Genomic DNA, 57,671 nt, shown 5'->3' with positions numbered 1-57,671 from the left:
TCAGGCGCGAAGTTGGAGCGCTCGATGGCGTACTTGACGTCCTTGGACGTCACCGGGGTGCCGTCCTGGAACTTCACACCCGCACGCAGCTTGTACGTCCAGGTCTTGGCGTCCGGGCTGGACTTGCCGAGCCCCTCGGCGAGGTCCGGCACGACCTCGAGGCCCGCCTTTCCCGCCGCCGGCTTGAACGTGGTGAGCGTCCGGCCGTAGAGGCGGGAGAAGTTCTGGACCCAGCCGTAGTACGTGTTGCCCGGGTCGAGGGAGTCCGGCACGTCCGAGTGCTCGTACGTGACCGTGCCTCCCTTCTTGTCCGACGCGTTGACGATCGAGTTCAGCGCGGCGTCCTTCTTGCCGCTGCCTCCCCCGTCGTTGTCGTCGCCTCCGCCGCACGCGGCAGCGCCCAGCGACAGTGCCAGGACCGACGCAACGCCGGCGGTCACCCTTCTCGTCTTCACCTGAGGAAGCCCCCTCATTCGATGGATCACTTGCTGCGAGGGTCGAGGGCGTCACGCAGCCCGTCACCCAGCAGGTTGAAGGCCAGGACGGTGATGAAGATCGCCAGTCCGGGCACGAACATGTACTGCGGATCAGCCGTGTAGAGATCCACAGCGTTGCTGAGCATGCCGCCCCAGGAAGCCTGCGGCGGCGCGATACCGACGCCGAGGAAGCTCAGCGCGGCCTCGAAAAGGATGTTCGTCGGGATGATCAGCGTCGCGTAGACGAGGATCGGTGCGACGAGGTTCGGGAGGAGCTCCCGGAACAGGATGTACGGACCGCGTGCCCCGAGGCTCGTGGAGGCCTCGATGAACTCCCGCTTGCGCAGGGTCATCGTCTGGGCGCGCACGATGCGGCCGATGTACGGCCAGCTGAAGAAGCCGATCACGAAGATCAGCACGCAGATGCGCAGCGGCAGGCCTTCGAGGCCGAAGAACCCGTCCTGCACGGAGGCGGAGATCGAGATGGCGAACAGCAGCAGGGGGAAGGCCAGGAACGTGTCCATGAGCCTGCTGATCACGCTGTCGATCCAGCCGCCGTAGTACCCGGCGACGACACCGAGCACGGTGCCGATGCACACGGACAGCAGCGTGGCGCCGCCCGCGACCAGGAGGGAGACCCAGGAGCCGTCGATGATGCGGGCGAGCATGTCCCGGCCGTACTGGGGGTCCACGCCGAGCGGATGGTCCCAGCTCATCCCGCCCCAGCCGCCCTTGGGAGCGAGCAGCGCGGGGTCGATGAGGTCCTGGTTGAACTGGTTGGGATCGAGGTTGAAGATCCACAGGATCGGCTTGGAGAACACCGCCAACAGCGTGAGCAGGATGACGACGACGCCTCCCGCCATCGCCACCTTGTCCCGCTTGAAGCGCATCCAGGCGATCTGGGTGAGCGAGCGCCCTTCGATCTGGCTCTTCTTGACCCCGGAGAGCACGGCCTCGGGCTGTGCTCCGGCTTCCGCCCCGGTGGTCTCGATCGGTGCGGTCACGGTGCGATTGACCCCTCTCGGGCCGGCGGTCGCCGAGCCCCTGGTGCCGCTGTAGCGGTTTTGTTTGTCTCGTACACAAGACCGACCCGGCCCGTGTCTTGCGGGGAGTCTTCAACGCTTTGGCGATCTGTTGCCAGACTTGGCGGTGAAAGGATGCGTAAACGTGATGCTGTCTGCAGGGTTCCGTTATCCGGACACGGGGTAACAGGGGCCGGACACCTCAGAACAGGTGCATTTTAGGACACCAACGGACGTTCTGCCCCTATCTACGCGCGCAGAGCTGAACGGTTGTCGCGTTCGAGGAGAGGTGGGGAAGGAGCTCCGGGGGGCTGCTCCCGGCCGCTCAGTACCTGCCCTGGGCCGGAGGGTAGCCGTAGCCGGAGGCCGGGGCCTGGACGGGGGCGGTGGCGTGGGCCTCACGGTCGTAGAACGGCCGGGCCTTCGCGCGCAGCCACATCGCGACCGGGTCGTGCTCGTCGGACATGGCGACGGTCGACACGGGCAGCCCGTCCGGTACGGCGCCGAGGGACTGCTGCATCATCGCGCGCACCGAGTCCACGGCCGGCGGCGAGGTGTCGTACACATCCAGTCCGATGGCGAGGTACGGCGCCCCGAGGGCGGGCTGCACCCAGGCGCGGCGCAGCGAGCGGACGGCCGGGGTGCGGTGGGCGTTCTGCGCGAGCAGCGCGTAGAACTGCGGGATCTCGATGGCGGGTTCGGACATGCGCAGGGGTCCGGCGGGCTGGCGGTCCAGGCCCGTGGCGATCCGGCGCAGATCGAGCCACGGGATGCCGACGCCGCCGCCGGGGGCGTGCGGGTTGAGCCAGAGGCCGTAGTGGTCGGGGTAGAGGGCGCGGGCGACGTCGAGTCCGTCGACCACCTCGTACGAGCGGTTCCAGCCGCTGGCGGAGAGCTCCTGGGCGGAGGTCACGCAGGGGGCGTAACCGTGGCCGTCGACGTCCATGTTGCCGTACTGGGCGTCCGGGGAACCGGCCTGGCCGTGCCACAGGAGCATCCAGATCTGGCCGGTGTGCGGGGTCGCGAGTGCGCGCAGGAGTGCCTCGTAGGCGTCGTAACGCCCGGGCGTGACCTGGCGCAGCATGTGCTCGACCTGTCCGGCCGCGGCCGTGCCGCTCGCGCTCACCTTTACCGCCCCTTCGTACAACGCCTCGACGGTGCCCTAGCTTAAGCCCGCAGCGGGGGGCCGGATCGGTGCCGTAGGGCGGGTGCGGGTCGTGCGGGGTTGATCGCGCAGTTCCCCGCGCCCCCGGGTCGGCCGTTCTACCGCTGGTAGAACGGCCGGACTCGTTCCCTCATCCAGTTCCCCACCGGGTCCTCCGTCACGTCCAGGAGGACCAGGTTGACCGGCCAGGGGGCAGGGGCGGCGGTGACGGCGCGGGTGAGGGCGTCCAGGGGGAGGACGCGCAGGTCGCCTTCCCACTGGGAGAGTTCGACGCCGACGAACATCACGGGGTCGGCGGTCTCGATCGCGGCGAGGCAGCGGCGGGCGGTGACGACGACGCCGGTCGCCTCGAACTCCGCGGAGGCGGCGGCGAGGAAGTCCACCGGGTCGTCCTGCCAGTCGGGCTCGAAGAGGCGGACCCGGCCGCCGCTCGCGGGGCCGTCCAGCGGGGTCCGGCCGGCCCGGCACAGCTCGGCCACGGCGGGCGGCGGCAGCGGGATGCCCACCACCCCGCCCGGGTTGACGGCTATCCCCGCGTGCGGGGGCAGGCCGCGGGCGAACTCCACGGCGGGCGCGATGGTGTACGACATGTGGGAGCCGGCGACCTGGCGGAACTGCTCCTCGGAGCTGAACACCGGCACGAACGCCTGGCCGTCGATCTCGATGCCGGGCAGGTCGAGGGGGCCGCTGTGCGGGCCGCCGCCGTTGGGCAGCGGGACCCACACGAAGCTCCGGCCGAGCACCTCGACGATCCGCCCGCCGGCCGCCGGTCCGGCGCCGAGGGAGGCCGAGAGCACCTCCTCCAGCTCGTTGCCGGGCCAACCACCGTGCGGGTGAGTCTGCGTCTGCGCCGGGAAGTCCGCGGAGAAGTCCGCCGGGATGTCCATCTGCCTACCGCCTGCCTGGAACCACTGCTGTGGGTCAAAAGGCTAACGGCTGAGGGACACCGGCAGGCAGGAGGAAGGCCGACTCGTGGAGCACCGAACAGGCGAACGGCTGTCGCACACCCGAGCGGCATGAAGACCGCCCCGCGGGCCCACGGCCGACGTACACCCGGGCGCCATGAAGAAGGCCGGCTCGTGGACGGACGCCGGGGTCAGCCCGTGAAGTCGATTCTGCGGAGGTTGTCGGCCGCGTCCCGGTCGGCCAGGACGGCCGAGGCGCAGCCGGCGGGGAGTTCGCCGCGCTCCACCGCGCGCAGGAGGCGGGTGCTCGCCCCCCGGTGGCGCAGGAACGCGTAGCGCGAGACGCCGCGGCCGCGGTCGCGCTGGCCGGCCAGGGCCTGTTCGGGACTGACGTCGAGCAGGAGGAGGTGCAGGGCGGCACCGCGGCGGCCGGCCTCGCGGGCGAGCCAGCGGCGGACCCAGGCCTGCGTGCCGCAGTCGTGCACGACGACGCCCTCGCCCGTGCGCAGGGCGCGCCGCAGCCCGGCGTAGTGGGAGAGGCGGACGAGCGGGCGGTAGAGCGCGTACGGCAGGATGCGCGGCATGCGGCGGGCCCAGCGGTCGCGGGTGTCCTGGGAGTCGATGCGCCGGCCCGGCACGGTGCGCCGCATCAGCGTGGACTTGCCGCTGCCCGGCAGGCCGGTGACCACGACGAGGTCGCGTGGGCCGAACAGCAGCGCGTGCGGGCTCCGGCCGGCACGGTCGCGCAGATCGCGGACGACCGGCGCCGGTGCCGCAGCGCGGACCGCCCGGGCCGGTGCGGCCGGCTGCTCGGGCAGCGCGATGCCCGTCGTCGCGTACGCGGTGGTCCTGTTCACCGTGATCGTCCTCCCCTGGGGCCAGGTACGGAGTCCCATCCCCGCCGAGTGTAAAGAGAAGGTAATGCGGCAGGCCTCTCATTTACGTTCTCGTCCTGCAACAGGGCTGCTACAGGTCGCTGTGCCCGGCACGCGGGACTCGTGCACTCCCTGTGAAAGGTCCCCCTGCCGCGCCGGAAGGATGCGTGCAATGATGTGCGCGCCAACTGCATACCGGCCGTTTGAATCCGCGCGGGAGAGTCCCCAGCACCGCAGGAGCTGGGGCGCCGAAGGAGCAAGTCCCTCCCTTGAATCTCTCAGGCCCCGTTACCGCGCGGGCGAGGCACATCTGAAAAGCGGGCCGCCCCTGTCCTGGACGGGGACGCGGCTCCACCCAAGGTGCAAGCCAGTGACCCGTGTGGTCATGGCGAACCTCTCAGGTTCCGATGACAGATGGGGAGGAACGACCTCGCCCGTCATTGCCTTGGGAGACGACCGACCGTGAGCAGTACAGGAGAACTCCGCCACACCGCGCTCGATGCCCTGCATCGTGTCCTCGGTGCGACGATGACCGACTTCGCCGGCTGGGACATGCCCCTGCGCTACGGCTCCGAGCGCGACGAGCACATCGCCGTGCGCACGAAGGCCGGCCTCTTCGACCTCTCCCACATGGGCGAGATCACCGTCACCGGGCCGCAGGCCGCCGCCCTGCTGGACTTCGCCCTGGTGGGCAACATCGGCGGGGTGAAGCCGGGCCGGGCCCGCTACACCATGATCTGCCGGGCCGACGGCGGCATCCTGGACGACCTGATCGTCTACCGGCTGGGCGAGACCGAGTACATGGTCGTCGCCAACGCCTCCAACGCCCAGGTGGTGCTGGACGCGCTGACCGAGCGCGCCGCCGGCTTCGACGCCGAGGTGCGCGACGACCGGGACGCCTACGCGCTGATCGCCGTGCAGGGCCCGGAGTCCCCCGGCATCCTCAAGTCCCTCACGGACGCCGACCTCGACGGCCTGAAGTACTACGCCGGGCTGCCCGGCACGGTCGCGGGTGTCCCGGCCCTGATCGCCCGGACCGGCTACACCGGCGAGGACGGCTTCGAGCTCTTCGTGAAGCCCGAGCACGCCGTCGAGCTGTGGCAGGCGCTGACCAAGGCCGGCGAGGGCGTCGGCCTGGTCCCGTGCGGGCTGTCCTGCCGCGACACGTTGCGCCTGGAAGCGGGCATGCCGCTGTACGGGCACGAGCTGACGACCTCCCTCACCCCCTTCGACGCCGGGCTCGGCCGGGTGGTGAAGTTCGAGAAGGAGGGCGACTTCGTGGGGCGCGAGGCCCTGCGCGAGGCCGCCGCCCGCGCCGAGCAGAACCCGCCGCGCGTCCTGGTCGGCCTGGTCGCCGAGGGCCGCCGGGTCCCGCGCGCCGGGTACGCGGTCGTCGCCGGCGGCGAGGTGATCGGCGAGGTCACCTCCGGCGCCCCCTCCCCCACCCTCGGCAAGCCGATCGCGATGGCGTACGTCGACGCCGTGCACGCCGCACCCGGCACGAGTGGCGTGGGCGTGGACATCCGGGGCAGTCACGAGCCGTACGAGGTCGTGGCGCTGCCGTTCTACAAGCGCCAGAAGTAGACACTGGCCGAAGGGCCGCGGCAGCGACCCCCGTGCCCGTCGTCCCAGCTCACCAGCAGTCCCCCCTTCCACAGCACTCCCGCGCGTACAGGAGAATCCAGGCCATGAGCAACCCCAACGAGCTGCGCTACAGCAAGGAGCACGAGTGGCTGTCGGCCGCCGAGGACGGCGTGTCGACGGTCGGCATCACGGAGCACGCGGCCAACGCGCTCGGCGATGTCGTGTTCGTCCAGCTGCCCGAGGTCGGTGACTCCGTGTCCGCCGGCGAGACCTGCGGCGAGCTGGAGTCGACCAAGTCGGTGTCCGACCTGTACTCCCCCGTCTCCGGTGAGGTCACCGAGGTCAACGAGGACGTCGTGAACGACCCGTCGCTGGTGAACTCGGCCCCCTTCGAGGGCGGCTGGCTGTTCAAGGTGCGGGTCACGGACGAGCCGGGCGACCTGCTCTCCGCCGACGAGTACACCGCGTTCTCCGCGGGCTGAGGGAGTCGTATGTCCGTCCTGAACACACCCCTGCACGAGCTCGACCCGGCCGTCGCCGCGGCGGTCGACGCCGAGCTGCACCGCCAGCAGTCCACGCTCGAGATGATCGCCTCGGAGAACTTCGCTCCGCTCGCGGTCATGGAGGCGCAGGGCTCGGTCCTCACCAACAAGTACGCCGAGGGCTACCCGGGTCGCCGCTACTACGGCGGCTGCGAGCACGTCGACGTGGTCGAGCAGATCGCGATCGACCGCATCAAGGAGCTGTTCGGCGCCGAGCACGCGAACGTCCAGCCGCACTCCGGTGCCCAGGCCAACGCCGCCGCGATGTTCGCGCTGCTCAAGCCGGGCGACACCATCATGGGTCTGAACCTCGCGCACGGCGGGCACCTGACCCACGGCATGAAGATCAACTTCTCCGGCAAGCTCTACGACGTCGTCGCCTACCACGTGGGCGAGGACGGCCGGGTCGACATGACCGAGGTGGAGCGGCTGGCCAGGGAGTCCCGGCCGAAGCTGATCGTCGCCGGCTGGTCGGCGTACCCGCGGCAGCTGGACTTCGCGGAGTTCCGCCGGATCGCGGACGAGGTCGGCGCGTACCTGATGGTCGACATGGCCCACTTCGCCGGGCTGGTCGCGGCCGGGCTGCACCCGAACCCGGTGCCGCACGCGCACGTGGTCACCACCACGACCCACAAGACCCTCGGCGGCCCGCGCGGCGGTGTGATCCTGTCCACGGCCGAACTGGCCAAGAAGATCAACTCGGCTGTCTTCCCCGGTCAGCAGGGCGGCCCGCTGGAGCATGTGATCGCCGCCAAGGCGGTCTCCTTCAAGGTCGCCGCCTCGGAGGACTTCAAGGAGCGCCAGCGCCGTACGCTGGAGGGTGCCCGCATCCTGGCCGAGCGTCTGGTGAAGGACGACGTCCGGGCCGTGGGCGTGGACGTGCTGTCCGGCGGCACGGACGTGCACCTCGTCCTGGTCGACCTGCGCCATTCGGAGCTGGACGGACAGCAGGCCGAGGACCGGCTCCACGAGGTGGGCATCACCGTCAACCGGAACGCCATCCCGAACGACCCGCGTCCGCCGATGGTGACGTCCGGTCTGCGGATCGGCACACCGGCCCTGGCCACCCGTGGGTTCGGGGCCGAGGACTTCGCTGAGGTCGCCGACGTCATCGCCGAGGCGCTCAAGCCGTCGTACGACGCGCAGGCCCTCAAGGCCCGGGTGAAGGCCCTGGCCGACAAGCACCCGCTGTACCCGGGTCTGAACAAGTAAAGAAGAAACCTTTCGGGTGCCGCCGCCCGTCACGAGCGGGCGCGGCACCCACCCCCTTGGCACCACCCCCGTAGTCAGGAGTTCCCCCGTGGCCATCTCGGTCTTCGACCTGTTCTCGATCGGCATCGGCCCGTCCAGCTCCCACACCGTCGGCCCGATGCGGGCGGCCCGGATGTTCGCCCGGCGGCTGCGCAACGAGGAGCTGCTGGCCCCGACCGCGAAGGTCCACGCGGAGCTGTACGGCTCGCTCGGCGCGACCGGGCACGGCCACGGCACTCCCAAGGCGGTGCTGCTCGGCCTGGAGGGCGACTCGCCGCGCACGGTCGACGTGGGCAGCGCCGACGAGCGGGTGGAGGCGATCAAGGCCGGCGGCCGGCTCAACCTGCTCGGTGAGCACGAGATCGCGTTCTCCTACGACGACGACATGGTGCTGCACCGCCGCAAGACGCTGCCCTACCACGCGAACGGCATGACCCTGTGGGCGTACGACGCCTCGGGCACGGAGCTGCTGACGAAGACGTACTACTCGGTCGGCGGCGGCTTCGTCGTCGACGAGGACGCGGTCGGCGCCGACCGCATCAAACTCGACGACACCGTGCTGAAGTACCCCTTCCGCACGGGTGACGAGCTGCTGCGCCTGACCGAGGAGACGGGCCTGTCCATCTCCGCGCTGATGCTGGAGAACGAGCGGGCCTGGCGCTCCGAGGAGGAGATCCGCGCGGGCCTGCTGGAGATCTGGCAGGTGATGCGGGACTGTGTGGCGCGCGGACTGTCCCAGGAGGGCATCCTGCCGGGCGGCCTCAAGGTGCGCCGGCGGGCCGCGAACACCGCGCGCAAGCTGCGCTCCGAGGGCGAGCCGCTGGCCCTGGCCATGGAGTGGATCACCCTCTACGCCATGGCCGTCAACGAGGAGAACGCCGCCGGCGGCCGGGTCGTCACCGCGCCCACCAACGGCGCCGCCGGCATCATCCCGGCGGTCCTGCACTACTACGTCAACTTCGTGCCCGGCGCCGACGAGGAGGGCGTGGTCCGCTTCCTGCTCGCCGCGGGCGCGATCGGCATGCTCTTCAAGGAGAACGCCTCGATCTCCGGCGCCGAGGTCGGCTGCCAGGGCGAGGTCGGCTCCGCCTGCTCGATGGCCGCGGGCGCCCTGGCCGAGGTCCTCGGCGGCTCGCCCGAGCAGGTCGAGAACGCCGCCGAGATCGGCATGGAACACAACCTCGGCCTCACCTGCGATCCCGTAGGCGGCCTGGTCCAGATTCCCTGCATCGAACGCAATGGCATGGCCGCGGTCAAGGCCGTCACCGCCGCCCGCATGGCCATGCGCGGCGACGGCTCCCACAAGGTGTCCCTGGACAAGGTCATCAAGACGATGAAGGACACCGGCGCCGACATGTCGGTCAAGTACAAGGAGACGGCCCGGGGTGGGCTGGCCGTGAACATCATCGAGTGCTGAGGCTCTCTGACGGTGACCACGGGCGTCTGGTGGGCGTCCGGTGTGACCTCGAAGGTGAGAAGCACCCCGTCACCTCCGTCCGCTGGGTGAGCGACACCCCCGGGCCGATGCCCCGCAGTTCTGCGGTCACCGTGACATCCGGGCCCTGCCGCTCGATGCCGACCAGGTTTTGCGCGGGCCGAGCACGACGGGGCGTAGACAGGTCAAAGGGTCACGATCCCAAGCACGCGTTGCTCACCGGCTTCTACTGTCTCAGGTTTTGAGATGGCGGTACCGGAAATCAAGATGACTGACATCGTTGCATTACCCATGTTTCAAACGTGAAAGACCAGCGATGCCCGCACCAGCCACCGGCTCAGCCCCCACGCCCGTCAACCCGCGGTCCCGCGTGCTCGTCGCCAGCCTCATGGGCACGACGATCGAGTTCTACGACTTCTACATCTACGCGACCGCCGCGGTGCTCGTCTTCCCTCAGCTCTTCTTCCCGAGCAGCGATCCGACCACCGCGCTGCTGTCGTCCTTCGCGGTCTTCGGCGCCGCGATGGTGGCCCGGCCGGTCGGTGCCGTCGTCTTCGGGCACCTCGGTGACCGGCTCGGCCGCAAGAAGACACTCGTCGTGTCGCTGCTGACCATGGGCATCGCCACGTTCCTCATCGGGGTGCTGCCCACCTACGCACAGGTCGGCTGGCCGGCCACCGCGCTGCTCGTGGTGATGCGGCTCGCGCAGGGCTTCGCGCTCGGCGGTGAGTGGAGCGGCGCCGCCCTCGTCGCGACCGAGAACGCCCCCAGCGGCAAGCGCGCCCTGTACGGCACCTTCCCCCAACTGGGCGCCCCGCTCGGCTTCATCATCGGCAACGGCCTGTTCCTGGTCATGGGCGCGCTGCTGCCGTCCACCGCCGGCGCCGACCCCTCGCAGCCCTCGGACGCCTTCGTCAGCTGGGGCTGGCGCGTGCCGTTCCTGTTCTCCGCGGTGATGGTCGCGATCGGCCTGTGGGTGCGCTCCCGGCTCGTCGAGTCGGCGGTCTTCGCCAGGACCCGCGAGTCCGGCGGGGTGCAGCGGCTGCCGCTCGTGACCGTGGTGCGCGGCCACGGGAGGCAGTTGGTCCTGGGCACCTTCATCATGCTGGCGACCTACGTGCTCTTCTACCTGATGACCACGTTCTCGCTGAGCTACGGACGCGCCGCCAAGGACGCCGCCGTGCCCGGACTCGGTTACGACTACACCACGTTCGTCCTCATGATGATCTTCGGTGTGCTGTTCTTCGCCGCGTTCACCCTGGCCTCGGGTCCACTCGCGGACCGGTACGGGCGGCGCACCGTCCTGATCTGGATCACCGCCGCGATCATGGTCTTCGGACTGGTCTGGGTGCCGCTGATCGATCTCGGCACCCTCGGCGTGGTGCTGTGGCTCGTCCTCGGCTTCACGCTGATGGGCATGACGTTCGGACCGATGGGCGCGCTCCTGCCCGAGCTGTTCCCCACGAGCGTCCGCTACACCGGCTCCGGCATCTCGTACAACGTCAGCTCGATCCTCGGGGCGGCGGTCGCCCCCTTCATCGCCGTGGCGCTGTGGGAGGCGGGTGACGGCTCGCCGTGGCTGGTCGGCGTCTACCTCTCGGCGATGGCGGTGCTGACGCTGATCGCGCTCCTGCTCGGCAAGGAGACCAAGCACGCCTCCCTGGACGATCGCGAGGCCGCCTCCGGCGACGACGCGATCCGGACCCGGGCGGGCTCCCCCGCCTCCTGAAGCCGGCCTTCGAACCGACCCTCAAACCGACCGGCGCTCACCACCGCCGGGTCGCGAACCTCCTCGCGCCCGGCGTACGGCCACCGTCGCGGGGCATAACAACAGCCCCACGACTCAAGGGGACTTCACCCCACCCGCACCAAGGGAGCCCCCATGCTGCGCGGCATCGACGTGAGCGCCTACCAGTCCTCCTCCTACAGCACCGACGGCCTCTCCTTCGTCTTCGTCAAGGCGACGGAGGGGCGGTCCTACGTCAACCCCAAACTGGCCGCCCAGACCAAGCGCGCACGGGACGCCGGGCTGGTCGTCGGCTTCTATCACTTCCTGTGGCCCGGCAACCTCGCCGCCCAGGCCGAGTACTTCGTCGGCAAGGCCCCGGACCGGGCGGGTGACATCCTCGCCGTCGACTGGGAGACGACCGGTGAGGGGACGCACGCGAGCAACGCCGAGAAGGACCGGTTCCTGCGGAAGCTGAAGGAACTGCGGCCGCACAACCGGGTCATCCTGTATGCCAACCGCGACTTCTGGCTGAACGTCGACACGACGTCCTACGCGGGCGACGGCCTGTGGATCGCCGATTACGTCTCGGCGGGCAAGCCGCGCATCAAGGCCACGTGGCGCTTCCACCAGTACACCGACGACCCGCTGGACAAGAACGTGGCCCGCTTCGCCAGCAGAGCGGCGCTGCGGGAGTGGGCCGAGGACGCCTGACCCGTGCCGCGGCGGGCGACGTCCGCGCGACGGGGCGAACGCGGCTCGGCACGGCATCAGGGCCGGTCGCGAAAGCGGGCCTCGGGCCTCGCACGGCAGGCGCCGATCGGATCCCTCAGCCGCTGAACTCCGGCGTGCGCTTCGGGGACGCCTCCGCCAGGGCCTTCGTGACCGCCTCCACGCCGTCGCGCAGGCCGTAGACCGGGGTGCCGGGCTGCTGGCGCCAGGAGTCGTCGATGCCGCCCGCGTCGACGGTGTCGAAGCCGAGCGCGTCGATCAGCTCCCGTACCTTGCGCTTGGCCGCCTCGTCGTCTCCCGCCACCGGCAGGGCCATGCGGCCGGGGTCGCCGGCGGGGAGCGGGCGGTCCAGGATGTCCTGGGCGAAGGTGCCGTTGAAGGCCTTGACCACCGGGTGTCCGATGTGGCGTTCCGTCCAGCGGCTCTCGGTGAGGCCGTCGTCCTCGATCGCCGCGATCCTGCCGTCGCGCTGCCGGGGGTAGTAGTTGCCGGTGTCGATGACCGCGACGCCGTCCGCCGCGCCGTCGAACAGCCCGGAGGGAAGGTCCGGGACGGCCTTCAGCGGAACGGTGACGACGACGATCTCGGCGCCCCGGGCCGCCTCCACGACCGTCACGGGCGTCGCGCCGGTCTCCTCCGCCAGGGCCGTGAGCGTCTGGGGGCCGCGGGAGTTGGCGACGGACACCTCGTGCCCGAGGGCGGTGAGCCGCCGGGTCAGGTTGCCGCCGATGTTGCCCGCTCCGATGATGCCGATCTTCATGTCGTCGCCTCGCCCTTCCGCGGATGAACAGCGCCTCGTGGAGTCTCAAGACCGGTCAACCTCCCGGGCGGGTCGGCTATTCCGGGCCGGATATGCCGAGGGGCCCGGTCCGTGATCGTGGACCGGGCCCCTTCGCTCGCGGCCGGCGAGCGGTGTGCCTACTTGTTCAGGTAGGCCCAGAACTCGTCGAAGCTCAGCCGCTTGTCGCCGTCGAGGTCGCGGGTCTTGATGACGACCTCGGCGACCGACTCGGTGACGTTCCAGTCACCCGACTGGGCCAGGGCGGTCTTGAACTCGGCAGCGGTGATGAACCCGTCACCGTCCGTATCGATCCGCTCGAACTGCTTGCGTGCTTCCTCGATGTCCGCCACCGATCCGCCCCTCATCTCGTGCTGTGCGTCCTAGTGACGCAGGTCTGACGGAGGTCAGGTTAACCGGCCGTGCCCGCCCCCGGCGCGGCGGCACCGGGCGCCCCGGTGGTGTCAGGCGGCCTGCCCGGGGTGCGGCAGCCGGGACGGGGTGTCGCCCGTCGGCCATGTGCTGTCCTTGTTCTCGCCGAGCCGCTGCGGGCACACCAGGACCCCGGGCGAGCCGGTCCTGTCGTGCAGGTCGCCCAGCCGGTCGAGCAATTGGGCACGGACCCGGGTGAGGTCGTCGATACGCTGCTGGATCACCGCGAGCCGCTGCTCGAACACGGCGATCTTGGCACCGGGGTCCGCACAGCTGTGGTCGCTCAGCAGCTCGTCGCGCAGGCAGCCGTCGATGAGCAGCAGATCGTCCGTGGTGAGCCCGGCGGCCAGAAGCAGCCGGATGTTCTCCACGACCTGCACCGCGTCCGTCCCGTAGGTGCGGTACCCGTTGGAGGAGCGCTCGGGGTGCAGCAGTCCGTGCTCCTCGTAGTACCGCAGTGCCCGGGTGGTGGTGCCGGTTGCGTGCGCGAGTTCCCCGATGCGCATGGTGCTCCTTTCGGTTGCCGGTCAGACGGTGCTCTCGGCCGCTCGGTTGCCGGTCAGACGGTGCTCTCGGCCGCCTTCGGCGTCTCCGCCGCGGGGCCTGCCGGTTCCTGGTCGGCCGGTTCCTGGTCGGCCGGTCCCTGGTCGGCCACGGGGGTGCGGCGCCGCTCCCCGGCCGCCTCGACGAGCGCGAACACCAGGGCGAGCACGGCGACCACGCCGCCGACCGCGGGCAGCCAGCCCAGCGGGGCCCCCGCTGCGATGACCCGGCCACCGAGCCAGCCGCCCAGCGCCGTACCGAGGTTGAACGCCGAGCTCTGCACGGTCAGGGCCAGCGTCCGGGCCTGCTGCGAGGCGACGTTGAGCAGGCGCGTGTTCACCGCCGGCATGACCGCGTAGTAGGCGGCGCCGAAGAGGAAGAGGAAACCGACCGCCGGCGTCTTGAACGACGTGGTCGCGCCCAGGAGGAGCAGGGAGCCGGCCAGCGTGGCCACGCAGACGGACACGGCCCCGAGCACCGAACGGTCGGTCAGCCGGCCGCCGATGAGGTTGCCGACCGTGCCGCCGATGCCGAACAGCAGCAGCAGCGGGGTGACCGCCGACTCGCTGAACCCGACGGCGTCGGTGAGCAGGGGCGTGACGTAGGTGTACGCCGTGAAGGAGGCGGCGGCGCACAGCGCGGTGATGCCGGTGACGATCTGCACCCGGCGGTCGCCGAGGACCCGCAGCTCCGCCAGCCGCCCCCGGTCCTCGTCCGCGGAGATGCCGGGGGTGTTGGGTGCGAGCGCCGCGACGGGCACGGTGACCGCGAGGGTGAGCGCGGCGACCGCCCAGAAGGTGGCGCGCCAGCTCAGCCACTGCCCGAGGGCGGTGCCGATGGGCAGTCCCGCGATCATCGCCAGGCTGAAGCCCAGCGAGACCCGGGCCACCGCCATGCCCCGCTTGTGCGGCGGCACGACGTCGGCAGCGATACCGAAGAACAGTGGCATCAGGGCGGAGTGGGCGAGCGCGGCGATGATCCGGCCGATGGCCAGCGGCCAGAACGAGGTCGCCACGGCGGACACCACGTTGCCGAGGACGTAGGTGACCATCAGCGCGAGCAGCAGGTGGCGGCGGCGCGCCCGTCCGGTGGTCAGGGCGAGGACCGGGCCGCCGATGACCACCGTCATCGCGAAGGAGCTGACGAGGAGGCCCGCGGTCGACAGGGAGACGCCGGCGTCGGCGGCGATGTCGGGCAGCAGGCCCGCGATCATGATTTCGCCGGTGCCCAGGGTGAACGAGCACAGGGTCAGGACGGCCAGGGCCCAGGCGGAGCCCCGTTCGGTGGGGGGATTCGGTGAGGTGTGCATGAGTGGCAGCATCAACCTTGACGTCGGGGTGAAGGTCAAGTCGGGGACGGAAGACGGGGAGCGGTCAGGAGGCGCCGCGTGCGCCGCACGGGATCATCGCCTCGGCCGCCGGTCCCAGGGCGACGGACGCGGTGAAGCAGGGGCGCTCGTACTGCCGGGCGGTGACCAGCAGGTGGTCCGGGTCGGCGGGGTCGGCCTCGGTGTCGATCCAGCAGGGGGCGTCGAACTCGACGTAGCGGTGGAACCGGGTGGTCATGCCCGTGGTGCGGACCGTACGGGGCCGCGAGGCCGCGTGGGCGGCCTGGCGGGCGGCGTCGAGCAGCAACATTCCGGGGACGTGGTCGACCGGGTGGTCGAAGAGGACGGGGTGCCCGGTGTCGACGCGCAGCAGATGGCGTCCCGCGACCTGCGTGGGCGACAGGACGACGTCGTCCGGTCCCGGCCGGCCCGCCTCGTGCGCCGGCAGCGCGGCGGGCGGGGCCGGAGCGCGCCCCACGGCGCGGGCGATGTCGGCGTACTCGGCGCGCAGCCGCCGGTACACGGACGGCGTCTGGATGGTGAAGCGTGTGACCGCGCTGCCTATCAGGACGTCGCCGTGCAGGGCGCGGATGTGCAGCGTGACGGCGCTCGCCCGGGTGCCACGGCGGGTGACGTCGGTGCAGTCGGCCAGCAGCAGCAGCTCGCGGCGCGCCGTGCCCGGGTGGGCTGCAGGGTCGTCGGCCCGACCGGCGGCGAGGGAGAAGTCGTAGGTCTCCCAGAGCAGATGGTGGCCGAGTGGGACGTCGTAGGCGGCGTGCGACAGCATGGGGAGGCACTGCCGGACCGTCTCGCTGAACAGCAGCGGGTCGACGTCTTCTTCGGTGCTGTAGAAGGAGTGGGCCCTGGGCCAGCGGGCCTTGATCAGGAAGCTGTCGGTGCCGGTGCGTTGCCAGGACGTGAGTAAGGTCTCGTCGGCGTTGCGCTTGTGGACGTGGTCCTGTGGCACGGGAGCCCACGGCGACGATGTCAGATCCTGGGCGGGCCGGATCACGGTGGTACCTCTTCTCTGGCAGGACGAACCGCATGGGGGATGTCCGGTTGTGCAGCGCTCGTCTCGGCACTGGATGTCGCTACTATAAATGCGATCGTTCTGTTTTTTGTTCCTGTCACATTTCAACCTTGTGGAGCTGCCCGATGACACGGCCCAAGCAGGAACGCGCCGTACGCACCCGTGAGGCCATCCTGATGGCGGCGGCGGAGGTGTTCGACGAGTACGGCTACTCGGCCGCCGGCGTCAGCAAGATCCTGCAGCGGGCCGGCGTCACCCAGGGCGCGATGTACTTCCACTTCAAGTCCAAGGAGGACCTGGGCCGCGCGGTCCTCGTGGAGCAGGCCTCCACGCTCGCGCTGCCCGCCGAGCCGGCCGGGCTGCAGCAGTTGATCGACCTGACCCTGTACCTCGGCCTGGAGCTGCAGCGCAACGTGCTGCTGCGGGCCGGGGTGCGGCTGGCCGTCGAACAGGGGGAGGCGGGGCTGCAGGACTTCACCGTCTACCGCTGGTGGATCGACCGGTTCCGCGCCGAGCTGGAGGTGGCCGGGCGGCGCGGCGATCTGCTGCCCCAGGTGGACGCCCTTGAGTTCGCCCGGGTCCTGGTCGCGTCCTTCACCGGTACCCAGCTGATGTCCCACCTGGAGTCGGGGCGGGAGAGCCTGCCCTCCGAGATCGCCGTGCTGTGGGGCTATCTGCTGCCTGGCGTCGCCACGCCCGGGGCCCTGGCGCGGCTGACGGTGGACGTGGAACGCGCGAAGGCGATGCTGTGAGCGGCCCGCGCGTCCTGCTGACCGGCGCCACGGGGTTCATCGGCTCCGCGGTGCTGCGCACGTTGTCGCGGGCCGTTGCGGAGGAGGGCGCGGACCTGGCGGTGCGGGCCGTCGTGCGCGCGGCGCCCGCCGGACAGGAGTGGCTGCCCGGTGTGGAGTGGGCCCGCGCGGACCTCACGGACCCGGCCTCGCTGCGCGGACTGGGCGCCGGGTGCGACGTCCTGCTGCATCTCGCGGCGCGCGTCGGCGGCGACGCGGACGCCTGCGCGGCCGTGAACGTGGCCGGCACCTCGGCACTGATCCAAGAGGTGCGCCGGGCGGGCATCGCGCGGGTCCTGCTGCTGTCCACGGCCGCCGTGTACGGGGCCGGGCCGCACAGCGGCATCCCCGTGGACGGGGTCGAGCCCGCTCCGGTCTCCGCCGCCAGCGCCACCCGGCTGGCCGCCGAGCGGCTGGTGAGGGCGGTCGGCGGCACGGTACTGCGGCCGGGGCTGGTCCTCGGCCGCGGGGACCGTTGGGTGGTGCCCGCCCTGGCCGAACTCGCCGCCCGCGTGCCGGCCCGCTGGGACGGCGGGCGGGGCCGGCTGTCCCTGGTGGACGTGCGGGACCTCGCCCGGCTGATCGCTGCGCTGACCCGTGCCGGACGGCTCCCGGGCGGGGTGCATCACGCCAGTCACCCGGAACCGGTACGGGTCGCCGACCTGCTCGCGCGGCTCGTCGAGCACGGTGTGCTGCCTGAAGTGGCCGAGCGGGACTGGCCGCTGGACCGCTGCCTCGCGGAGCTTGCCCGCACCCCGGGGCGGGCCGGCGAGAGGCAGTTCCGGCTGCTGGCCGAAGACCACTGGTACGAGAGCCGGGAGATCTGGCGGCTCGCGGACTGCCCGCCCGGGCCGGGCCCCCTGGACGGACTGGCGGACACGGCGGGCTGGTACCGCTCCCTGCTCGCCGGGCGCTGACCCGCCACCGGCGGCAGGAGGCAGGACGCAGGCAGGGCGCAGGAGAAGGTAAAGGATTTGTTTTGCGATCGTCTCCGTCCGACCAAGACGATTCACAAAACGATCGTTCTGTTTGTAATTTGGCTCCGTGATCAGTGACCCTCTCCACGTGGCCGACCTCAGAGGAGGACACTGGACCGTGCACGGAATATCGCCTCACCAGGCGGCCATAGCCGACATCGGGATACGCCACCTCCGGGCGTTCCTCGTGCTCGCCGAGCAGTTGAGCTTCACCCAGGCCGCTGCCTCGCTGCGCACGACCCAGCCGTCCCTCACGCGCTCCATCCACCGGCTCGAAGAGGCCCTCGGCGCCCGGCTCTTCCACCGGACCACCCGCAGCGTGCGGTTGAGCGAGTCAGGGGCACTGCTGCGGGAGGAGCTGGAGGAACTGCTCCCCCGCCTGGAAGCGGCGCTGGCGCCGCAGTACGACATCCAGACCCTGCGGATCGGCTTCAACTGGCTGTTCCCCGACGAGCTCCTGCAGGACACCATCGCCGGCTTCGAGCGGGCGTACGGTGTCGCCGTTGACCTGGTGCGCCGTGACGAGCGGTGCGCCGGACTGGAGGAGGGCGCCGTCCAGCTGGCCGTGCTGCGCGGCAGACAGGTCGCCCGAGGGCTCACCACCGTGCGGCTCGCCCAGGAGGAGCGTGTCGCCGCCGTCGCCCGCAGATCGCCGCTCGCCCACCGGAGCGGCATCGCCTGGACCGAGCTCGCCGAGCACCCGGTACTGATCAACACGGTGAGCGGCGCCACCCAGCTGCGTGACTGGCCGGAGGAGGCCCGGCCCGGCAAGGTCACCCTGTGCGGCGGCTTCACCGAGTGGCTGGAGCTGATCGCCGCCGGTCACGGCGTCGGGGTCGCTCCCCACCTGGTGCAGCACCGCAACCCGCATCCCGGGGTCCGGTTCATCCCGCTCACCGGAGCCCCGCCCATGCCCCTCTGGCTGGCCCGCCCCGCGGCGGGCGCCCACCCGCTCGCCCTCCGCTTCGTCGAACGCGCGGCCGCGGTGGTCCAGGCAGCAGCCGCGTAGACCTGCCCGGCGGACGCGGGCTCGAGGGCGTTCCGTGCCCGCCGGAGGGCCCGCGAGCCCGAGGCGAACCGCCCCGGGCCCAGGACCGTCACTCTCCCCGCCATGCGGCGATCGCCCGTTCGTAGCGTTCCAGGTAGCGCTCGACCACGCTGCGGCCGGCTGCGGGGAGCAGCGTCAGGACCCGGGTGACGCCGGCCTGCTCGCAGAGGTCCAGGATCCGCGGATCGTGCGGGACGCCGGCCAGCACCACCGGGACCGGACCGCGCCCGGCGTCCTCGGCGCGGCGCTGCAACTCCGGGACGCGCCGCAGGGTCTGGGCGAGGGTGTCCTCGTTCGCGAAGTCGGGCAGCCACGCGTCGCCGTACGCCAGGACCCGTTCCAGCACGCGCGGGCCCATGCCGCCCACCATGACGGGCGGGTGCGGCCACTGAACCGGCTTGGGCCAGGACCAGACGCCCTCAAAGGAGACGTGCTTCCCGGCGTACGAGGCCTCACGCTCGGTCCAGACGGCCCGTACCGCCTCCGCGTGCTCCTTCATCCGCGCGAAACGGCGGTCCGGATGCACACCGTGGTGCCGCATCTCGTCCGCCGCCCAACCCGCGCCGATGCCGAAGTCGACGCGGCCGCCGGAGAGATGGTCGACGCTGGCGACGGTCTTGGCCAGCACCAGCGGATCGTGCTGGGCCACCAGGCAGATGGCGCTTCCCACGCGCAGGGAGCGGGTTGCGCAGGCGGCGGCCGTGGCCGCCACGAACGGATCCAGCGTCTCCCGGAACTTGTGCGGCATCCGCGCCGCCTGGGCGCCCGCCACGGCGTGCGTGTGCTCGGCGAAGTACAGCGCGGAGTGGCCGCGTTCCTCCATCATCCGGGCCAGTGGGCCGGGCGGCATGGTGGCGGGGGTGGCGAACACGGAGGCGCCGGTCTGCATGAGAAATCCTCCGGAGGAGAAGGGGGATCGGTCGAGCGTACGGAACCGGCGGGCGTCCGGGGCTTGTGGCCCGGACGCCCGCCGGTGGAGCCGTCGCCGGGGGCCGTTCGGGCCCGCGGCGACGGTCTCGTCACGCGCCGAGTCGGGATACCGACCGCGCGAGAGCCTTCAGGAGCGAGGAAGCCCGTTTGTCGTCGGGGCCCACCGCGATGAGCCGGTTGGTGATGTAGGAGACGCCCACTCCCGCGCCGGGCCAGGCCAGATGGGCCGAGCCGCCCCCGCCGTCGTGCCCGAACGAGTCCCCGTCCACGCCGTCGCGCGGCGTGGACCGCAGCCGGAAGCCGGCGCCGCCGTACACCATGCGGATGTCGATCAGCGGGTCCGTCTTGCGGACGTACTCGCGCCGCGCGTCGTCGAGCACCGCCCGCGACAGCAGCAGGGGCTCGTCCCCCGGCGCCCGTGTCGCGTCGGCGGCCAAGAGGGAGTACAGCCGCGAGATGGCACGTGCGGTGCCGATGACGTTGGCCGCGGGGATCAGCGACGTGCGCCGCTCCGGGCGGTTCCAGACCATCTCCTCGTGCGGGAAGGGGATGGGGTTCTGCCAGATCCGCTGGGTCATCGGCGCGTCACTGGTGAAGAACCCGGTGTACTGCTCCAGGAAGTGCGCCCCGTACTCCAGGCGCGCGACCTCCCCCGCCCGTTCGGCGGGAATGCCGTACGACATGTCGAGGTCGTGCGGCGCGGCGATCTCCTCGGCGAAGAACCGGTCGATGGTGCGCCCGTCCACCCGGCGGATCACCTCACCGGCGACCCAGCCCGCGGTGAACGGCCCGTACAGGATGCCCCCGGCCCGCTCGTCCTCCTCAGGAGCCTGGTCGGCGATCAGCCGTGCCATCTCCAGCGGGTCGTTGATGTCGTCCTGGTCCAGCGGCACGCGCACTCCCGGCAGCGCCGCGGTGTACGTCATCACCTGCCGCAGGGTGATGCGGTCCTTGCCGTGCCGGCCGAACTCGGGCCAGTAGTGGGCGACCGGGGTGTCGAAGTCGATCAGACCGCGCTCGACGGCGACGAGCAACGTGATCGCCACGATGCCCTTGCTGCCGGAGAACATCAGGGACTTGGTGCCGGGGTCCCAGGGGCGGCCGGTGGTGGAGTCGGCGGCGCCGCCCCAGATGTCCACCACCTTGGCGCCGCGCCACCAGGCGCAGAAGGCGCCGCCGAGTTCGTCGCGCTCACGCAGGTTCCGGTCGAACTCCTCGCGCACCTCCTCGAATCCCTCGGCGACGTACCCCTCGGCGACGAGACCGTGGTCGGCGGGACCGGCGATCCGGACGTCGGGGACAGCGGTGTCGGGCAGGGTTGTCATGAGTAGCAACGCTCCATCAAGTGCTGTGCGGACAAAGGAAGTGGCAGGTGTGTCAGCCGCGGGCCGGCTCGAGGTGCCCGAGGCTGACGCGCAGCACACCCCGGGCGGTACCGGTCACCGTCACGTCGCGCAGGTCGCGGACCCGGGGGCACCCCTCGGCGGCCGGACCCCGGTAGGTGCCGACGACCACAGCGGTGGCGGCCGCCGCGGCCGCCGCGCGCAGCCCGGCCTCCGCGTCCTCGAAGACGACCGCGGAAGCCGGGTGGACGTCGAGGGCCGCCGCGGCGGCCAGGTAGCCCTCCGGGCTGGGCTTGCCCTCGCGTACGTCGTCGGCGCTGACCAGCAGCGGCGGCAGCGGCAGACCGGCCGCCGCCATCCGGCGGTGCGTCAGCTCCCGGCCGGCGGACGTGACCACAGCCCAGCGGCCGGAGGGCAGGCAGGACAGCAGCTCCGCCGCGCCGGGCACGGGCACGATCCCGTCGACGTCCTCGACCTCCTCCGCGACGAGCCGTGCGGTCTCGGCGGCCACGTCGACGCCGGCCGGAGCGTACCGGGCGACCGTCTCGCCGGTGCGGCGGCCGTGCGCGGTGTGGAGAATGCGGTCCGCGTCCAGTCCGTGCCGCCGGGCGAAGCGGCGCCAGGTGCGCTCGACGACGACGGTGGAGTCCACCAGCGTGCCGTCCATGTCGAAGAGCAGGGCCTCGGGAGCGAGAGCGGTGTGGGACGTCATCCGGCTGACTCTTTCTGCTGCGTGGGGGCCTGGCGCGTGGAGGCCTGGCGCGTGGAGGCCTGGTGCGTGGGGGTGGAGGTCGGTGCGGGGCGTGCGGCGCGGGCCCGTGCCCAGGCGAGGTCCCGGAGCGGGGCAGCGGTGTCGCCGTCGCGGTAGTCGTTCTCCAGGACCAGCGCGCGCGGGGCGGGGCCGTGGACGGCCAGGGCGGCGATCACGTCCTCCAGCAGGCCGTCGCCGGTGCCGAGCGCGACGTTCGCGCCCGCGGCGGCGCTGCCCGGAGGACGGTCCTTGAGGTGGATCTGGTCGGCCAGGAAGGCACCGAGGCCGGTCACCCACCGCACCGGGTCGCGGCCGGCCACGCGCAGGTTGCAGGGGTCCAGCAGCAGCCGGAAGGCCGGTGAGGCGACCCCGTCGGCCAGGGCCCCGGCATCCTGCGCGTCCAGGTCGTTCTCGCTGGCCAGGAGCAGCCCGCGGGCGGCGGCCTCCCCGGCTGCCCAGGCCAGGATCCGAACGGTGCGCCGCAGGTCGTCCCGGGTGCCGATGGCGCTGCGCCGGAAGCTGGGCACGAACACCAGCGGTACGCCGTAGATCTGTGCCGCGTCGAGCAGCCGTACGATCACGGCTCGGGCCCGGGTGGCCTCGGCGCTGCCCGGCAGGGCGGTGAGCCCGATGTCGTTCAGGGTGTTGGCGGTCAGCCCGAGCAACTCGACGCCGGTCCCGGCACTCGCCCGGTGCACGGCCCGGACCGTTCCCGGGGCGTCGGCCCAGGGGCCACGGCCCGGCCCGCCGAGGTCCAGCTGCACCCCGTCCGCCCCGAGCCGCGCCGCGCAGCGCACCGCTTCCTCGGCACCGGTCACCGGCAATCGCCAGGACGCGAGGGCGACGAGGGCGTTCGACCCGCTCATGCCGGCACTCCGCGGCTCTGGGAGACCGGGCGCGTGTCGCGGACGGAGCGCCAGTGGCCCCCCTCGTCCACGACCAGACTGTCACCGTGATGCCCGGCGGCATCCGTGGTGACCAGTGTGTGGGCCAGCGCACCGAAGTGCTCGGGGCGCATGTAGGAGTCGTAGTCGAAGCCGGTGGGCCGGCGTCGCCGGATGCCGGGGGTGTCGACCATGCCGGCCGGGAGCGCCTGCACGACACGGACGCCGTCCGGGCCCTCCTCCTGGGCGACCGAGTCGAGCAACGCGCTGCCCGCGGCCTTGGTCGCCGCGTAGCCGGAGCGCCCCGGCCCGGCGTTGTAGACCACCTCGGAGGAGATTCCCAGGAACAGCCCGGCCGGCTCGGCGCGCAGCACGGGCAGCGTGGCCGCCAGGGTCAGCCACAGGCCGTGCAGGTTCACCTCCACCTGTCGGCGCCACTCGCCCTCCTCGACCTCGCCGAAGGGCGCGCGCCGGTTGCCGTACGACACGGCCGAGTAGCAGACGGCGTGCAAGGGTCCGGCCGCCGCGTCGGCGAGCACGGCGCGGGCCGCCTCGGCGTCGGTGAGGTCCAACGGGAACCAGCGCAGCAGGTCGGCGTCTTCACCGGCGGGCTTGTTGCGGCTGAGCACCAGGACATCGAGTCCGGCCCGCGCCCAGGCTGCGGCGACCCCGCGTCCGATGCCGGTCGAACCACCGACGACCAGGGCGCGGCGGGCGGCCGGCGATTGCTGGGGGAGGGTCATCCGTTCTCCTTGGTCAGACTTCGAGAGGCGGTCATGCGGGGGCGGCGATGGGGGCGGCGCGGTCCGCGGCGACGCGCACCGCGAGCTTGATCAGGCGGCGGCCCTGCCACGTGCGGTCGCGGTGGACCGCGAGGTGCCGCATGATGCGGGCGGCCTCATCGAGACCGGCCACATGGGTGACCAGGTCCCGGTAGCGCTCGGGAGCGGCCGCCAACTCGGCCGCCGCCTGCCGCAGGTGACGGCCCGCCACTCCGCGATGGCCGAACAGCCGTACCGGGGTTCCGGCGTCGGTGACGGCGCGCTCCACGCGGGGCACGGCGGGCAGGCCGCCGCAGTTGGCGGCGCGGACGGCGGCGAGTTGCACACCCGGCAGCAAAGGGCTGGTGGCGTCCGGGGGCAGCCCGCCGAGCAGGTCGACGACGAGCTCTCCGGGCAGGGCGCGCAGCGCCGTCTCGAGACAGCGCAGGGTAGCGTCGCGCGGTGTGGCGAGGACGACGGCGGCCGGTCCGTCGCCGACCGCTGCGCGCAGCGCCTTCGGACCGTCCGCCGCGGTGAGCAGGACGTCGGCCCGGTGCGCACACCGGGCGCTCCAGGCTCGCCCCGCGTCCGTGTGGTGCACGTGCACGGTCCGCACGCCGGACGGGAGCATGCGGCCTGCCGCCCGGACGGCCAGGTGACCGACCGTGCCGTCACCGAAGACGAGCAGCGTGCGGACCTTGACCGTCTCCAGGACGGAGTACGCGTACCGTACGGTCGCGAGCGGCTCCAGCAGGGCGGCCAGGTCGTCCGGCGCGAGCTGCTCGGGCAGCGGCGTCACGAGACCCGCGGCCACCGCACTCGCCGGGATGAGCGTGCGCTCCTGGAGCAGACCGTCGACGTGGTGGCCGAGCAGGAAGGAGGGGTCATCCGGGTGCGTCGGGTTGACCACGACACGGGTACCCGGCGCGAGGCAGGGGTCCACGCCGGGGCCGACCGCGGCGACCAGGGCCGATCCCTCGTGCCCGATCACGGGCGCCGGATCCCCGCGCAGCCCGCGCAGCATCTGCAGATCGGTGCCGCACAAACCCGCCGTCTGCGGGGCGACGAGAATCTCGCCGGCCACCGGACGGGGGGTCGGCCGTGGTTCGACCCGGACCCGGCCGCCCTCGCGGACGATCGCGCGGTGGAACACGGCGCTCATCGTGTGGCTCCTGTCGGCTGCCGGTCGGAGAGGTGGGTGAGGCGAGTGAGGTCGGTGACGGCCGGGGCACCGCCCCGACCACGCCGAGCGGCCAGTGCGGCACCGATCAACGGGTCGGCCTCGCCGGGCGGGGCCGTGGTCACCCGTCGCTCGGCCCAGCCGGGGCAGCGGTCACCGGTGAGGTAGAGGCCGGTGCGGGCCAGATGGGCCAGCAGCGCTCGGCGGACGTGGCCGCCGAGGCCGTACACCACCCCGCCCGTCAAGACGATCTCGTCGAGCTCCGGGTCCAGGCACAGGGCGGTGCGCAGCACGTCCGCGAGGGGTTCGACCGCCGCCGAGAGCAACTCCCGCGCCACCGTGTCGCCTTCGTCGAGTGCGGCCCGCAGGGCACCGTCGAATCCGGCCTCCTCGGTCCGTCCGAGCACCGACCCCGCCCAGCGCTCCGCGTCCCGCACCCGCATCGACTCGGCGAGCCGCCGGATGCCTGGTCCGGAGGAGTACGCGGCGACGTGCCCGGGGGTGCCGCAGTCACAGACGGGGACCGTGGCACGGGCCGGCCCCGTCGGGGTGGCGGCGAGGGTCGGCCGGGCCGCCGGGGCGACGTCCGGGGCCGACCGACCCGCCGTGGTGACGGCGGGCGACGGGGTGCGGGCGGACCCGGCCGCGAGGTCGCGGGGAGCCGGGCCCGCCGACGCGGTCCACGGGGCCAAGGCCGTCGGCAGGGCAGCCGGCAGGTGGCCTATTTCTCCCTGCAGCCCGCAGTCGTCCACCGCGACGGTGTCCGTGCGCAGATCCAGGATGCGACAGGCGACGCCGGTGCTGACGGTGACCAGGAGCAGTTTGCGCAGGCTGCGCCGGTGGGGTGCGGCAGCCGCGTGGAGCAGGGCCGCGGTCACGTCGTTGACGACGTGCCAGGCGACCTCCGGCCGGGCCGCGCGCAGGGCGCCGTGCAGGTCGAAGGGCTCGGCGTGCGGGCCCCACAGCGGGGCCGAGGCGTACACCGTTGCGGTGCGGTGGTCCAGGGCCGCGCCGAAGGACACCCCCACGCGGGCCGCCCCGGCGGGGACCGCCGCACACAGCGCGTCGACCATCCGCTGCCGCAGCTCGGGCACGGACAGCCCGGGCAGGGTTCGCATGCTCGGCGAAGGCCCGTCGACGAGGTCCCGCAGCCCGTCCTCGGGCGACCAGAGGGCTCGGCGCAGCCGCGTGCCGCCGACGTCGACGACCGCGATGTCCCCGGCCGGGGGTGTCCCCCCGACGCTGTCACTCGTGCCGGTCACGAGGCCACGGCCAGCAGCTCGGCGTCCTCCCGCCCGGCCAGCGCCGCCGCACGCACCTGGACGAACTCCAGCGCGCCGGCCAGCTCCTCGCGGGTGAGGTCGTTGACGAACCGCACCTGCCCGATGCCCTCGGTCAGCGGCATCCGCTGGCGGCCGTCCCGGTGCTTGACGGCGTCACGCAGGGCTTCCTCCAGCAGCTCGGCGGTGAACACGGGGTGGGCGAGCGGGAGGCCCGCGGTGTGCATCAGGCGCAGCGCGCGGTCGGCGTCCTCGGCGGACAGCAGGCCGCGCCGGTGGGCGAGGGCCACGCAGATCGCCATGTCGACGGCGACGGCCTCACCGTGCAACAGCGGGGGGTCGGCGCGCAGTTCGAGAGAGGGGCTGAAGGTGTGGCCGTAGTCGACGGACCGCTCCAGCACCTGCTCCCAGAGGTTGGGTTCCAGTTCGTCGAGCATGCCGGCGATGGCCCGGGAGATCACCTCGGTGGCTACGGGCCCGCCCATGGCGAGGCTCTGCGGGCCGGTTCCCGCCACGGTCGCCTCCAGCAGCTCGAACAGCACCGCGTCCTTCACCAGGGCCATCTTGATGATCTCGGCCAGGCCGTTGACGATGTGCCGCGGTTCGACGGTGGTGAGGAACTCCGGGTCGATCAGGGCGGTCTCGGGTGCGTAGTACGTGCCGAGGCGGTTCTTGTGGGTGCCGTGGTTGACGCCGGTCTTGACACCGATGCCCGCGTCGATCTGGCCCAGCAGGGTGGTGGGGACCCGGATGTAGGGGACGCCACGGCGGTACAGGCTGGCGGCGAACCCGGCCACGTCGAGGACGACGCCGCCGCCGATGGCGACGATCTTCTCGGTGCGGCGCAGCAGACCCATCGCCGTCATCGCCTCGGTCACCTCGACGGCGCTCTCCAGCTCCTTCGCCTCCTCGTCGCCGGGGAGCACCTTCCAGAAGGACTCGACGTGCCAGGCCTCGAGGTAGGCGCGGACGCGCTCGCCGTACAGGGCCTGCACCTTGTCGTCGACGACGACCAGGCAGCGGGTCGGGTGCTGTCCGTCGGCACCGCAGGCGCGGGCGAGGGCCGGGTTGGCCGGGTCCAGCAGGCCGCGGACGATGTTCACGTCGTATCCGACCGGCTCACGGGACTGCACCCGCCAGGTGAGGCCCGGCGGCTTGGGGAGGTCGACGGGCGTGACGAAGGCGGGAGCCTGGGGGGCGGTGGTGGACGGAGACATGGTGCATCCTCGTTCCTGACGGACCGGGCGCCCGGCAGGGCGCGCGTCCCGTCGATCGGGAAGGGGCGGCAGGTCGGTGGTCGCAGCGCGGTCCGGGGCGGGGCCGGAAGATCAGGCCCGCACGGACTGGCGGTGCCGGAAGACGTCGTTCGGGTCCCAGCGCCGCTTGACCTGCTGCAGGCGCCGGTAGTTGCCCTTGAAGTACAGGTCGTGCCAGGGCACGGAGGACCGGTTGTGGCGGGGGTCGCCGAGGTCCGAGTCGGGGTAGTTCACGTAACAGCCGTCGGTACGCTCGCCGGGCACCGGTACACCGCCGGTGGCGGCGTACACGTCGCTGTAGACACCGCGCACCCAGGCGATGTTGGCCGCGTCGTCGCTCTCGTCGTACCAGTACGTCTCATACGTGACCTTCATGATCGAGTCACGCTGGGCCACGGCCGTCGCGGCCGGGTCCACCTCGGCGATACGCCCGCCCGTCGACGGGATGACGAGCCCGGCGATCCGCGCGCTCTGCGGTGAACGGGTCAGGTGCTCGTAGATCGTCTCGATCTGCTGCCGGGTGAATCCCCTGCGGTGGTACGCGGATTTGTGCTTGCCGCGCAGGTTGGGGTCGGTCTGGGTGGGGCTGGACGTGCCCACGTACCGGGTGGCGCGCAGCCAGGGCAGCCGCTGGGTGGTGGCGTACGTCGACCGGTGGGTCCCGCCGGTCGCCTCCGGCACGCCGGGGGTGTCGCTGACGCCGAGGGCGCCGTTGAGGCCGGTGAGGAAGTCGGTCAGCAGCCGCGGTGCGTCCGGGAGGGTGGCGTCCAGCTGGGCGATCAGGGCGATGTCGCCGGTCGACTGGTGGTTCGGCATCAGCCAGACGCACATGTCCCGGTACGGGGAGGTGACGTCCTTGTGCCGCTCCAGCCAGGAGCCGTAGAACTCGAGCAGGGCGGTGAAGCCCGCCTTGCTGACGTCCTCCCAGGGCCAGGACGCCATCGTCACGAGCACCTCGGCGGGAGGTTCGGGCAACAGCGCGCCCGGAGCGGAGCCGGCCCTGCCCGGGGTGCGGAACCAGTACTTCGTGATCACGCCGAAGTTGCCGCCGCCGGCGCCCGTGTGCGCCCAGAACAGGTCGTGGTTCGGGTCGTCGGGATCACGGCCGGCCACGACACTGCGGGCTCTGCCGGAGGCGTCGACGACCACCACCTCCACGGCGTCGAGGTGGTCGACGGTCAGGCCGTGGGTGCGCGAGAGCATCCCGTAGCCTCCGCCGCTCACATGACCGCCTACGCCGACGGAATAGCACGCGCCGCCGGGAATGGTGACGCCCCAGCCCTCATAAAGGGTTTCGTAGACGCGGAGCAGGGTGGCCCCGCCTTCCACGGCGAATGCCTGGCGTTCCGGGTCGAAATGGACCCCGTCCATACGGGACATGTTGATGACGACCTCGACTTCTGAATTGAAGACGAAGTCCTCGAAGCAATGTCCGCCGCCTCTGATGCTGATGCGCTTGTCACGGTTCACCGCGTCCTGCACCAGCTCGACGACCTGACGCGTCGTCGTGGGCAGCACGATCTGCTCCGGAGCGGCGACCCACCGCTGATTCAGGCCGGATATCAGGTCGGCGTAGCGTGCATCATCCGGTTTTACGGAGACCGGACCCGGCCCGGCGGCCGCGGCCTCCCGGGCCGTCGCGGCAGGCGCCGGCAGCAGTCCGGCACCTGCGGCAGCACCAGCAGTCGAGAGCAGTGCCCGGCGGCGGCTGAAGGAACTCATGCGAGAAATACCCCCGTTCGCTTGCAGATCTCGCTGGGTGATTCCCGAGGAACTTAGAACAGCGCCGCGGGCGGGGACAAATACCGGATCCGTTCCGCCGATACGGCCCTCGCATCACTCGTTTCACTCATGCGCGAAGTGCAAGAATCCGGTGGCGTTCAGCGAGGACGACCACGTACGGCCTTCGCCTTCACTGTCCGGGCGGCGCCCATCGATACATTTCGGGAATGAGATTCCGTGCAGCCGGCGAGGCGCCGGACCGAGGACGCCGGACGCCGCTCATCTGAAGACGCCCGTGTGGCCGAGCGAGTAGCGGCCGGGCTGGGGGTAGACCGCGAGGCCGTGCGGACCGCTGCCGACCGGGATGCGGGCGAGCTGGGTGCCGGTGCGGGTGTCGACGGCGTACACCTCGGCGTCGTAGCGGCCGGACAGCCACAGCACCTTGCCGTCGGCGGAGACGCCGCCCATGTCGGGGCTGCCGCCGTCGGGCAGCTGCCACTTCTTGGTCAGTTTGCCCTGGGTGAAGTCGAAGACCGAGATCGTGCCCTCGCCGCGGTTGGTCACGTACATCTCGCGCGAGTCGCGGCTGACGTAGAGGCCGTGGCAGCCCTTGCCGGTGGGCAGCAGGGTGGGTTCGGTGAACCGGTCGCCGTCCAGGACCCACATGCCGTGGGCCATCATGTCGGCGATGTAGAACCTCTTGCCGTCGGGCGAGACCTTCACGTCCTGCGGCATGGCGCCCTCGAACGGCAGCCGCTGCTGCCCGACGACCTCCATCTTCTCGGTGTCCACCTTGAGCAGTTCGCCGCTGAACTCGCAGGAGACGATGAAGTAGCGGCCGTCGAGGGAGAAGTCGGCGTGGTTGACGCCGTAGCAGGAGACCGGGACGGTCTTTCTGATCTCCATGGTGTGCGGGTCACGGAAGACCAGTTCCCGGTCGAGGGAGGCCATGACGACGGCGTATCTGCCGTTGGGCGTGAAGTACAGGTTGTACGGGTCGTGGACCTCGACGTCCTTGCCCGCCTTGCCGGTCTTCGGGTCGATCGGAGTGAGGGTGTGGCCGCGGTTGTTGTTGACCCACAGCGTCTTCAGGTCCCAGGAGGGCACGACGTGCTGGGGCTGCCGGCCCACCCGGATCGTCTCGGTGACCTCGTACGTCTTCGGGTCGATGACGGTGACCGTGTCGGACTCGGTGTTGGGGACGTAGACCCGGGACGGGAAGTCCTTGACCACCGGGGACAGCTTGTTCGGGCGGTCGGCCGCGTACACGTCCTCGGGGTCGAGGACGGGCGGCATGCCGGGCAGGCCCTTCACGGGCTTCTTCTCGGGCGGAAGGGGCACGGCGGCCTTGGTGCCGTGCCCCTCGGAGTGCCGTTCCGCGCTTCCGGTGCCACAGGCGGCGACGGCGGCGAGGACGGCACCCGCGACCAGGGTGCTCTTGACGAGGTGAGGGCGCATTGCACCATTTAATGGGCGTCCCGGAGACAAACGCGTGATTCGTCCGTCCGGCGACCGGGTGAGGCATCGGGCGTGCTCAGCGGTCGGCGACCCGCATCTCGAACCAGGTGGTCTTGCCCCGTGGCAGGAGGTCGACCCCCCACCGGTCGGCCAGCTTGTCGACGAGGAACAGACCACGGCCGCTGATGTCCAGTTCCTGGACCGGCATCAGGCACGGCAGCCCCCGGGAGGGATCGCGGACCTCCACGCGGATCCAGCCGCGGCGCCGGTGCAGGCGCAGCCCGAAGACGCGGGCGCCGGTGTGGCGTACGGCGTTGCCGACCAGTTCGGAGACGAGGAGCACCGCGTCCTCGGTGGTCTTGGGGGTGAGTCCCCAGTGGCGCAGGATCACGACCTGGGTGAGCCGTCTCGCGGTGGCCGCGGACTCGGGGCGGGACGGCAGTGGAACCTCCGCCTCCGTCGGGTTGCCGTACAACTCCAGCGCTTTGAGCGCGTGTTCGTCCTCGACGGTCGGCGACCAGCGCGCCGCGGCCGCATGTGCGTGTCCCCGCGGCTGTTCCATACCCTCCAGCCCCGCCATGCCCCCCATCATGGCCGCCCGCGGCACCCGACGGGGCCGTTCCCGGGGAATACGCCCCGGGGAACGGGCGGCGGACCGGCGATCACCTGTCATATGCCGCAGGCATGACGAGGTGACTGATCCCCAGTCCGACCTGCTGGAACAATGCGTTCCGGGGTAATCGCCGGACTCTCCCGTTCCGGCACGCTTAAGGTTGTCTTAAGGCTGCCATAAACCGCCCCATCGAGGGGACCGCGGGTCGGACACGACGTCAATTGCAAGCCCCTGGACGGATGTTCAGAGGAACTTCGCCTTGCCCGGTCCCTCCTCCACGAAGCTGCGCATCCCGCGCTCACGGTCCTCGGTGGCGAACAGACCCGCGAACCAGTTCCGTTCGATCGCGAGGCCGGTGTCGATGTCCGTCTCCAGACCCGTGTCGATCGACTCCTTCGCGGCCCGCAGCGCGAGGGCCGGCCCCTGGGCCAGCTTCTTGGCCCAGGCGTGCGCCTGGGCGTACACCTCGTCGGCGGGGACGACCCGGTCCACCAGGCCGATCTCGCGGGCCTCGTCGGCCTTCACCATCCGGCCCGTGAAGATGAGGTCCTTGGCCTTGGAGGGCCCGACCAGGCGGGCCAGGCGCTGGGTGCCGCCGGCGCCGGGGATCAGTCCGAGCAGGATCTCCGGCTGGCCGAGCTTGGCGTTCTCGCCGGCGATGCGGAAGTCCGCGCACAGGGCGAGTTCGCAGCCGCCGCCCAGCGCGTAGCCGGTCACGGCCGCGACGACCGGCTTGGGGATCCGGGCCACGGCCGTGAACGAGTCCTGCAGGGCACGGGAGCGCAGCACCATCGCGGTGTGGTCCATCGCCTGCATCTCCTTGATGTCCGCGCCGGCCGCGAACACCTTCTCCCCGCCGTAGAGGACCACCGCCCGGACGTCCTCGCGGCGGGCGGCCTCCTCCGCGAGTTCCTTCAGCCGGTCCTGCGTGGCGATGTCCAGCGCGTTCATGGGCGGGCGGTCGAGACGGATCGTGCCGACGCCTTCAGCGACTTCGAGAGAGACGGTCATGGGCAGCAGGTTAACGGGGGCTAACAGGATTGGGGCCGGTGCGGTCGGTCACACCGACCCGGGGTCCGGTGGTTGCCCCCGGGGCCGACGCCCGGGGTGCGGTGGTCGCCCCCCGGGACCGACGCCAGGGACCCCGGTGCGGTCGGTCGCACCGGGGCCCCTCAGGTCGGCTGTGGGCTACTTCTTCCACTTCTCCCAGGACATGTTCCAGCCGTTGAGCCCGTTGTCCGGGTCGACGATCCGGTCCTTCGAGTTCTTGACGACCACCACGTCGCCGATCATCGAGTGGTTGAAGAACCACGCGGCCGGCACCTTCTTGTCCCAGCCGCCGCGCACGTCGCGCAGGCCGATGCAGCCGTGGCTGGCGTTGTAGTTGCCGAAGGCGCCGCTCGCCCAGTAGTTGCCGTGCAGGAACGTGCCGGAGGTGGTCAGGCGGACGGCGTGCGGAACGTCCTTGATGTCGTACTCACCGCCGTAGCCGACCGTCTCGCCGTTCATCCGGGTGACCGTGAGCATCTCGCTGACGACCATCTGGCCGTTCCAGGTCTCCATGCCGGGCTGGCCGGTGGTGACGGGAATGGTCTTGATGGTCTTGCCGTCCTGCGTGACCTTCATCGTGAGCTTCTTGGCGTCCACCACGGAGACCTGGTTGCGGCCGATGGTGAACTTCACCGTCTTGTCCTGCTCGCCGTAGACGCCGGGTCGGCCCTCGACGCCGTCGAGGTCGAGGTCCACGGTCACCTTGGTGCCGGGCTTCCAGTACTTCTCCGGGCGGAAGTCGAGGCGGTCGTTGCCGAACCAGTGGCCCTCGACGTCGACGGCCGGCTCCGTCCTGATGCGAATGGCCTTCTCGACGTCCTCCGGTGCGGTGATGCCCCGGGAGAAGCGGATGGAGAACGGCATCCCGACGCCGACCTTGGACCCGTCCTCGGGGGTGAAGGTGCCGGTGAAGGTGTTCTCCGGGGTCAGTGTGGTGAAGCCCGCGTCCTCGGCGGCCGTGCGGCCCTCGGAGTCCTTGGCCACCGCGTGGACCGTGTACTTGGTGGCGCCGGCCAGATGGGTGGACGGCGTCCAACGGGCGCCGTCCCCGGATATCTCGCCGTCGACCTTCTTGCCCTCGGCGTCCTTGACCTCGACCTCGGTCAGCTTCCCCTTCGTCGCGGTGACCTTCAGCGCACCGCTCGTGTCGACGGACTTCGCCCCGTCCTTGGGGGTGATGCCGACGACCGCCTCGGACTGCTTGCTCTGTGCGCTGCCCGAGTCCCTGCCCTTGCTGTCACCCTCACCGGAACCGGAGCCGCTTCCCCCGCCGCCGCACGCCGTGACGGCGAGGAGCAGCACGCCGATCGCCGACGCGAGCATTCCGTTCCTGCGCCCAACCGACGCCCCCGATATCGGTCGCCCGTTCACGTGGTTCTCCCCTCCCAGGGCCTGGTCAGGCCCGCACCCCGCGCGTCCCCCGCGCGTCGGCGCATAGTAACCACAAGGCACCGGGCACCGGCGGTCTGCGATTGTCACCGTTCGGTCCCAACGGATCACCGGTCAACCCGCCCCCCTGTCGGGTTACTTCACCGCACTGCCCGCCTTCCATGCATTCCAGCCCATATTCCATCCTCCGAGCCCGTTGCCCGGAGAGACCTCTTTGTCGTTGCTGTTGACGACCTCCACCACGTCACCGACGAGGCTGCGGTCGAAGAACCAGCCGGCCGGGGTGTCCGAGCTGCCGCCCTTCACGTCGCGCAGCCCGATGCAGCCGTGGCTGACGTTGGTGCGTCCGAACACGGAGTGGTGCGCCCAGTAGTTGCCGTGCAGGAAGGTCCCGGAGTCGGTCAGGCGCATGGCATGGGGGACGTCGGGGATGTCGTACTCGCCCTGGCCGTCGCGCTGCCTGAAACCCACCGTGGCGCCGTTCATGCGGGTGACGTCGAGCATCTCCGTGATCACCATCTTGCCGTTGTACGTGGTGTTCCCGGGGGCGCCGGCCGTGACGGGCACGGTGGCCAGGGGCTCGCCGTCGCGCCGGACCTCCATGGAGTGGGCGGCGGCGTCGACCACGGAGACCTGGCTGCGGCCGACGGTGAACGAGAACGTCTTGTGCTGCAGGCCGTAGACGCCGGGCGCGCCCTCGACATCGCGCAGCCGCAGGGCGACGGTGACCCGGGTGCCGGGTTTCCAGTAGTCCGCGGGGCGGAAGTCGAGGCGGGTCCGGCCGAACCAGTGCGGGCGGATCTCGACGGGCGGGCGGGCGGTGACCCGGACCGCGCGTTCGACGGCGGCGCGGTCGGTGATCTCGCGGCTGAACTCCAGGGAGACGATCATGCCGGTGCCGACCGTGGCGCGGTTCTCCGGGGCGACGTAGCCGATGAAGCGTTCCTCGGGGACGTAGGTGGTGAAGGTGGTGTGCCGGGCCGAGCGGCGCCCGTCGCCGTCCACGGCCACCGCGTCGATCGAGTACTTGGCGGCCAGCGCGAGCTGCTGCTCGTCGGGTTCCCAGGTCAGGCCGTCGGCGGAGAGGTGCCCGGCCACCGGGGAGTCCTGGGCGTCCCGCGAGCTGACGACCCTCACCTTCTCCAGCCGGCCGTCGGGCACGTGCACCCGCAGCTTCCTGTCGGGGCGCACACCCCTGCTGCCGTCGGCGGGCGAGACCTTGATGACGTCCTCGGGCGCCGGGGGCGCGCCGAACGCCCCGGTGACCCCGCCCGCGTCGTCCGAGGTACACCCCGTGGCCCCGGCCAGGAGCCCTGCCCATGTCACTACGGCGGCCAGCGCGGCCCTCACGCGCCGCGCGCGCCCTTGTACGTGCCTCACGCGGTGCCCAACGACCGGCCGCGTCCCCGGGAAACGACCATGCCCGCCCCCGGGGAAACGTGAGTGCGACCCACGCTCTGGGCAGAACAGTGGGGAGGACGACGCGCAGGGGAGCCGCGACCCGGGCCGCAGCACAGGGCCGCACCCCTCTGTCCCCCGTCGTCCCACGAGCCGGTGGGAGGCTGACAGGTGTCCAGCGCAGCCGAGCAGGAGGCGGTGGCCGGTCATCGGGCCACCGGGAACGGGCGCCAGGCCGCCGCCGTGAACGGCGCACGGAGGGCCGCGCCGCCGCCCACCGTGTCCGCGTGGCCGGGCGCGCCGACCCCGCTGGGCGCCCGGTTCCGGGTCGGCCCGGACGGGGTGGCGGGCACCAACTTCGCGTTGTGGGCGGGCGGGGCCGAGGGCGTCGAGCTGTGCGTGTTCGACGAGGCGGGCAAGGAGGCGCGGGTCCGGCTCGCCGAGCTGACCCACGAGATCTGGCACGGCTTCGTCCCGGGCGTGCTGCCCGGGCAGCGCTACGGCTACCGGGTGCACGGCCGCTGGGACCCGTGGACGGGTGCCCGCTGGAACCCGGCGAAGCTGCTGCTCGACCCGTACGCCCGCGCCGTCGACGGGGACTTCGGTCTGCCGCCGGAGGTGTACGGGCACGTCCGCGACTGGCCGCAGCAGCACGTCGCCGACACCGTCCGCGACGACCGGGACTCGGCGCCGTACGTGCCGAAGGGCGTCGTCGTCCACGATGACGACGACTGGGCCGACGACCGCCGCCCGAAGACGCCGTGGGCCGACTCGGTGATCTACGAACTGCACGTCAAGGGCTTCACACGGCTGCACCCGGGCATCCCCGAGGAGTTGCGCGGCACCTACGCCGGTCTCGCGCACCCGGCGGCGATAGAGCACCTGGTGAAGCTGGGCGTGACGGCGGTGGAGCTGCTGCCGGTGCACCAGTTCGCGCACGAGGACCACCTGCTGCGCAGAGGTCTGAGGAACTACTGGGGCTACAACTCCATCGGCTACTTCGCCCCGCACGCGGGCTACGCGGCCTCCGGCACGGCCGGGCAGCAGGTCGGCGAGTTCAAACGGATGGTGCGCGCCCTGCACGCGGCCGGGATCGAGGTCATCCTCGACGTCGTCTACAACCACACCGCGGAGGCGGGCGAGCTCGGTCCGACGCTGTCCCTGAAGGGCGTCGACAACCGGGGTTACTACCGCCTCCAGGACGACCCCCGGCGCTACACCGACTACACCGGCTGCGGCAACACCCTGCACGTGGTCCAGCCGCACGTGCTGCGCCTGATCACGGACTCGCTGCGCTACTGGGTCACCGAGATGGGTGTGGACGGCTTCCGTTTCGACCTTGCGGCGGCGCTGGCCCGCTCCATGCACGACGTCGACATGCTGTCCCCGTTCCTCGCGGTCATCGCCCAGGACCCGGTGCTGCGCCGGGTGAAGCTGATCGCCGAGCCGTGGGACGTGGGGTCGGGCGGCTACCAGGTGGGGGCGTTCCCCCCGCTGTGGACGGAGTGGAACGACCGGTACCGCGACGCCGTACGGGACTTCTGGCGGCACGCGCTGCCGGACGTGCGCGAGATGGGGTACCGCCTGTCGGGCTCCAGCGACCTGTACGCCTGGGGTGGGCGCAGGCCGTACGCGTCCGTCAACTTCGTCACGGCGCACGACGGTTTCACCCTGCGCGACCTGGTGTCCTACGAGCGCAAGCACAACGAGGCCAACGGCGAGGGCAATCGGGACGGCACGGACGACAACCGGGCGTGGAACTGCGGTGCCGAGGGCGAGAGCGACGACGAGGGCGTACGGGCGCTCAGGCGGCGCCAGCTCAGGAACCTCCTGACCACGCTGCTGCTGTCGACGGGCGTGCCGATGCTGGTCGCGGGCGACGAGATGGGCCGCACCCAGCGCGGCAGCAACAACGCCTACTGCCAGGACAACGAGATCAGCTGGCTGGACTGGGAGCTCCTGGAGGACCCGGCCTGGCAGGCCCTGTTCGCGCTGACCTCCCGCCTGATCGCGCTGCGTCACCGCCACCCGGTGCTCAGGCGCCGGGCGTTCTTCTCGGGCCGGGCGCAGACCGCGGACGGGCTGCGCGACCTGGCCTGGTTCACGTCCCGGGGCACGGAGATGACGGAGCAGGACTGGTACGCGCCCGCCGCCACGCTCGGCATGTACCTGTCCGGCCGGGACATCCCGGGCCGCGACGAACGCGGGGAGCAGATCCTCGACGACAGCTTCCTGGCCGTCCTGCACGCGGGCGAGGGGCCGGTGAACTTCGCGCTGCCGGGGCCGCCGTGGGCCGAACGGTACGAGGTCGTCGTGGACACGAGCCGGGAGGAGCAGGGAGAGGCACCGGGCGTCGAACACCGCGCGGGAACGGAGATCACCATGCCGGCACGGGCGGTGCTGCTGCTGCGAGTGGCAGGCTGAGGCATCGTTTCGCCACGGGCCGGGAGGGCTAGGCCGGGGCATGCCGGTGCGGGCCGGCCGCACTGCGAGTGGCAGGCTGAGGCATCGTTTCGCCACGGGCCGGGAGGGCGAGGCCGGGCACGCCGGTACGGGGCGTGCCTCGGCTGCCGGTGGCGGGCTGAGGTGCCGTTTCGCCGGGCGGTCGGGGCGGGGGTGCCGCGCGGTGTTGCGGCTCGTTGCAGGTCCGTGAACGCGGCGGGGATCTTCTTGACCCCTGCGTCGCACCGCTGGCAGCGTCGCTGCTGAGCCTCGGCTCTCCCTCACTGCCCCTCGGTCCTCCAGGATTCCGCATGCCCGAAATATCCCGTCGTGCCCTCGGTGCTCTCGTCGGCGGTGGTGCCCTGGGCGCCGTGGCCGGTACGGCCGGTGCCGCCGAGGCGGTTCCCGTCGAACGCCCCTTCCGGGCCCGCCCCGGCGCCGCCTCCGGGCAGCGCCCCAACATCCTCGTCATCCTCGGCGACGACCTCGGCTGGGCCGACCTGTCCTCCTACGGCGCCCCGCACATCAGCACGCCGAACCTGGACCGGCTGGCCCGCCAGGGGGTGCGCTTCACCGACGCCTACTCCGGCTCCTCGACCTGCTCCCCGACCCGGTTCAGTCTTTACACCGGCCGCTATCCGGGACGTACCGAGGGCGGACTGGCCGAGCCGGTCGCCGACCGGTCCCAGGGCCTGGACCCCCACCACCCCACCCTCGCCTCCCTGCTGAAGAAGGCGGGCTACGCGACCGCCCTCATCGGCAAGTGGCACTGCGGCTGGCTGCCCGACTACAGCCCCATCAAGTCCGGTTGGGACGAGTTCTTCGGCAACCACGGGGGCGTGCTGGAGTACTTCTCCAAGCTGGGGCAGCTCGGCGAGTACGACCTCTACGAGGGCGACGCCGAGTACAAGGACCTGCGGTACTACACGAACGTCCTGACCGAACGGGCCGTGGAGTACGTCAGCCGCGACCACGACCAGCCGTGGCTGCTCAACCTCAACTTCACCACCCCGCACTGGCCGTGGCTCGCGGAGGGCGACGAGGAGACCGGCGCCGAGATCGCGGAGGAGATCCGGAACGCGAAGAGCCAGGCGGAGGTGTCGGCCGCGCTCAACCACCACGACGGCGGCTCGGTCGCCAAGTACACCGAGATGGTGCAGAGCCTGGACGCGGCCGTCGGCGAGGTGCTCACGGCGCTGCGCCGCTCCGGACAGGAGGAGCACACGCTGGTGTACTTCGCCAGCGACAACGGCGGTGAGCGCTGGTCGTACCTGTGGCCGCTCAGCGGCGAGAAGTTCGTGCTGCAGGAGGGCGGCATCCGGGTGCCGACGATCGTGCGCTGGCCGCACCGGATCGACGGCAACCAGGTCAGTCACGCGCCCAACCTCTCTCCCGACTGGACCGCGACCTTCCTGGAGGTGGCCGGCGCGCGACCCGATCCGGCCTACCCGCTGGACGGTGCGAGCCTGGCCGGATACCTGCTGCGGGGCGAGCAGCCGCCGGAGCACGACCTGTTCTGGCGGGTGCGGGCCAACCGGGCGCTGCGGCGCGGGAAGTGGAAGTACTACCGGGACGCCAAGGGCACCGACCACCTGTACGACCTGGCCGAGGACCTGCGGGAACAGGCCGACCTCGCCGCGGACCGACCGGAGCTGCTCGCCGAGCTCAAGGCCGCCTGGGAGAGGACCGACCGAACCCTGCTGCCCTACCCGGCCTAGGGTGCTGTCCGGGCCGGTGGGTGACGCGTGGCCCTCTCCGGACGACGGGCCCTAGCCGAGGATCCCCCGCTGGTACGCCGTCGCGACCGCTGCCGCGCGGTCGTTGACGCCCAGCTTGGCGTACAGGTGGGTGAGGTGGGTCTTGACCGTCGCCTCGCTGATGAACAGTTCACGGGCGATCTCGCGGTTGGACGTGCCCCTGGCGACCAGGGCCAGCACCTCGCGCTCGCGGGCGGAGAGGGGCTCGTTGCCGGGGGCGCGCACCGCGGAGACCAGGCGCGAGGCGACCGCGGGGGACAGGACCGTACGGCCCTCCGCCGCCGCCCGCACCCCTGTGAACAGTTCGTCCCGCGGGGCGTCCTTCAGCAGATAACCCGTCGCGCCCGCCTCGATCGCGGGCAGGGTGTCGGAGTCGGTGTCGTAGGTGGTGAGCACGAGGACCTTGGCGCGGACGCCGGTACGGGCCAGTTCACGGATGGCGTCCACTCCCCCACCACCCGGCATGCGCAGATCCATCAGGATCACGTCCGGGTCGAGGGCCGCGGCGAGCGAGACCGCCTCGACGCCGTTCGGCGCTTCCCCGAGGACCCGGAAGCCCGGCGCGGACTCGAACATGCCGCGCAGGCCGTCCCGGACGACGGGGTGGTCGTCGACGATCAGCAGAGTGATCGGGGCGGCCCCCGTCGCGGCGTGTTCAGCCCCCGCCGCGGCCGCCGCACCGGGGCGCCGCCGCGTGCCGTGTCACCCCGTTCGCGCGGATGTCCTCGATCAGCTCCCAGGTGTCGCGGCGGGCGCGCGGGTCGAGTCCGGTGGTCAACTCGTCCAGGACGACGGCTCTCGGGTTGCCCACCAGGGCGAGTGCGATGAACAGCCGTTGCTTCTGGCCGCCGGAGAGTTTGGCGAACCGGGTGCCGAGCTTGGCGGCCAGGCCGAGGCGTTCGGCGAGGGGCCGCCAGTCGAGCGGGCTCGGGTAGAAGGCGCTGTACAGCTCCAGCGCCTCGCGGACGGTGAGCTTGGCCTGGAGTTCGCTCTCCTGGAGCTGCGCGCCGAGCACCCGGCGGGTGCCCTCGTGCTCGGTGACGGGGTCGAGCCCGGCGACCCGGACGCGGCCGGAGTCGGGCACGCGCAGCCCCTCGACGCACTCCACGGTGGTGGTCTTCCCGGCGCCGTTGGGGCCGAGGATCCCGAAGATCTCGCCCTCCTCCACGGCGAAGGAGACACCGTCGACGGCGCGGCGGCCGGCGTAGCTCTTGCGCAGCTCGGTGACTTCGATGACAGGTGCGGTCTGCATACGAAGAGGGTCCCGGTGAGGCCGGGCCCGGCACATCGGCCGTCGTGCTCGAACGGACATCCACCGATCGGCTGATGCCGCCGTACGACCCGACGGGTGCGGCCGTACGAGGGCGGGTGCGGCGTACGGGGCGGTGCGACCTCAGGGGGCAGAAGTGCGGCCGTGCCCGGGCGGGTGCGGCCGTACGGCCCGTCGAACGTTCTCCCAGGTCGTAGGACCAAGGACCGAGCCGTGTCCGGCGGAAACTCGGTGGGCAGTGTCAGTGGCGATCCGTAGGCTCGCTGCTGATGGCCACGACACCCGCCTTTGCCCAGGACCGTTCCGCCGTGCGCTCGTTGCTGCGCCTGTGGCCGTACGTGCGGCCCGCGCGGGTGCGGCTGTTCAGTGCCGCGTTCGTCGCGATACTCGCCTCCTGCGTGGGCCTGGTGATCCCGCTCGTCCTGAAGTGGATGGTCGACGGGCCGATCGCCGGGCGGGACCCGGCCGGGGTGTGGCTCGGCGCGCTGTACCTGCTGTTGCTGGGCTTCGCTGAGGCCCTGCTGTTCGGGCTGCGGCGGTGGCTGGTGGCCCGTCCGCTCACCCACGTCGAGGCGTCCATGCGGGCGGGACTGTACCGGCACCTCCAGCGGCTGCCGGTGGCCTTCCACGACCGGTGGGCATCGGGGCAGTTGCTGTCCCGCGGCACCACCGATCTGATGCTGCTGCGCCAGTTCCTCGCCTTCCCCCTGACGTTCCTGCTGGTCAACGGGGTGACGATCGTCGTGGGCGTGGTCATCATGCTGCTCCAGGACTGGACACTGGGACTGGTCGTCCTCGGACCCGCCGTGCCCGTCATGGTCACCTGCCTGGTCTTCGAGAAGCGGTACGCGCAGGTGGCCCGGCGGGCCCAGGACCAGGTGGGCGATCTGACGACGGTCGTCGAGGAGAGCGTGCTCGGCATCCGCATCATCAAGGGCTTCGGCCGCCACCGGAGCCAGGCGCGGGCGTTCCGGGACCTGTCGCGGACGCTGCGCGGTACGGAACTGCGCAAGGCGCGGCTGCTGGCGACGATCTGGGGCGTCATCGTGACGCTGCCGGAGGTGGCGATCGGTGCGGCGCTGGTGGTGGGGGCCGTGCAGGTGGCCGACGGTGCCCTGTCGGCGGGGACGCTGGTGGCGTTCCTGTCGACGGCGCTGGCGTTGCGGTGGCCGGTCGAGTCGATCGGGTTCCTGCTGGCGATGAGCCAGGAGGCGGCGACGGCGACGGAGCGGTTCTTCGAGGTGATGGACGAGGAAGTCGAGGACACCGCCTCCGGGCACCGCACCTCCGAGCCCACCGCTCCAGAGCGCCTGGCCTCCGGTACGCGGGCCGGCTCGAAGGACCCGCAGGACACGGGGCTTCGCTTCCACCACGTCCGGTTCCGCTACCCGGACGCCCCGCCCGGTTCCCCTCCCGTCCTGCAGGACGTCGACCTGCACATCCGCCCCGGCGAGTCCATGGCCCTGGTCGGGGCCACCGGCAGCGGCAAGACCACCCTCACCGCGCTCGTGCCCCGCCTCTACGAGCTGACCTCGGGCCGCATCACCCTCGACGGCACCGACATCACGGAGCTGTCCAGAGAAGCGCTGCGCGCCAGGGTCGCCGTGGCCTTCGAGGAGCCCACGCTGTTCTCGGCCGCGGTCCGCGACAACGTTCTCATGGGCGCCGCGAGGGACACCGCCGGCACCGCCGATCTGGAGCGTGCCCTCGCCGTCGCGCAGGCCGAGTTCGTGCATGCCCTGCCCCAGGGGGCGGACACCCAGGTGGGCGAGCAGGGCCTCAGCCTCTCCGGCGGCCAGCGCCAACGCCTCGCGCTCGCCCGGGCCGTCGTCGGGCAGCCGGAGTTCCTCGTCCTGGACGACCCGCTGTCGGCCCTGGACGTGCACACGGAGGCCGCCGTGGAGGCCGCCCTGCGGCAGGTGCTGGCGGACACCACGGCCCTGATCGTCGCGCACCGCCCGTCCACCGTGCTGCTCGCCGACCGCGTCGCGCTGCTGTCCGGCGGCCGGATCGCCGCGGTCGGCACCCACCAGGAACTGCTGCGGACGAACGCCGAGTACGCGCATCTGATGTCAGGGGAAACGTCCGGCAGCACGTCCGGGGAATTCTCCGGGAGAACGTCAAGGGAAACGTCCGGGGGAACGTCAGAGGAAGAGGAGGGCGCACGATGACGGCGGCCACCGGCGCACCGGCCGGCGACAAACCCGGCGACCGGCCCGACGAACGGCGTGACGACGCATCCGGCGATCGTCCCGCCGCCACCGGCGACCCCTTCGACCAGGACGTCCTGCCCACCCCGCCGGGCGCCACCGGGGCCCTGCTGCGCTCCCTGCTCGCGCCCATGAAGGCCCGGGTCACGGTCACGACGCTCCTGCTGCTGCTCCAGCAGGCGGTCGTGCAGGCGGGCCCGCTGCTCGTGGCGTACGCCATCGACCGCGGCGTGCCGGCGTTCCGCGCGCAGGACCACGGGCCGCTGATCGCGGTGGGCGTCGGGTATCTGGCGTGCGCGCTGGCCGCGGGCGGGCTGCAGTTCGCGTTCGTCGCCGCCGCGGCCCGGGTCAGCCAGGACGTCCTGCTGGATCTGCGCGGGCGGATCTTCCGCCACGCGCAGGCGCTGAGCGTCGACTTCCACGAGCGCTACACCTCGGGCCGGCTCATCTCCCGCTCCACGACCGACGTGGAGTCGCTGCGCGAGTTGCTGGACGAGGGTCTCCAGGAGCTCGTGACGGTGATCCTGTCCTTCGTCTACATCTCGGCGATGCTGCTCTGGCTCGACCTGGGCCTCGGGGGCGTGGCGGTGGCGTCCCTGGTGCCGCTGTACGCACTCGTGCGGTGGTACCAGCGGCGGGCCGGGCGGGTATACCGGGCGCGGTCGACCGCCATCGCGGCCGTGATCGTCAAGTTCGTCGAGACGATGAACGGCATCCGCCCGGTGCGCGCCTTCCGTCGCGAGTCCGCCAACGACGCGGACTTCGGCGAGCTCAACCGGCGGCACGAACGGGTCAACGGCGACGCGCTGCTGGAGATGGCCCGCTACGTCACCGGCTCCCGCCTGGTCGCCAACACGGCGGTCGCGGCGATCGTCCTGTGGGGCGCCCAACGGGTCGCGGACGGCACACTGGCCCTCGGTGTGCTGGCGGCGGCCGTGCTGTACCTGCGGCGGCTGTACGACCCCATCGACCGGCTCGGGATGTTCCTGAACTCGTACCAGTCGGCGGCGGCCTCGCTGGAGAAGATCGCCGGCCTGCTCGCGCAGACCCCGTCGGTCCCCGAGCCGGCCACCCCGCGGCAGCTCCCGCCGCTCCAGAGCGAGCACCCCGGCCGCGAAGTGGTCTTCGACGGCGTCCGCTTCGGCTACCGCACCGGCGGCGAGGTGCTGCCCGCGTTCGACCTCACCCTGCCGGCGGGGCAGACGGTCGCGGTCGTGGGGTCCACGGGCGCCGGCAAGTCGACGCTGGCCAAGCTGCTGGCCCGGTTCTACGACCCCTCCGGCGGCCGGGTGCTGCTGGACGGCGTCGATCTGCGCGACCTCTCCGTGCCGGAACTGCGGCGTGGGGTGGTCATGGTGACGCAGGAGGCGTTCCTGTTCTCCGGCACGGTCGCCGACAACATCGCGATCGGCCGCCCGGACGCCACCCGCGAGGAGATGGAGCAGGCGGCGAAGGAGATCGGCGCGCACGACTTCATCGCCTCCCTGCCCGACGGCTACGACACCGACGTGCGCAAGCGAGGTGGGCGGATCTCCGCCGGGCAGCGGCAACTGGTCGCGTTCGCGCGGGCGTTGCTGGCCGACCCGGCGGTGCTGATCCTCGACGAGGCGACCAGCTCGCTGGACATTCCCGGGGAGCGGGCGGTGCAGCGGGCCATGACGACGGTGCTGAAGGGCCGCACGGCGGTGGTCATCGCGCACCGGCTGTCGACCGTGGAGATCGCGGACCGCGTTCTGGTGATGGAGCACGGCCGGATCGTGGAGGACGGCGAACCGGCCGAACTCATCACGGGTACGGGCAGGTTCGCGGATCTGCACCGGGCGTGGGAGGACAGTCTGGCCTAGGGGCTCTTGCACGTCTCGCATCGTGCGATCGCGATTCCGCGGGAGCCGGTGCCGACGTTCGAAGGAACCTGCAGCCGCAGCGGAGGGCGGGCGGATGATCGACGCGTACGAGGACCCCGGCACACCCGATCACCGCGGCGGCGCCCGGTACCTGTGGTGGCTGGCCATGCGGCAGCCCGGGCGGTGTGCCGCCGGGGCGATGTTCGGCAGTGTGTGGATGGTGCTGCTGGCGGCCACGCCCTATCTGATGTCCCGGGCGATCGACGACGGTCTGGAGCCGGGCGACATGAGCGCGCTGGTGCTCTGGAGCGGCGCGCTGTTCGCGGTGGGGGCCTTCAACGCCTGGCTGAGCATCATGCGGCACCGCACCATGACCCGGGTCCGTATGGACGCCAACTTCCGCACGGTGAAGGTCGTCGTCGGCCAGGCGGTCCGGCTCGGGGCGTCCCTGTCCCGGCAGACGGTCGCGGGAGAGGTCGTCACGATCGGCGTGGGTGACGTCCAGACGATCAGCCAGTCCCTGACGGTCGTCGGCCCCGGCGTCGGCGCCGTCGTGGCCTATCTGGTCGTGGCCGCCCTGCTGATCTCGGTCTCCCCGCTCCTCGCCGCGGTCGTCCTGCTCGGCATTCCGGTCCTCGTCCTGCTGGTCGGCCCGCTGCTCGGCCGGCTGCAGGGCTCGGAGGCGGAGTACCGCGAACGCCAGGGCGTCCTGACCGCCCGCATCGGCGACCTCGCCGGCGGCCTGCGGGTCCTCGCCGGGCTCGGCGGCAAGGACCTGGTCTCGGACGCCTTCCGCCGGGACTCCGGGCGGCTGCGCGAACAGGGCTACCGCGTCGGCGCGGTGACCAGCTGGGTGCAGGCCCTGGGCATCGGCCTGCCGACCCTGTTCCTCGCGGTGGTGACCTGGCTGGCGGCGCGCCTGGCCGCGCAGGGCCACATCACCGTGGGCGAGTTGGTGTCGGTCTACGGCTATGTGGCGGTCCTGGTGGGCCCGGTGTCCTTCTGGGTGGAGTGCGGCTACCAGATCAGCCGCGGCCTGGTGTGCGCCCGCCGGGTCGTACGGTTCCTGCGCCTGGAACCGGTGCCCGACACCGGCACCCGGGACGCCCCGTCCGAGCCCTCGGTGCTGTACGACCCCGCCTCGGGCGTGCGCATCCGGCCGGGCCGTCTGACGGCGCTGGTGGCGGAGCACCCCGCGGACGCCACGGCCGTCCTGGACCGCCTGGCCCGCTACGCCCCGTCGAACGCCACGTGGGGCCACACTCGCCTGGACGACATCGCCCTGGCCCAGGTCAGGGCCCGCATCCTGCTGGCGGACCACGAGGCGGACCTGTTCGCCGGAACGCTCCGGGAGATGATCGCCCCCGCGTCGAGGGGCGCTGGGCGCGACGCGAGCCACCACGACGACCCCGCGCACGCGACACCAAAGGACCCGGCGACCCGGAAGGCGCTCCACACCGCCGCGGCCGAGGACATCGTCCAGGCCCTCCCCGACGGCCTGGACTCCCCGATGACCGCCCAGGCCCGCAACCTCAGCGGCGGCCAGCGCCAGCGCATCCGCCTGGCAAGAGCGCTTCTGGCCGACCCGGAGATCCTCCTCGCCGTCGAACCCACCTCGGCCCTGGACGCCCACACCGAAGCCACGGTCGCGTCCCGGCTCGGCGCGGCACGACAAGGCCGCACGACGGTCGTCACCACCACCTCCCCCCTGGTCCTCGACCACGCGGACACCGTCCTCTTCCTGAAGGACGGCAAGGTCGCAGCGACCGGCACCCACCACGAACTCCTGGAATCCACCCCCGGCTACCGAGCCGTCGTCGCACGGGACACCGAGGAGGCCCTGGGATGACCGGCACCCATCTCCCCGTCGCCGCGCGGCAGGACGTCCGGCGCGCGATGCTGGACCTCGTACGGGCGGACACCCGGGTCTTCTGCGGCGTCCTCGTGCTCAACGCCCTGGCCGCCCTGGCCGGTCTCGCGGGGCCGTGGCTGCTCGGCCGGATGATCGACGACGTACGGGCGGGCCACGGCGCCGGAGCCGTGGACCGGCTGGCCCTCGTCCTGCTCCTGTGCGCCCTCGCCCAGTTGCTCCTGGCCCGCTGGGCCCGCTACGTGGGCCACCGCTTCGGCGAACGGACCCTGGCCCGCGTGCGGGAGCGGTTCGTGGACCGCGCCCTCGCCCTGCCCGCCTCGGTGGTCGAGCGCGCCGGCACCGGCGACCTCACCGCCCGCGGCACCTCCGACGTCACCACCGTCGGCAACACCCTGCGCGACGCCGGGCCGGTCCTGCTCGTCAACCTCGTCCAGTGCCTGTTCCTGATCGGCGCGGTGTTCCTCCTGGACCCCCTGCTCGGCGCCCTCGGCGTACTCGGACTCGCACCGATCCAGGTGGCGTTGCGCTGGTACCTGCGCCGGGCCCGGGACGGCTATCTCGCCGAGGGCGCGGCCACCTCGGACGTCGCGGAGATCCTCGCGGCGACCGCGTCCGGCGCCCGCACGGTCGAGGCGTTCCGTCTGGAGAGGCAGCGCACGGCCGCGAGCCGGGACGCCCTGGAGACCTCCCGCCGCACCCGTTTCCACACGCTGTACCTGCGCAGTGTGTTCTTCCCGGCGGTGGAGGTGTCGTACGTCCTGCCCGTGGCCGGTGTGCTGGTGATCGGCGGCGTCCTGCACTCCTCGGGCGCGATGAGTCTCGGGGCGGTGGTGGCGGCGGCCCTGTATCTGCACCAGTTGAGCAACCCGCTGGACGAGATCCTGGTCCGGGTCGAGCAACTGCAGAGCAGCGGGGCCTCGTTCGCCCGGGTGGAGGGGCTCGCCCGGGCACCACACGCCGGTGGGGAGGGCGACTGCCCGGATCCCGACGGGGACCGGATCGACGTCGTCGGGGTGCGCTACGCCTACGACGGGGGCGTCGAGGTGCTGCGCGGTGTCGATCTGACCGTGCGCCCCGGGGAGCGGCTCGCCATGGTCGGGCCGTCCGGGGCCGGCAAGACGACGTTGAGCCGGCTGATGGCGGGCATCGACGCGCCGAGCGCGGGCTCGGTGACGGTCGGCGGCGTGCCGGTCGTCGGGCTGGGGCCGGAGCGGCTGCGCCGGCAGGTCGTCCTGGTCACCCAGGAGCACCACGTGTTCCTGGGTTCGGTCCGCGACAACCTGCGGATCGCCGAACCCGACGCGGACGACGAGCAGGTGTGGGACGCGCTGGCCGTGGTCGGCGCCGACGCGTGGGTGCGGGAGCTGCCGCGGGGGCTGGACACCCCGCTGGGCCAGGGCGGCCGCCGTACCGACGGCTCGCAGGCGCAGCAACTCGCCCTGGCCCGCGTGGTGCTGGCGGACCCGCACACGCTGATCCTCGACGAGGCGACCGCGCTGCTCGACCCGACGACCGCCCGGCACACCGAGCGGGCCCTGGCCGCCGTTCTCGAGGGGCGCACCGTCATCGCCGTCGCGCACCGGCTGCACACCGCGCACGACGCCGACCGGGTGGCGGTGATGGAGGACGGCCGGCTGAGCGAACTGGGCACGCACGAGGAGCTGGTGGCGGCCGGGGGTGCCTATGCGGCGCTGTGGCACTCCTGGCACGGGGATCTGCCCGGAGCAGGCGAAGTGCACGCATAGCAAAGCGTCCGCATAGCGAACATGAACTTCCGGACAACGAACCGTTTCCGGCCATACTTTTGACACGGTCCTGACAGAAAGCGCACTCCCCTGCCACGCTTCCCACGACTGCTCCACAGGAACCCCACAGCAACACCTCCACCTCCCCAGGCCGGGCGACCCCCGGTCCCGCAGAAGGAGTCAGTGTTGAGAAGCAGTTCCTCGCGAAGAGGCACCTCCCACAGACGCACTCCCCACACCACCGCGGCCGTGGCCCTCGCCGGCGTCGCCGCGCTGATCGCCGCCGCCGTGCAGAGCGGCACTGCCGTCGCGGCACCCGAGCAGGCGCCGCCGGCCGCGAGCAAGGCGATCCCCGGCTCGGAGTCGGTGAAGCTCAGCCCCGCCCAGCGCGCCGCGCTGATCCGCAAGGCCGAGGCCCGCAAGGCCCGGACGGCCCGGGAGCTGGGCCTCGGCGCCAAGGAGAAGCTGGTCGTCCGTGACGTCGTGAAGGACGCCGACGGCACCGTCCACACCCGCTACGAGCGCACCTACGACGGTCTGCCCGTCCTCGGCGGTGACCTCGTCGTCAAGGCCGCCGCGTCCGGTGCGACGAAGTCGGTCGTCAAGGCGACCCGCACCGCCATCAAGCCGGCCACCACCACCGCGGCCGTCCCGACCGCCAAGGCTCAGAAGCAGGCGCTGGCCGCCGCGAAGGCGGACGACACCAGGAGCCCCGACGTCGACAAGGCGCCGCGCAAGGTGATCTGGGCGGCGAACGGCAAGCCGGTCCTCGCCTACGAGACCGTCGTCGGCGGCCTCCAGAAGGACGGCACCCCGAACGAGCTGCACGTCGTCACCGACGCGGCCACGGGCGCCAAGCTCTACGAGTGGCAGGGCATCGAGACCGGCACCGGCAACACGACGTACAGCGGCACGGTGACGCTCGGCACCACGCAGTCCGGGTCGACGTACAACCTCACGGACGGCGCGCGCGGCGGCCACAAGACGTACAACCTCAACCGCGGTACCTCCGGCACCGGCACGCTGTTCTCCGGCCCGGACGACGTGTGGGGCAACGGCAGCGCGTCCAACGCCGAGACCGCGGGCGCGGACGCGCACTACGGCGCCGCGCTGACGTGGGACTACTACAAGAACGTGCACGGGCGTTCGGGTATCAAGGGCGACGGTGTCGGCGCCTACTCCCGGGTCCACTACGGCAACAACTACGTCAACGCCTTCTGGTCCGACAGCTGCTTCTGCATGACCTACGGCGACGGCTCGGGCAACACGCACCCGCTCACGGCCATCGACGTGGCCGGCCACGAGATGACCCACGGCGTCACCTCCAACACCGCGGGCCTCGTCTACAGCGGCGAGTCCGGCGGTCTGAACGAGGCCACCTCCGACATCTTCGGATCGACGGTCGAGTTCTACGCGAACAACTCCTCCGACGTCGGTGACTACCTCATCGGCGAGGAGATCGACATCAACGGCGACGGCTCGCCGCTGCGCTACATGGACAAGCCCAGCAAGGACGGCGCGTCCAAGGACAGCTGGTACTCGGGCATCGGCTCGGTCGACGTGCACTACTCGTCGGGCCCCGCCAACCACTTCTTCTACCTGCTCTCCGAGGGCAGCGGCACCAAGACCATCAACGGTGTCACGTACAACTCGGCCACCTCGGACGGCCTTCCGGTCACGGGCATCGGCCGGGACAAGGCGGAGAAGATCTGGTTCCGCGCACTGACCACGAAGTTCACCTCGAACACCAACTACGCGGGGGCCCGCACCGGCACCCTCGCGGCCACCGGTGAGCTCTACGGCACGGACAGCGCCGAGTACAAGGCGGTCCAGGACGCGTGGGCGGGCGTCAACGTCGGCACCCGCTCCGGCGGCGGCGGGGGCGGCGGCACCTCCTTCGAGAACACCGCCGACGTGGCGATCCCGGACCGGGGCGCGGCGGTCAACTCGCCGGTCACCGTCTCCGGCCGGACCGGCAACGCGCCGTCCAACCTCCAGGTCTCGGTGGACATCGTCCACACCTACATCGGTGACCTCAAGGTGGATCTGGTCGCCCCCGACGGCACGGTCTACGCGCTGAAGGGGTACGGCACCGGCGGAAGCGCCGACAACATCAACACCACCTACACGGTGAACGCCTCCTCCGAGGTGGCCAACGGAGTCTGGAACCTGCGCGTCCAGGACAACGCCGCCATCGACACCGGCTACATCAACAGCTGGAAGCTGACGTTCCCGTAGATCCGCAGGCCGGCGGGCCCTCAGTGCCCTAGGTACGCAGGCCCGTAGGCCCTCGTAGTCAGGGCGCCGCCCCGGTGGGTTCGAATCCCCCGGGGCGGCGTCCGTTTCACGTGTCCTCGCGTACATCTGGCCGTCGACTTCCGGCCAACATCACGTCGACTCCTGACATGTACGCGTCTGGAGTGCCACTCTTCCCCCACCCGCACAGCACCACCGCAGCACAGCACTTCCCCCACATCGAGGAGCTTGTGTGTCCACCCTTTTCTACGCGCGTCAAAAGCGCGCCACGCTCGCCATCGCCACCGCCGTCGCTGCAGGGGCCCTGCTCACCACCGGCCTGAGCTCCGGCAGCAGCGTCGCCGCGGACTCCCCGAGCAAGCCGGCCCTCGCCGCCGCCCCCGTCCTGCTCTCCGCGCAGGCCCGCACCGCGCTCGTCCAGGAGCAGCAGGCCGACGCCACGCGGACCGCCGACGCGATAGGCCTCGGCGCCAAGGAGAAGCTGGTCGTCCGTGACGTCGTGAAGGACGCCGACGGCACGGTCCACACCCGCTACGAGCGCACCTACGACGGCCTGCCCGTCCTCGGCGGCGACCTCGTGGTGCACCAGTCGAAGTCCGGCGCCACCAAGGGCGTCACCAGAGCCACCGAGGCGACCCTGAAGGTCGCCTCGCTCAAGCCCGCGGTCACCGCAGCCAAGGCCGAGAAGCAGGCCGTGACCCTCGCCAAGGCGGCCGGCTCGGCCAAGACCGAGGCGCACTCCGCTCCCCGCAAGGTCATCTGGGCGGCGGACGGCAAGCCGGTCCTCGCCTACGAGACCGTCGTCGGCGGCCTCCAGGAGGACGGCACCCCGAACGAGCTGCACGTCATCACCGACGCCGCCACCGGCAAGAAGCTCTTCGAGTACCAGGGCGTCGAGACCGGCACCGGCAACACCACCTACAGCGGCGCCGTCACCCTCAGCACCACCAAGTCCGGGTCGACGTACAACCTGACGGACGGCACCCGCGGCGGCCACAAGACGTACAACCTCAACCGCGGCACCTCCGGCACCGGCACCCTCTTCTCCGGCTCCGACGACGTCTGGGGCACCGGCAGCCCGTCCAACGCCGAGACCGCCGCCGCCGACGCCCACTACGGCGCCCAGGTGACGTGGGACTTCTACAAGAGCGCCTTCGGCCGCAGCGGCATCCGGGGCGACGGCAAGGCCGCCTACTCCCGCGTCCACTACGGGAACAGCTACGTCAACGCCTTCTGGTCCGACAGCTGCTTCTGCATGACCTACGGCGACGGCTCGGGCAACACCAACCCGCTGACCTCGCTGGACGTGGCCGCGCACGAGATGAGCCACGGCCTGACCTCGGTCACGGCAAAACTGAACTACAGCGGCGAGTCGGGCGGCCTGAACGAGGCCACCAGCGACATCTTCGGCGCGGGCGCCGAGTTCTTCGCGAACAACTCCTCCGACAAGGGTGACTACCTCATCGGCGAGGAGATCGACATCAACGGCGACGGCTCGCCGCTGCGCTACATGGACAAGCCCAGCAAGGACGGCGCGTCCAAGGACAGCTGGTCCTCCAGCCTCGGCAGCGTGGACGTCCACTACTCCTCCGGTCCCGCCAACCACTTCTTCTACCTGCTGGCCGAGGGCAGCGGCTCGAAGACGATCAACGGCGTGACCTACAACTCGCCCACCTCCAACGGCTCCACGGTCACCGGCATCGGCCGGGACAAGGCGCTGCAGATCTGGTACAAGGCGCTGACGACGTACATGACGTCGACGACCAAGTACGCCCAGGCCCGTACGGCGACCCTGAACGCCGCCTCGGCCCTGTACGGCGCCTCCAGCACCGAGTACAAGGCGGTCGCCTCCGCCTGGTCGGCCGTGAACGTCGGCTGACCGAAGCACGACCACGGGCGGTACCCGGACCCGAAGCGGGTCCGGGTACCGCCTTACCCTTGGGGACCGTGTCTTCTACGGATTCGCAGGACTTCACCTACGCCGATGTCGGCGCCACCCGTGACCAGGGTTTCTGCCCGCCGGGCTTCCGCCCCATGACCGTACGCACTCGTCTCGGAGAGGGCGAGGAGGTCTTCCGCCGGGCCGCGGAGGCCGTCCTCACCTGGGAGATGCACCGCGCCATGGGCGTCGGCCTCGACGCGAGCGCGGACCGGGCCGCCCCCGGCGTCGACGTCACCGTCACCCTCGCCGGCATGATCAAGGCCCCCTGCCGCGTGGTCTGGACGGTCGAGGAACCCCGCCGGGCGGGCTGGGCCTACGGCACCTTGCCCGGCCACCCGGAGACCGGCGAGGAGTCGTTCATCGTGGACCGCACGGGAGACGGCACGGTCTGGCTGACGGTGAACGCGTTCAGCCGCCCGGCCAAGTGGTACGCAAAGGCGGGCGGCCCGGCGACCAGGGGCTTCCAGCACGCATACGCCCGCAGGTGCGGCAGTGTCCTACGGAACCTGGCAACGCAGGGCGGCGAGCCCACCTAGGGGCGCGGGGCTGTATTCGATCTGCGGCTCCGCCGCGTGGGCGCGACCGGCCCCCACGCACCCGCAGACGGCGAACTACCGCATCAACAACCCCGCAGCCGCCACCAGCTCCTCAGAAGGCCCGGCAACCAAGCCCAACTCCGCGCTCGAAGCCATAAGCCGATGCGCGGGAAGGATCCGCACCGTGTACCCAAAAGGCCCGGTGCGATCCAGCGACAAGGGCCCTTCATACACCCAGCGCCCGTCCTGGCCGGGAGACCCCACCGGCTTCAGGGGAACAACCGTCGCGTCCCCGATCCGGTCCTCCTCGTCCACCCGCCCCGAAACCACCTGCACCTCCACGTCGTCCGGCCCCAGCTCACCGAGCCCGACCCGCACCCGAAGCCCCAGCGTCGTCCCGAGCTCCGCCAGCACCTCCGACGCCGACGTCTCCACATGGTCGACGGTGACGCCCGGCCACGCCGCCCGCACCCTCGTCTTCCACTCGGCGAGATCACGCGCCGCGTCCGGGCCCACGGCCCGGTGGGAGAGCGCAGCCGGTGCGTAGAGCCGCTCCACGTACTCGCGGACCATCCGCCCCGCCAGCACCTTCGGCCCGAGCAGGCTCAGCGTGTGCCGGACCATCTCGATCCACCGGTCGGGCAGCCCGCTGCGCCCCCGCTCGTAGAAGCGGGGCGTCACCCGCTGCTCCAGCAGGTCGTACAGCGCCGCGGCCTCTATGTCGTCCCGGTGGTCCTGGTCGGTGGCCACGCCGTCCGCCGTGGGGATGGCCCAGCCGAAGTCGGGCTGGAACCACTCGTCCCACCAGCCGTCGAGGACCGACAGATTGAGACAGCCGTTGAGCGCGGCCTTCATGCCGGACGTGCCGCAGGCCTCCAGCGGCCGGAGCGGATTGTTCAGCCAGATGTCGCAGCCGGGGTAGAGCTTCTGCGCCATCGCCATGCCGTAGTCGGGCAGGAAGACGATCCGGTGCCGCACCCGCGGGTCGTCCGCGAACCGCACCAGCTCCTGCACCAGCCGCTTGCCGCCGTCGTCCGCGGGGTGGGCCTTGCCCGCGACGACGATCTGGACCGGACGCTCGGGGTGCAGCAGCAGGTCCATCAGCCGGTCCCGGTCGCGCAGCATCAGCGTCAGGCGCTTGTACGAGGGGACGCGCCGGGCGAAGCCGATCGTCAGGACGTCCGGGTCGAGCACGTCGTCGATCCAGCCCAGCTCGGCCGTATGGGCGCCGCGCTGCCGCCAGGAGGCCCGCAGCCGCTGACGCACCTCCTCGACGAGCTGCTCGCGCAGCACCCTCCGCAGGTCGAAGATGTCCTGGTCGGGGATGTCGGCGACCGCGTCCCAGCGGTCCGAGCCGCCGACGGTCAGCGCGTCCTCGGCGCGCTGGGCACCGATCTGCTTGGCCCCGAGCCGGAACACCTCGGGGGCGACCCAGGTGGGGGCGTGCACTCCGTTGGTCACCGACGTGATCGGCACTTCGTCGGCGTCGAAGCCGGGCCACAGGCCGGAGAACATCTCGCGGCTGACGTTGCCGTGCAGCAGCGAGACGCCGTTGGCGCGCTGGGCGAGACGCAGGCCCATCACGGCCATGTTGAAGAGGTTGGGCTCCCCGCCGGGGTAGCTCTCCATGCCGAGCCGCAGGATGCGGTCGACGTCGATGCGGGGCAGCTCGGCCTCGGGGCCGAAGTGGCGGGCGACCAGCGCGCGGTCGAACCGGTCGATGCCGGCCGGGACGGGGGTGTGGGTGGTGAAGACGGTCCCGGCGCGGACCGACTCCAGCGCGGCGTCGAAGTCCAGCCCGCCGTCGCAGAGTTCGGCGATGCGCTCCAGGCCGAGGAAGCCGGCGTGCCCCTCGTTGGTGTGGAAGACCTCCGGCGCGGGATGGCCGGTCAGCCGGCAGTACGTCCGTACCGCCCGGACCCCTCCTATGCCGAGGAGCATCTCCTGGAGGAGCCGGTGCTCGCTGCCGCCGCCGTAGAGCCGGTCGGTCACGCCGCGCTCGCCGAGGTCGTTCTCCTCGACGTCGGAGTCCAGCATGAGCAGCGGGACCCGGCCGACCTGCGCCAGCCAGATCCGGGCGTGCAGCTGTTTGCCGCCGGGCAGGGCGAGGGCGACCTGGGCGGGGGTGCCGTCGAGCTCCTCGAGCTGGACGACGGGCAGCTCGTTCGGGTCGAGCACGGGGTAGTGCTCCTGCTGCCAGCCGTCCCGGGACAGGGTCTGGCGGAAGTAGCCGTGCCGGTAGAGCAGGCCGACGCCGATCAGCGGGACGCCGAGGTCGCTGGCCGCCTTGAGGTGGTCGCCGGCCAGGATGCCGAGGCCGCCGGAGTACTGGGGCAGGGCGGCCGTGATGCCGAACTCGGGTGAGAAGTAGGCGATCGCGGCGGGCAGTTCCTCGGGCTGCGTCTGGTACCAGCGGTCGCCGGTCGTGTAGTCGTGCAGATCGCCGGCGACCTCGGTCAGGCGGCGCAGGAACGAGCCGTCCCCGGCCAGTTCCGCCAGCCGGGCGGGCGGCACGCTGCCGAGCAGCCGGACGGGGTCGCCGCCCGAGGCGGCCCACCGCTCGGGGTCGACGGCCCGGAACAGGTCACGGGTCTCCGCGTGCCATGACCAGCGCAGGTTGCGGGCCAGGTCGCTGAGCGGCCGGAGGGGGTCGGGGAGAACGGGTCGGACGGTGAATCGACGGATCGCCTTCACGGGTTCCACCTCGGCGCGTTCGCTGGATCTCACAGGGCTTCGACGACGTCTCCTACGACAGTACCCACGTCGGCGCCCCCGCCGCCGAGGCTCCGCGACCCGACCCCCGATCGGCCTGAACAGCACCATCCGCGGATATGGCCGATTCCACACCCATAGGCGTCCTTGTGGTGCTTCACACGCCACGAGAGGCTGCCCCTGGCGTACCGGCCCGTGCCCGCCGCACGCGGCGCCGCGCGACCGCCGTACGCCGAGTCGAGGAGGGGACATCGGACCATGGCTCGGACGCGTGAGCGGCGTCTGCGCCGGACGGGGGGCCTGGCCGCGGCGGTCTGCGCCGCGGCGTTTTCGGCCACCACCCTGCCCGCGCACGCCGTACCGGAGGGGCGGATACTCGGCGCCGGATCACCCGGCTCCGTGCACGGAAGTTACCTGGTGACACTGAAGGAGGGCACGGCGGCCCGCTCGGCGGCCGGAAAGGGCATCGCCGGAAAGTACGGGGTGGAGATCAGCCACACCTACGGCACGGTCCTGAACGGCTACGCGGTCCGCGCGGACGCGAGACGGGCCGCGCGGCTGGCCACCGACCCCCGGGTCGCCTCGGTCGCCCAGGACACCCGCGTGCGCTTGGACGGCGTGCAGAAGGAACCCCCGTCCTGGGGGCTGGACCGCGTCGACCAGCCGCGGCTGCCTCTGGACCGGAGCTACGCCTGGCCCCGGTCGGCCGGTGCGGGGGTGACGGTGTACGTGATCGACACCGGCGTCCGTACCACCCACCAGGACTTCACGGGCCGGGCGGCCCACGGCTGGGACTTCGTGGGGAACGACCGGGTCGCCTCGGACGCGAACGGCCACGGCACGCATGTCGCCGGCACGGTCGCCGGCACGACCCACGGCGTTGCGAGGAAGGCCCGGATCGTCTCCGTGCGCGTCCTCGACGCCGCGGGCGGGGGCACCACGGCCCGGGTGATCGCCGGGATCGACTGGGTGACCCGGCACGCGAAGAAGCCCGCGGTCGCCAACCTCAGTCTGGGCGGACCGCGCAACGAGCGGCTGGACGCCGCCGTCCGCGCCTCCATCGCCTCCGGTGTCACCTACACGGTCGCCGCGGGCAACGACGGCAGGCCGGCCGGGCTGTACTCCCCGGGGAGCGTGCGGCAGGCCCTCACGGTCGGCGCGACCGACCGGGAGGATAAGAAACCGGCCTTCTCCAACCACGGTCCGGCCCTGGATCTGTTCGCGCCGGGCGTCGGCATCACCTCCACGTCCGCCGCGGGCGACACCGCATGGGCCACCTTCTCGGGTACCTCGATGGCGTCCCCGCACGCCGCCGGCGCGGCCGCGCTCTATCTGGCCGATCATCCGAAAGCCACTCCGGCGCAGGTCACAAGGGCCTTGACCGCCACCGCGGCGACCGGGAAGGTCTCCGGCCGGGGCATCGGTTCGCCGGACAAATTACTGCGGGTGCCGCGCGTGTAGGGCGAAGCAGCAGCCATCTCAGGGGCCGGCCTCGTCCGTCGCGGACGAGGCCGGTCTTGTGTGTCGACATACGCGTGAGTAGTTAACAAAGTGCCGGATTGTCCACCCGAATAGGGTGGGAAGGCTCCTGCGGGTACCCCTCTCAGGAGCACCATGCAGGACCCACCTCCCCACAGACATCCGCCTACCCACGTTGACGCGGACAGGAGCGGTCATGCCCGCCAAGCACCACTCGCCAGCACCCCCCAACCGCCGCGCCACCGGAGCGCGCGCGCCCGGCGGCGAAGCACGCCCCGCACGCCCGGCCGAGGCCGGCCCACCGGCCGCGCCACCCCTCGGCGTGAGCGACACGACCGCCGTCGGGCGCATACCCGTCCTGGACGTCCGTCCGGTGGTCCAGCAGGGACGCCGGCCGGCCAAGGCCGTCACCGGCGAGACCTTCGAGATCTCGGCGACCGTGTTCCGGGAGGGGCACGACGCGGTGGCCGCCAATGTCGTCCTGAAGGACCCCGAAGGCCGCCCCGGCCCGTTCACGCCCCTGCGCGAGCTGGCCCCGGGGACGGACCGGTGGGGTGCCACGGTCACCGCGGGGGAGCCGGGACTGTGGACGTTCACGGTCGAGGCATGGGGGGACCCGGTCAGTACCTGGCGCCATCACGCCGAGATCAAGATCCCGGCGGGCATGGACACGGACGTCGTCCTGGAGGAGGGCGCGCGTCTGTACGAGCGGGCGGCCGCCGGTGTGCCCGAGAAGGAGGGACTGCGCGCAGTGATCCTCACCGCCGTCGACGCGCTGCGGGACGAGGACCGCCCTGCGGCGGCTCGGCTGGCGGCGGCGCTGACGCCGGAGGTGGACGCGGTCCTGGCCCGGCATCCGCTGCGGGACCTGGTCACCAGCAGCGAACCCCTGCCCCTGCTCGTGGAGCGGGAGCGGGCCCTGTACGGCTCCTGGTACGAGTTCTTCCCCCG

At 71.8% G+C, this 57,671-nt stretch carries 46 protein-coding genes, 1 pseudogene and 2 riboswitches (1 of these 49 running past the window's edge); of the genes and pseudogenes, 20 read left to right on the top strand and 27 right to left on the bottom strand.

Annotation, left to right across the window (positions count from 1 at the left end; translation table 11 throughout):
• The 5 genes from AB0B29_RS30350 to AB0B29_RS30330 form a co-directional block, all read right to left on the bottom strand.
• On the bottom strand, window positions 1-473 hold the start of the coding sequence (locus AB0B29_RS30350; protein WP_362244708.1) for an ABC transporter substrate-binding protein. 1,291 nt of this gene lie to the left of the window's left edge; only the first 473 of its 1,764 coding nucleotides appear in the window; it begins with the start codon at window positions 471-473; its stop codon lies beyond the left edge, outside the window.
• 8 nt (window positions 474-481) lie between these two features.
• On the bottom strand, window positions 482-1,480 hold the full coding sequence (locus tag AB0B29_RS30345) for an ABC transporter permease (RefSeq protein ID WP_362244706.1): 999 nt from the start codon (window positions 1,478-1,480) through the stop codon (window positions 482-484).
• Window positions 1,481-1,823: 343 nt separating this feature from the next.
• Window positions 1,824-2,624, bottom strand: coding sequence for an enhanced serine sensitivity protein SseB C-terminal domain-containing protein (locus AB0B29_RS30340; RefSeq protein ID WP_362244704.1), 801 nt, complete (start codon window positions 2,622-2,624; stop codon window positions 1,824-1,826).
• A gap of 137 nt (window positions 2,625-2,761) precedes the next feature.
• Entirely contained in the window at window positions 2,762-3,550 is a 789-nt protein-coding gene (locus AB0B29_RS30335) for an enhanced serine sensitivity protein SseB (protein ID WP_362244702.1), read from the bottom strand.
• A gap of 209 nt (window positions 3,551-3,759) precedes the next feature.
• On the bottom strand, window positions 3,760-4,425 hold the full coding sequence (locus AB0B29_RS30330; protein ID WP_362244700.1) for an AAA family ATPase: 666 nt from the start codon (window positions 4,423-4,425) through the stop codon (window positions 3,760-3,762).
• A 222-nt stretch (window positions 4,426-4,647) separates the two neighbouring features.
• A riboswitch (glycine riboswitch) is annotated at window positions 4,648-4,747 on the top strand.
• Window positions 4,748-4,867: riboswitch (glycine riboswitch) on the top strand.
• Between the two features lie 38 nt (window positions 4,868-4,905).
• Between AB0B29_RS30330 and gcvT the strand changes: the two genes are divergently transcribed.
• The 6 genes from gcvT to AB0B29_RS30300 all read left to right on the top strand — a co-directional run bounded on the left by gcvT (window position 4,906) and on the right by AB0B29_RS30300 (window position 11,695).
• Window positions 4,906-6,027, top strand: a complete 1,122-nt coding sequence (gcvT, locus tag AB0B29_RS30325) for a glycine cleavage system aminomethyltransferase GcvT (RefSeq protein WP_362244698.1) — start codon at window positions 4,906-4,908, stop codon at window positions 6,025-6,027.
• 104 nt (window positions 6,028-6,131) lie between these two features.
• Window positions 6,132-6,509 (top strand): glycine cleavage system protein GcvH, encoded by a 378-nt coding sequence (gene gcvH / locus AB0B29_RS30320; protein WP_234845364.1) that lies wholly within the window; start codon window positions 6,132-6,134, stop codon window positions 6,507-6,509.
• 9 nt (window positions 6,510-6,518) lie between these two features.
• On the top strand, window positions 6,519-7,781 hold the full coding sequence (glyA, locus tag AB0B29_RS30315) for a serine hydroxymethyltransferase (RefSeq protein ID WP_362244696.1): 1,263 nt from the start codon (window positions 6,519-6,521) through the stop codon (window positions 7,779-7,781).
• An 88-nt stretch (window positions 7,782-7,869) separates the two neighbouring features.
• Window positions 7,870-9,237, top strand: a complete 1,368-nt coding sequence (locus AB0B29_RS30310; protein ID WP_362244694.1) for an L-serine ammonia-lyase — start codon at window positions 7,870-7,872, stop codon at window positions 9,235-9,237.
• 334 nt (window positions 9,238-9,571) lie between these two features.
• Window positions 9,572-10,984, top strand: coding sequence for an MFS transporter (locus tag AB0B29_RS30305; RefSeq protein WP_362244692.1), 1,413 nt, complete (start codon window positions 9,572-9,574; stop codon window positions 10,982-10,984).
• Between the two features lie 153 nt (window positions 10,985-11,137).
• A complete protein-coding gene (locus AB0B29_RS30300) occupies window positions 11,138-11,695 on the top strand; it encodes a glycoside hydrolase family 25 protein (RefSeq protein ID WP_362244690.1) in 558 nt (185 codons plus the stop codon).
• 115 nt (window positions 11,696-11,810) lie between these two features.
• On the opposite strand, the gene AB0B29_RS30295 is transcribed toward AB0B29_RS30300, so the two are convergent.
• The 5 genes from AB0B29_RS30295 to AB0B29_RS30275 all read right to left on the bottom strand — a co-directional run bounded on the left by AB0B29_RS30295 (window position 11,811) and on the right by AB0B29_RS30275 (window position 15,760).
• Window positions 11,811-12,473 carry an NADPH-dependent F420 reductase gene (locus tag AB0B29_RS30295; RefSeq protein ID WP_362244688.1) on the bottom strand — a complete coding sequence of 221 codons (663 nt, stop codon included), beginning with the start codon at window positions 12,471-12,473 and terminating at the stop codon, window positions 11,811-11,813.
• A 158-nt stretch (window positions 12,474-12,631) separates the two neighbouring features.
• On the bottom strand, window positions 12,632-12,844 hold the full coding sequence (locus tag AB0B29_RS30290) for an EF-hand domain-containing protein (RefSeq protein WP_362244686.1): 213 nt from the start codon (window positions 12,842-12,844) through the stop codon (window positions 12,632-12,634).
• 111 nt (window positions 12,845-12,955) lie between these two features.
• The gene (locus AB0B29_RS30285; protein WP_362244684.1) at window positions 12,956-13,429 is read right to left on the bottom strand and encodes a MerR family transcriptional regulator; all 474 of its coding nucleotides are present in this window, start codon (window positions 13,427-13,429) and stop codon (window positions 12,956-12,958) included.
• Window positions 13,430-13,482: 53 nt separating this feature from the next.
• Window positions 13,483-14,775, bottom strand: coding sequence for an MFS transporter (locus tag AB0B29_RS30280; RefSeq protein WP_362244682.1), 1,293 nt, complete (start codon window positions 14,773-14,775; stop codon window positions 13,483-13,485).
• Between the two features lie 64 nt (window positions 14,776-14,839).
• A complete protein-coding gene (locus AB0B29_RS30275; RefSeq protein ID WP_362244680.1) occupies window positions 14,840-15,760 on the bottom strand; it encodes a ScbA/BarX family gamma-butyrolactone biosynthesis protein in 921 nt (306 codons plus the stop codon).
• A 188-nt stretch (window positions 15,761-15,948) separates the two neighbouring features.
• Between AB0B29_RS30275 and AB0B29_RS30270 the strand changes: the two genes are divergently transcribed.
• The 3 genes from AB0B29_RS30270 to AB0B29_RS30260 all read left to right on the top strand — a co-directional run bounded on the left by AB0B29_RS30270 (window position 15,949) and on the right by AB0B29_RS30260 (window position 18,600).
• Window positions 15,949-16,575, top strand: coding sequence for a ScbR family autoregulator-binding transcription factor (locus AB0B29_RS30270; RefSeq protein ID WP_362244678.1), 627 nt, complete (start codon window positions 15,949-15,951; stop codon window positions 16,573-16,575).
• Window positions 16,572-17,531, top strand: a complete 960-nt coding sequence (locus AB0B29_RS30265; RefSeq protein ID WP_362244676.1) for an NAD-dependent epimerase/dehydratase family protein — start codon at window positions 16,572-16,574, stop codon at window positions 17,529-17,531. Before AB0B29_RS30270 ends, AB0B29_RS30265 begins: the two co-directional genes overlap by 4 nt.
• A gap of 178 nt (window positions 17,532-17,709) precedes the next feature.
• On the top strand, window positions 17,710-18,600 hold the full coding sequence (locus AB0B29_RS30260; RefSeq protein ID WP_362244674.1) for a LysR family transcriptional regulator: 891 nt from the start codon (window positions 17,710-17,712) through the stop codon (window positions 18,598-18,600).
• A gap of 88 nt (window positions 18,601-18,688) precedes the next feature.
• Here AB0B29_RS30260 and AB0B29_RS30255 read toward each other — a convergent pair whose 3' ends face one another.
• The 14 genes from AB0B29_RS30255 to AB0B29_RS30190 form a co-directional block, all read right to left on the bottom strand.
• Window positions 18,689-19,528 carry a TIGR03619 family F420-dependent LLM class oxidoreductase gene (locus AB0B29_RS30255; protein ID WP_362244672.1) on the bottom strand — a complete coding sequence of 280 codons (840 nt, stop codon included), beginning with the start codon at window positions 19,526-19,528 and terminating at the stop codon, window positions 18,689-18,691.
• 130 nt (window positions 19,529-19,658) lie between these two features.
• Window positions 19,659-20,894, bottom strand: a complete 1,236-nt coding sequence (locus AB0B29_RS30250) for a serine hydrolase domain-containing protein (RefSeq protein ID WP_362244670.1) — start codon at window positions 20,892-20,894, stop codon at window positions 19,659-19,661.
• A 52-nt stretch (window positions 20,895-20,946) separates the two neighbouring features.
• On the bottom strand, window positions 20,947-21,624 hold the full coding sequence (locus tag AB0B29_RS30245) for an HAD-IA family hydrolase (protein WP_362244668.1): 678 nt from the start codon (window positions 21,622-21,624) through the stop codon (window positions 20,947-20,949).
• Window positions 21,621-22,529 (bottom strand): sugar phosphate isomerase/epimerase family protein, encoded by a 909-nt coding sequence (locus AB0B29_RS30240; protein WP_362244666.1) that lies wholly within the window; start codon window positions 22,527-22,529, stop codon window positions 21,621-21,623. Before AB0B29_RS30240 ends, AB0B29_RS30245 begins: the two co-directional genes overlap by 4 nt.
• The gene (locus tag AB0B29_RS30235) at window positions 22,526-23,290 is read right to left on the bottom strand and encodes an SDR family NAD(P)-dependent oxidoreductase (protein ID WP_362244664.1); all 765 of its coding nucleotides are present in this window, start codon (window positions 23,288-23,290) and stop codon (window positions 22,526-22,528) included. The genes AB0B29_RS30240 and AB0B29_RS30235 overlap by 4 nt, the downstream gene beginning before the upstream one ends.
• 31 nt (window positions 23,291-23,321) lie before the next feature.
• Entirely contained in the window at window positions 23,322-24,470 is a 1,149-nt protein-coding gene (locus AB0B29_RS30230) for an alcohol dehydrogenase catalytic domain-containing protein (protein WP_362244662.1), read from the bottom strand.
• Window positions 24,467-25,750, bottom strand: coding sequence for an ROK family protein (locus tag AB0B29_RS30225; RefSeq protein ID WP_362244660.1), 1,284 nt, complete (start codon window positions 25,748-25,750; stop codon window positions 24,467-24,469). The genes AB0B29_RS30230 and AB0B29_RS30225 overlap by 4 nt, the downstream gene beginning before the upstream one ends.
• Entirely contained in the window at window positions 25,747-26,985 is a 1,239-nt protein-coding gene (locus AB0B29_RS30220; protein WP_362244658.1) for a sedoheptulose 7-phosphate cyclase, read from the bottom strand. Before AB0B29_RS30220 ends, AB0B29_RS30225 begins: the two co-directional genes overlap by 4 nt.
• Before the next feature lie 111 nt (window positions 26,986-27,096).
• A complete protein-coding gene (locus AB0B29_RS30215) occupies window positions 27,097-28,746 on the bottom strand; it encodes an FAD-binding oxidoreductase (RefSeq protein WP_362244656.1) in 1,650 nt (549 codons plus the stop codon).
• Window positions 28,747-29,025: 279 nt separating this feature from the next.
• Complete coding sequence (locus tag AB0B29_RS30210; RefSeq protein ID WP_362244654.1) at window positions 29,026-30,204, bottom strand: YncE family protein; 1,179 nt, start codon at window positions 30,202-30,204, stop codon at window positions 29,026-29,028.
• A 76-nt stretch (window positions 30,205-30,280) separates the two neighbouring features.
• Entirely contained in the window at window positions 30,281-30,784 is a 504-nt protein-coding gene (locus AB0B29_RS30205; protein ID WP_362244652.1) for an ATP-binding protein, read from the bottom strand.
• Window positions 30,785-31,060: 276 nt separating this feature from the next.
• On the bottom strand, window positions 31,061-31,828 hold the full coding sequence (locus AB0B29_RS30200) for an enoyl-CoA hydratase/isomerase family protein (protein WP_362244650.1): 768 nt from the start codon (window positions 31,826-31,828) through the stop codon (window positions 31,061-31,063).
• A gap of 177 nt (window positions 31,829-32,005) precedes the next feature.
• Entirely contained in the window at window positions 32,006-33,190 is a 1,185-nt protein-coding gene (locus AB0B29_RS30195) for a L,D-transpeptidase (RefSeq protein ID WP_362244648.1), read from the bottom strand.
• Between the two features lie 201 nt (window positions 33,191-33,391).
• Window positions 33,392-34,636, bottom strand: coding sequence for a L,D-transpeptidase (locus AB0B29_RS30190; RefSeq protein WP_362244646.1), 1,245 nt, complete (start codon window positions 34,634-34,636; stop codon window positions 33,392-33,394).
• Between the two features lie 189 nt (window positions 34,637-34,825).
• Between AB0B29_RS30190 and glgX the strand changes: the two genes are divergently transcribed.
• Both glgX and AB0B29_RS30180 read left to right on the top strand, forming a co-directional pair.
• Window positions 34,826-37,078, top strand: a complete 2,253-nt coding sequence (gene glgX / locus AB0B29_RS30185) for a glycogen debranching protein GlgX (RefSeq protein WP_362244644.1) — start codon at window positions 34,826-34,828, stop codon at window positions 37,076-37,078.
• 329 nt (window positions 37,079-37,407) lie between these two features.
• The gene (locus tag AB0B29_RS30180; RefSeq protein ID WP_362244642.1) at window positions 37,408-38,814 is read left to right on the top strand and encodes a sulfatase family protein; all 1,407 of its coding nucleotides are present in this window, start codon (window positions 37,408-37,410) and stop codon (window positions 38,812-38,814) included.
• Window positions 38,815-38,865: 51 nt separating this feature from the next.
• Here the strand turns inward: AB0B29_RS30180 and AB0B29_RS30175 are convergent, their stop codons facing one another.
• Both AB0B29_RS30175 and AB0B29_RS30170 read right to left on the bottom strand, forming a co-directional pair.
• Window positions 38,866-39,483 carry a response regulator transcription factor gene (locus tag AB0B29_RS30175; protein ID WP_362244949.1) on the bottom strand — a complete coding sequence of 206 codons (618 nt, stop codon included), beginning with the start codon at window positions 39,481-39,483 and terminating at the stop codon, window positions 38,866-38,868.
• 70 nt (window positions 39,484-39,553) lie between these two features.
• Window positions 39,554-40,105 (bottom strand): annotated as a pseudogene (locus tag AB0B29_RS30170) (ABC transporter ATP-binding protein); the annotation flags it as partial.
• Between the two features lie 287 nt (window positions 40,106-40,392).
• Here AB0B29_RS30170 and AB0B29_RS30165 point away from each other — a divergent pair.
• The 7 genes from AB0B29_RS30165 to AB0B29_RS30135 all read left to right on the top strand — a co-directional run bounded on the left by AB0B29_RS30165 (window position 40,393) and on the right by AB0B29_RS30135 (window position 52,529).
• Window positions 40,393-42,294 (top strand): ABC transporter ATP-binding protein, encoded by a 1,902-nt coding sequence (locus tag AB0B29_RS30165; protein WP_362244640.1) that lies wholly within the window; start codon window positions 40,393-40,395, stop codon window positions 42,292-42,294.
• Window positions 42,291-44,177 carry an ABC transporter ATP-binding protein gene (locus tag AB0B29_RS30160; protein WP_362244638.1) on the top strand — a complete coding sequence of 629 codons (1,887 nt, stop codon included), beginning with the start codon at window positions 42,291-42,293 and terminating at the stop codon, window positions 44,175-44,177. The genes AB0B29_RS30165 and AB0B29_RS30160 overlap by 4 nt, the downstream gene beginning before the upstream one ends.
• A 94-nt stretch (window positions 44,178-44,271) precedes the next feature.
• A complete protein-coding gene (locus AB0B29_RS30155; RefSeq protein WP_362244636.1) occupies window positions 44,272-46,026 on the top strand; it encodes an ABC transporter ATP-binding protein in 1,755 nt (584 codons plus the stop codon).
• Complete coding sequence (locus tag AB0B29_RS30150; RefSeq protein ID WP_362244634.1) at window positions 46,023-47,795, top strand: ABC transporter ATP-binding protein; 1,773 nt, start codon at window positions 46,023-46,025, stop codon at window positions 47,793-47,795. The genes AB0B29_RS30155 and AB0B29_RS30150 overlap by 4 nt, the downstream gene beginning before the upstream one ends.
• A 186-nt stretch (window positions 47,796-47,981) precedes the next feature.
• Window positions 47,982-50,033: a M4 family metallopeptidase gene (locus AB0B29_RS30145; RefSeq protein WP_362244632.1), complete on the top strand. Its 2,052-nt coding sequence runs from the start codon at window positions 47,982-47,984 to the stop codon at window positions 50,031-50,033.
• Between the two features lie 250 nt (window positions 50,034-50,283).
• On the top strand, window positions 50,284-51,930 hold the full coding sequence (locus AB0B29_RS30140; RefSeq protein WP_362244630.1) for a M4 family metallopeptidase: 1,647 nt from the start codon (window positions 50,284-50,286) through the stop codon (window positions 51,928-51,930).
• A 68-nt stretch (window positions 51,931-51,998) separates the two neighbouring features.
• A complete protein-coding gene (locus AB0B29_RS30135; RefSeq protein ID WP_436845909.1) occupies window positions 51,999-52,529 on the top strand; it encodes a DUF1990 family protein in 531 nt (176 codons plus the stop codon).
• A 75-nt stretch (window positions 52,530-52,604) separates the two neighbouring features.
• Here the strand turns inward: AB0B29_RS30135 and AB0B29_RS30130 are convergent, their stop codons facing one another.
• The gene (locus AB0B29_RS30130) at window positions 52,605-55,223 is read right to left on the bottom strand and encodes a glycosyltransferase family 1 protein (RefSeq protein WP_362244626.1); all 2,619 of its coding nucleotides are present in this window, start codon (window positions 55,221-55,223) and stop codon (window positions 52,605-52,607) included.
• 276 nt (window positions 55,224-55,499) lie between these two features.
• Here AB0B29_RS30130 and AB0B29_RS30125 point away from each other — a divergent pair, with 276 nt between their 5' ends.
• Both AB0B29_RS30125 and AB0B29_RS30120 read left to right on the top strand, forming a co-directional pair.
• Window positions 55,500-56,702, top strand: coding sequence for a S8 family peptidase (locus AB0B29_RS30125; RefSeq protein ID WP_362244624.1), 1,203 nt, complete (start codon window positions 55,500-55,502; stop codon window positions 56,700-56,702).
• A gap of 214 nt (window positions 56,703-56,916) precedes the next feature.
• The coding region (locus AB0B29_RS30120; protein ID WP_362244622.1) for a maltotransferase domain-containing protein at window positions 56,917-57,671 on the top strand (755 nt) is incomplete at its 3' end.

It is taken from the genome of Streptomyces tibetensis (assembly GCF_040647715.1).
GTDB lineage: Bacteria > Actinomycetota > Actinomycetes > Streptomycetales > Streptomycetaceae > Streptomyces > Streptomyces tibetensis_A.
Note: the sequence above shows the minus strand (reverse complement) of the source record. Positions and strands in the feature narration are given on the sequence as shown.

What these genes read in the sequence shown, in the direction of transcription:
- AB0B29_RS30160 (WP_362244638.1), top strand. Translation starts at nt 42,291, where the DNA reads ATGACGGCGGCCACCGGCGCACCGGCCGGCGACAAACCCGGCGACCGG.
- AB0B29_RS30250 (WP_362244670.1), bottom strand. Translation starts at nt 20,894, where the DNA reads ATGACAACCCTGCCCGACACCGCTGTCCCCGACGTCCGGATCGCCGGT.
- AB0B29_RS30210 (WP_362244654.1), bottom strand. Translation starts at nt 30,204, where the DNA reads ATGCGCCCTCACCTCGTCAAGAGCACCCTGGTCGCGGGTGCCGTCCTC.
- AB0B29_RS30255 (WP_362244672.1), bottom strand. Translation starts at nt 19,528, where the DNA reads ATGCAGACCGGCGCCTCCGTGTTCGCCACCCCCGCCACCATGCCGCCC.
- AB0B29_RS30215 (WP_362244656.1), bottom strand. Translation starts at nt 28,746, where the DNA reads ATGAGTTCCTTCAGCCGCCGCCGGGCACTGCTCTCGACTGCTGGTGCT.
- AB0B29_RS30150 (WP_362244634.1), top strand. Translation starts at nt 46,023, where the DNA reads ATGACCGGCACCCATCTCCCCGTCGCCGCGCGGCAGGACGTCCGGCGC.
- glyA (WP_362244696.1), top strand. Translation starts at nt 6,519, where the DNA reads ATGTCCGTCCTGAACACACCCCTGCACGAGCTCGACCCGGCCGTCGCC.
- AB0B29_RS30300 (WP_362244690.1), top strand. Translation starts at nt 11,138, where the DNA reads ATGCTGCGCGGCATCGACGTGAGCGCCTACCAGTCCTCCTCCTACAGC.
- AB0B29_RS30195 (WP_362244648.1), bottom strand. Translation starts at nt 33,190, where the DNA reads ATGCTCGCGTCGGCGATCGGCGTGCTGCTCCTCGCCGTCACGGCGTGC.
- AB0B29_RS30285 (WP_362244684.1), bottom strand. Translation starts at nt 13,429, where the DNA reads ATGCGCATCGGGGAACTCGCGCACGCAACCGGCACCACCACCCGGGCA.
- AB0B29_RS30230 (WP_362244662.1), bottom strand. Translation starts at nt 24,470, where the DNA reads ATGAGCGCCGTGTTCCACCGCGCGATCGTCCGCGAGGGCGGCCGGGTC.
- AB0B29_RS30295 (WP_362244688.1), bottom strand. Translation starts at nt 12,473, where the DNA reads ATGAAGATCGGCATCATCGGAGCGGGCAACATCGGCGGCAACCTGACC.
- AB0B29_RS30155 (WP_362244636.1), top strand. Translation starts at nt 44,272, where the DNA reads ATGATCGACGCGTACGAGGACCCCGGCACACCCGATCACCGCGGCGGC.
- AB0B29_RS30245 (WP_362244668.1), bottom strand. Translation starts at nt 21,624, where the DNA reads ATGACGTCCCACACCGCTCTCGCTCCCGAGGCCCTGCTCTTCGACATG.
- AB0B29_RS30200 (WP_362244650.1), bottom strand. Translation starts at nt 31,828, where the DNA reads ATGACCGTCTCTCTCGAAGTCGCTGAAGGCGTCGGCACGATCCGTCTC.
- AB0B29_RS30270 (WP_362244678.1), top strand. Translation starts at nt 15,949, where the DNA reads ATGACACGGCCCAAGCAGGAACGCGCCGTACGCACCCGTGAGGCCATC.
- AB0B29_RS30305 (WP_362244692.1), top strand. Translation starts at nt 9,572, where the DNA reads ATGCCCGCACCAGCCACCGGCTCAGCCCCCACGCCCGTCAACCCGCGG.
- AB0B29_RS30220 (WP_362244658.1), bottom strand. Translation starts at nt 26,985, where the DNA reads ATGTCTCCGTCCACCACCGCCCCCCAGGCTCCCGCCTTCGTCACGCCC.
- AB0B29_RS30180 (WP_362244642.1), top strand. Translation starts at nt 37,408, where the DNA reads ATGCCCGAAATATCCCGTCGTGCCCTCGGTGCTCTCGTCGGCGGTGGT.
- gcvH (WP_234845364.1), top strand. Translation starts at nt 6,132, where the DNA reads ATGAGCAACCCCAACGAGCTGCGCTACAGCAAGGAGCACGAGTGGCTG.
- AB0B29_RS30335 (WP_362244702.1), bottom strand. Translation starts at nt 3,550, where the DNA reads ATGGACATCCCGGCGGACTTCTCCGCGGACTTCCCGGCGCAGACGCAG.
- AB0B29_RS30235 (WP_362244664.1), bottom strand. Translation starts at nt 23,290, where the DNA reads ATGACCCTCCCCCAGCAATCGCCGGCCGCCCGCCGCGCCCTGGTCGTC.
- AB0B29_RS30125 (WP_362244624.1), top strand. Translation starts at nt 55,500, where the DNA reads ATGGCTCGGACGCGTGAGCGGCGTCTGCGCCGGACGGGGGGCCTGGCC.
- AB0B29_RS30280 (WP_362244682.1), bottom strand. Translation starts at nt 14,775, where the DNA reads ATGCACACCTCACCGAATCCCCCCACCGAACGGGGCTCCGCCTGGGCC.
- AB0B29_RS30240 (WP_362244666.1), bottom strand. Translation starts at nt 22,529, where the DNA reads ATGAGCGGGTCGAACGCCCTCGTCGCCCTCGCGTCCTGGCGATTGCCG.
- AB0B29_RS30165 (WP_362244640.1), top strand. Translation starts at nt 40,393, where the DNA reads ATGGCCACGACACCCGCCTTTGCCCAGGACCGTTCCGCCGTGCGCTCG.
- AB0B29_RS30205 (WP_362244652.1), bottom strand. Translation starts at nt 30,784, where the DNA reads ATGGCGGGGCTGGAGGGTATGGAACAGCCGCGGGGACACGCACATGCG.